At 36.4% G+C, this 57,671-nt stretch carries 61 protein-coding genes and 1 pseudogene; 41 read left to right on the plus strand and 21 right to left on the minus strand.

Features of this window, described 5'->3' with window-relative positions; all coding sequences use genetic code 11:
* Nucleotides 1-241: 241 nt before the first annotated feature.
* The 3 genes from HNR27_RS14485 (at nucleotide 242) to HNR27_RS14495 (ending at nucleotide 2,681) form a co-directional block, all read left to right on the plus strand.
* Nucleotides 242-1,015, plus strand: a complete 774-nt coding sequence (locus tag HNR27_RS14485) for a ParA family protein (RefSeq protein WP_212921684.1) — start codon at nucleotides 242-244, stop codon at nucleotides 1,013-1,015.
* Nucleotides 996-1,832, plus strand: a complete 837-nt coding sequence (locus HNR27_RS14490; RefSeq protein ID WP_429340272.1) for a ParB/RepB/Spo0J family partition protein — start codon at nucleotides 996-998, stop codon at nucleotides 1,830-1,832. Before HNR27_RS14485 ends, HNR27_RS14490 begins: the two co-directional genes overlap by 20 nt.
* 144 nt (nucleotides 1,833-1,976) lie before the next feature.
* Nucleotides 1,977-2,681, plus strand: a complete 705-nt coding sequence (locus HNR27_RS14495; protein WP_212921686.1) for a DUF554 domain-containing protein — start codon at nucleotides 1,977-1,979, stop codon at nucleotides 2,679-2,681.
* A 102-nt stretch (nucleotides 2,682-2,783) separates the two neighbouring features.
* On the opposite strand, the gene yyaC is transcribed toward HNR27_RS14495, so the two are convergent.
* Nucleotides 2,784-3,401, minus strand: a complete 618-nt coding sequence (gene yyaC / locus HNR27_RS14500) for a spore protease YyaC (protein WP_429340273.1) — start codon at nucleotides 3,399-3,401, stop codon at nucleotides 2,784-2,786.
* An 81-nt stretch (nucleotides 3,402-3,482) separates the two neighbouring features.
* Between yyaC and HNR27_RS14505 the strand changes: the two genes are divergently transcribed.
* The 8 genes from HNR27_RS14505 to HNR27_RS14540 all read left to right on the plus strand — a co-directional run bounded on the left by HNR27_RS14505 (nucleotide 3,483) and on the right by HNR27_RS14540 (nucleotide 8,968).
* Entirely contained in the window at nucleotides 3,483-4,499 is a 1,017-nt protein-coding gene (locus HNR27_RS14505; protein ID WP_429340274.1) for a YkvI family membrane protein, read from the plus strand.
* Between the two features lie 43 nt (nucleotides 4,500-4,542).
* Complete coding sequence (locus tag HNR27_RS14510) at nucleotides 4,543-4,740, plus strand: DUF951 domain-containing protein (RefSeq protein WP_212921689.1); 198 nt, start codon at nucleotides 4,543-4,545, stop codon at nucleotides 4,738-4,740.
* 210 nt (nucleotides 4,741-4,950) lie between these two features.
* Nucleotides 4,951-6,051: a redox-regulated ATPase YchF gene (ychF, locus tag HNR27_RS14515; RefSeq protein WP_212921690.1), complete on the plus strand. Its 1,101-nt coding sequence runs from the start codon at nucleotides 4,951-4,953 to the stop codon at nucleotides 6,049-6,051.
* A gap of 201 nt (nucleotides 6,052-6,252) precedes the next feature.
* Nucleotides 6,253-6,540 (plus strand): 30S ribosomal protein S6, encoded by a 288-nt coding sequence (rpsF, locus tag HNR27_RS14520; protein ID WP_212921691.1) that lies wholly within the window; start codon nucleotides 6,253-6,255, stop codon nucleotides 6,538-6,540.
* An 18-nt stretch (nucleotides 6,541-6,558) separates the two neighbouring features.
* Nucleotides 6,559-7,035, plus strand: a complete 477-nt coding sequence (gene ssb / locus HNR27_RS14525) for a single-stranded DNA-binding protein (RefSeq protein ID WP_212921692.1) — start codon at nucleotides 6,559-6,561, stop codon at nucleotides 7,033-7,035.
* A 47-nt stretch (nucleotides 7,036-7,082) separates the two neighbouring features.
* Nucleotides 7,083-7,319, plus strand: a complete 237-nt coding sequence (gene rpsR / locus HNR27_RS14530) for a 30S ribosomal protein S18 (protein WP_212921693.1) — start codon at nucleotides 7,083-7,085, stop codon at nucleotides 7,317-7,319.
* A 310-nt stretch (nucleotides 7,320-7,629) separates the two neighbouring features.
* Entirely contained in the window at nucleotides 7,630-8,001 is a 372-nt protein-coding gene (locus HNR27_RS14535; RefSeq protein ID WP_429340275.1) for a VOC family protein, read from the plus strand.
* Between the two features lie 61 nt (nucleotides 8,002-8,062).
* Nucleotides 8,063-8,968: a serine hydrolase domain-containing protein gene (locus HNR27_RS14540; RefSeq protein WP_429340276.1), complete on the plus strand. Its 906-nt coding sequence runs from the start codon at nucleotides 8,063-8,065 to the stop codon at nucleotides 8,966-8,968.
* Nucleotides 8,969-9,209: 241 nt separating this feature from the next.
* Here the strand turns inward: HNR27_RS14540 and HNR27_RS14545 are convergent, their stop codons facing one another.
* The gene (locus HNR27_RS14545) at nucleotides 9,210-9,689 is read right to left on the minus strand and encodes a hypothetical protein (protein WP_429340277.1); all 480 of its coding nucleotides are present in this window, start codon (nucleotides 9,687-9,689) and stop codon (nucleotides 9,210-9,212) included.
* Nucleotides 9,690-9,964: 275 nt separating this feature from the next.
* Between HNR27_RS14545 and HNR27_RS14550 the strand changes: the two genes are divergently transcribed.
* The 11 genes from HNR27_RS14550 (at nucleotide 9,965) to HNR27_RS14600 (ending at nucleotide 23,952) form a co-directional block, all read left to right on the plus strand.
* Nucleotides 9,965-10,909 (plus strand): YybS family protein, encoded by a 945-nt coding sequence (locus HNR27_RS14550; protein ID WP_429340278.1) that lies wholly within the window; start codon nucleotides 9,965-9,967, stop codon nucleotides 10,907-10,909.
* 78 nt (nucleotides 10,910-10,987) lie between these two features.
* Nucleotides 10,988-12,958, plus strand: a complete 1,971-nt coding sequence (locus HNR27_RS14555) for a DHH family phosphoesterase (protein WP_429340279.1) — start codon at nucleotides 10,988-10,990, stop codon at nucleotides 12,956-12,958.
* Complete coding sequence (gene rplI, locus HNR27_RS14560; protein WP_212921699.1) at nucleotides 12,955-13,401, plus strand: 50S ribosomal protein L9; 447 nt, start codon at nucleotides 12,955-12,957, stop codon at nucleotides 13,399-13,401. The genes HNR27_RS14555 and rplI overlap by 4 nt, the downstream gene beginning before the upstream one ends.
* A 33-nt stretch (nucleotides 13,402-13,434) precedes the next feature.
* A complete protein-coding gene (gene dnaB / locus HNR27_RS14565; protein WP_212921700.1) occupies nucleotides 13,435-14,805 on the plus strand; it encodes a replicative DNA helicase in 1,371 nt (456 codons plus the stop codon).
* A 317-nt stretch (nucleotides 14,806-15,122) separates the two neighbouring features.
* A complete protein-coding gene (locus HNR27_RS14570; RefSeq protein WP_429340280.1) occupies nucleotides 15,123-16,415 on the plus strand; it encodes an adenylosuccinate synthase in 1,293 nt (430 codons plus the stop codon).
* A gap of 295 nt (nucleotides 16,416-16,710) precedes the next feature.
* A complete protein-coding gene (locus tag HNR27_RS14575; protein ID WP_429340281.1) occupies nucleotides 16,711-18,195 on the plus strand; it encodes a peptidoglycan DD-metalloendopeptidase family protein in 1,485 nt (494 codons plus the stop codon).
* A gap of 190 nt (nucleotides 18,196-18,385) precedes the next feature.
* Entirely contained in the window at nucleotides 18,386-19,090 is a 705-nt protein-coding gene (gene yycF, locus HNR27_RS14580) for a response regulator YycF (protein WP_212921702.1), read from the plus strand.
* Nucleotides 19,091-19,095: 5 nt separating this feature from the next.
* A complete protein-coding gene (gene walK / locus HNR27_RS14585) occupies nucleotides 19,096-20,922 on the plus strand; it encodes a cell wall metabolism sensor histidine kinase WalK (protein ID WP_429340282.1) in 1,827 nt (608 codons plus the stop codon).
* Complete coding sequence (locus HNR27_RS14590) at nucleotides 20,919-22,238, plus strand: YycH family regulatory protein (protein WP_429340283.1); 1,320 nt, start codon at nucleotides 20,919-20,921, stop codon at nucleotides 22,236-22,238. Before walK ends, HNR27_RS14590 begins: the two co-directional genes overlap by 4 nt.
* A 2-nt stretch (nucleotides 22,239-22,240) precedes the next feature.
* Nucleotides 22,241-23,170: a two-component system regulatory protein YycI gene (locus HNR27_RS14595; RefSeq protein WP_212921705.1), complete on the plus strand. Its 930-nt coding sequence runs from the start codon at nucleotides 22,241-22,243 to the stop codon at nucleotides 23,168-23,170.
* Nucleotides 23,167-23,952, plus strand: coding sequence for an MBL fold metallo-hydrolase (locus tag HNR27_RS14600; RefSeq protein ID WP_429340284.1), 786 nt, complete (start codon nucleotides 23,167-23,169; stop codon nucleotides 23,950-23,952). The genes HNR27_RS14595 and HNR27_RS14600 overlap by 4 nt, the downstream gene beginning before the upstream one ends.
* 1,146 nt (nucleotides 23,953-25,098) lie before the next feature.
* On the opposite strand, the gene HNR27_RS14605 is transcribed toward HNR27_RS14600, so the two are convergent.
* Entirely contained in the window at nucleotides 25,099-26,004 is a 906-nt protein-coding gene (locus HNR27_RS14605; protein ID WP_429340285.1) for a nuclease-related domain-containing protein, read from the minus strand.
* A 187-nt stretch (nucleotides 26,005-26,191) separates the two neighbouring features.
* Between HNR27_RS14605 and HNR27_RS14610 the strand changes: the two genes are divergently transcribed.
* On the plus strand, nucleotides 26,192-27,391 hold the full coding sequence (locus HNR27_RS14610; RefSeq protein ID WP_429340286.1) for a S1C family serine protease: 1,200 nt from the start codon (nucleotides 26,192-26,194) through the stop codon (nucleotides 27,389-27,391).
* Between the two features lie 395 nt (nucleotides 27,392-27,786).
* Here the strand turns inward: HNR27_RS14610 and HNR27_RS14615 are convergent, their stop codons facing one another.
* Nucleotides 27,787-28,149 (minus strand): DoxX family protein, encoded by a 363-nt coding sequence (locus HNR27_RS14615; protein ID WP_429340287.1) that lies wholly within the window; start codon nucleotides 28,147-28,149, stop codon nucleotides 27,787-27,789.
* 319 nt (nucleotides 28,150-28,468) lie between these two features.
* Here HNR27_RS14615 and HNR27_RS14620 point away from each other — a divergent pair, with 319 nt between their 5' ends.
* Entirely contained in the window at nucleotides 28,469-30,184 is a 1,716-nt protein-coding gene (locus HNR27_RS14620; protein ID WP_429340288.1) for an ABC transporter ATP-binding protein, read from the plus strand.
* Between the two features lie 98 nt (nucleotides 30,185-30,282).
* On the opposite strand, the gene HNR27_RS14625 is transcribed toward HNR27_RS14620, so the two are convergent.
* The 9 genes from HNR27_RS14625 to HNR27_RS14665 all read right to left on the minus strand — a co-directional run bounded on the left by HNR27_RS14625 (nucleotide 30,283) and on the right by HNR27_RS14665 (nucleotide 35,421).
* The gene (locus tag HNR27_RS14625; RefSeq protein ID WP_429340289.1) at nucleotides 30,283-31,122 is read right to left on the minus strand and encodes an alpha/beta fold hydrolase; all 840 of its coding nucleotides are present in this window, start codon (nucleotides 31,120-31,122) and stop codon (nucleotides 30,283-30,285) included.
* Between the two features lie 9 nt (nucleotides 31,123-31,131).
* Entirely contained in the window at nucleotides 31,132-31,596 is a 465-nt protein-coding gene (locus tag HNR27_RS14630; RefSeq protein WP_429340290.1) for a DinB family protein, read from the minus strand.
* A gap of 115 nt (nucleotides 31,597-31,711) precedes the next feature.
* Nucleotides 31,712-32,701: a phosphotransferase gene (locus HNR27_RS14635; RefSeq protein WP_429340291.1), complete on the minus strand. Its 990-nt coding sequence runs from the start codon at nucleotides 32,699-32,701 to the stop codon at nucleotides 31,712-31,714.
* A 92-nt stretch (nucleotides 32,702-32,793) separates the two neighbouring features.
* Nucleotides 32,794-33,111: a GNAT family N-acetyltransferase gene (locus HNR27_RS14640; RefSeq protein WP_429340292.1), complete on the minus strand. Its 318-nt coding sequence runs from the start codon at nucleotides 33,109-33,111 to the stop codon at nucleotides 32,794-32,796.
* Nucleotides 33,112-33,158: 47 nt separating this feature from the next.
* The gene (locus tag HNR27_RS14645) at nucleotides 33,159-33,296 is read right to left on the minus strand and encodes a hypothetical protein (RefSeq protein ID WP_429340293.1); all 138 of its coding nucleotides are present in this window, start codon (nucleotides 33,294-33,296) and stop codon (nucleotides 33,159-33,161) included.
* A gap of 59 nt (nucleotides 33,297-33,355) precedes the next feature.
* Entirely contained in the window at nucleotides 33,356-33,760 is a 405-nt protein-coding gene (locus HNR27_RS14650; RefSeq protein ID WP_429340294.1) for a GNAT family N-acetyltransferase, read from the minus strand.
* Between the two features lie 110 nt (nucleotides 33,761-33,870).
* Complete coding sequence (locus HNR27_RS14655) at nucleotides 33,871-34,455, minus strand: histidine phosphatase family protein (protein WP_429340295.1); 585 nt, start codon at nucleotides 34,453-34,455, stop codon at nucleotides 33,871-33,873.
* A 28-nt stretch (nucleotides 34,456-34,483) separates the two neighbouring features.
* The gene (locus HNR27_RS14660) at nucleotides 34,484-34,867 is read right to left on the minus strand and encodes a nucleoside 2-deoxyribosyltransferase (protein WP_429340296.1); all 384 of its coding nucleotides are present in this window, start codon (nucleotides 34,865-34,867) and stop codon (nucleotides 34,484-34,486) included.
* On the minus strand, nucleotides 34,864-35,421 hold the full coding sequence (locus HNR27_RS14665; protein ID WP_429340297.1) for a GNAT family N-acetyltransferase: 558 nt from the start codon (nucleotides 35,419-35,421) through the stop codon (nucleotides 34,864-34,866). The genes HNR27_RS14660 and HNR27_RS14665 overlap by 4 nt, the downstream gene beginning before the upstream one ends.
* A 515-nt stretch (nucleotides 35,422-35,936) precedes the next feature.
* Here HNR27_RS14665 and HNR27_RS14670 point away from each other — a divergent pair.
* The 7 genes from HNR27_RS14670 (at nucleotide 35,937) to HNR27_RS14700 (ending at nucleotide 39,738) form a co-directional block, all read left to right on the plus strand.
* The gene (locus HNR27_RS14670) at nucleotides 35,937-36,314 is read left to right on the plus strand and encodes a MerR family transcriptional regulator (RefSeq protein ID WP_429340298.1); all 378 of its coding nucleotides are present in this window, start codon (nucleotides 35,937-35,939) and stop codon (nucleotides 36,312-36,314) included.
* Entirely contained in the window at nucleotides 36,301-36,591 is a 291-nt protein-coding gene (locus HNR27_RS14675; protein WP_429340299.1) for a TIGR04104 family putative zinc finger protein, read from the plus strand. The genes HNR27_RS14670 and HNR27_RS14675 overlap by 14 nt, the downstream gene beginning before the upstream one ends.
* A 28-nt stretch (nucleotides 36,592-36,619) precedes the next feature.
* Complete coding sequence (locus HNR27_RS14680; RefSeq protein ID WP_429340300.1) at nucleotides 36,620-37,336, plus strand: class I SAM-dependent methyltransferase; 717 nt, start codon at nucleotides 36,620-36,622, stop codon at nucleotides 37,334-37,336.
* Nucleotides 37,333-37,869: a GNAT family N-acetyltransferase gene (locus HNR27_RS14685; protein WP_429340301.1), complete on the plus strand. Its 537-nt coding sequence runs from the start codon at nucleotides 37,333-37,335 to the stop codon at nucleotides 37,867-37,869. Before HNR27_RS14680 ends, HNR27_RS14685 begins: the two co-directional genes overlap by 4 nt.
* Before the next feature lie 161 nt (nucleotides 37,870-38,030).
* Nucleotides 38,031-38,546: a DinB family protein gene (locus tag HNR27_RS14690; protein WP_429340302.1), complete on the plus strand. Its 516-nt coding sequence runs from the start codon at nucleotides 38,031-38,033 to the stop codon at nucleotides 38,544-38,546.
* 67 nt (nucleotides 38,547-38,613) lie between these two features.
* Entirely contained in the window at nucleotides 38,614-39,153 is a 540-nt protein-coding gene (locus HNR27_RS14695; protein ID WP_429340303.1) for a GNAT family N-acetyltransferase, read from the plus strand.
* Nucleotides 39,154-39,309: 156 nt separating this feature from the next.
* On the plus strand, nucleotides 39,310-39,738 hold the full coding sequence (locus tag HNR27_RS14700) for a hypothetical protein (RefSeq protein ID WP_429340304.1): 429 nt from the start codon (nucleotides 39,310-39,312) through the stop codon (nucleotides 39,736-39,738).
* 64 nt (nucleotides 39,739-39,802) lie between these two features.
* Here HNR27_RS14700 and HNR27_RS14705 read toward each other — a convergent pair whose 3' ends face one another.
* The 5 genes from HNR27_RS14705 to HNR27_RS14725 are packed head-to-tail and all read right to left on the minus strand — an operon-like array spanning nucleotide 39,803 to nucleotide 44,167.
* The gene (locus HNR27_RS14705; RefSeq protein ID WP_429340305.1) at nucleotides 39,803-40,738 is read right to left on the minus strand and encodes an alpha/beta hydrolase; all 936 of its coding nucleotides are present in this window, start codon (nucleotides 40,736-40,738) and stop codon (nucleotides 39,803-39,805) included.
* Nucleotides 40,739-40,779: 41 nt separating this feature from the next.
* A complete protein-coding gene (locus tag HNR27_RS14710) occupies nucleotides 40,780-41,172 on the minus strand; it encodes a bactofilin family protein (protein ID WP_212921725.1) in 393 nt (130 codons plus the stop codon).
* Between the two features lie 22 nt (nucleotides 41,173-41,194).
* Complete coding sequence (locus HNR27_RS14715) at nucleotides 41,195-42,109, minus strand: M23 family metallopeptidase (RefSeq protein WP_429340306.1); 915 nt, start codon at nucleotides 42,107-42,109, stop codon at nucleotides 41,195-41,197.
* A 31-nt stretch (nucleotides 42,110-42,140) separates the two neighbouring features.
* Nucleotides 42,141-43,379: a polysaccharide deacetylase family protein gene (locus HNR27_RS14720; protein WP_429340307.1), complete on the minus strand. Its 1,239-nt coding sequence runs from the start codon at nucleotides 43,377-43,379 to the stop codon at nucleotides 42,141-42,143.
* 41 nt (nucleotides 43,380-43,420) lie between these two features.
* The gene (locus tag HNR27_RS14725; RefSeq protein WP_429340308.1) at nucleotides 43,421-44,167 is read right to left on the minus strand and encodes a hypothetical protein; all 747 of its coding nucleotides are present in this window, start codon (nucleotides 44,165-44,167) and stop codon (nucleotides 43,421-43,423) included.
* Nucleotides 44,168-44,531: 364 nt separating this feature from the next.
* Here HNR27_RS14725 and rlmH point away from each other — a divergent pair, with 364 nt between their 5' ends.
* Complete coding sequence (rlmH, locus tag HNR27_RS14730; protein WP_429340309.1) at nucleotides 44,532-45,011, plus strand: 23S rRNA (pseudouridine(1915)-N(3))-methyltransferase RlmH; 480 nt, start codon at nucleotides 44,532-44,534, stop codon at nucleotides 45,009-45,011.
* 442 nt (nucleotides 45,012-45,453) lie between these two features.
* On the opposite strand, the gene HNR27_RS14735 is transcribed toward rlmH, so the two are convergent.
* On the minus strand, nucleotides 45,454-45,948 hold the full coding sequence (locus HNR27_RS14735) for a hypothetical protein (protein ID WP_429340310.1): 495 nt from the start codon (nucleotides 45,946-45,948) through the stop codon (nucleotides 45,454-45,456).
* Nucleotides 45,949-46,123: 175 nt separating this feature from the next.
* Between HNR27_RS14735 and HNR27_RS14740 the strand changes: the two genes are divergently transcribed.
* The 4 genes from HNR27_RS14740 (at nucleotide 46,124) to HNR27_RS14755 (ending at nucleotide 51,846) form a co-directional block, all read left to right on the plus strand.
* A complete protein-coding gene (locus HNR27_RS14740) occupies nucleotides 46,124-48,049 on the plus strand; it encodes a DNA methyltransferase (protein ID WP_429340311.1) in 1,926 nt (641 codons plus the stop codon).
* A complete protein-coding gene (locus tag HNR27_RS14745; RefSeq protein WP_429340312.1) occupies nucleotides 48,042-50,699 on the plus strand; it encodes a DEAD/DEAH box helicase family protein in 2,658 nt (885 codons plus the stop codon). Before HNR27_RS14740 ends, HNR27_RS14745 begins: the two co-directional genes overlap by 8 nt.
* Nucleotides 50,700-51,151: 452 nt before the next feature.
* The gene (locus HNR27_RS14750; protein ID WP_429340313.1) at nucleotides 51,152-51,307 is read left to right on the plus strand and encodes a hypothetical protein; all 156 of its coding nucleotides are present in this window, start codon (nucleotides 51,152-51,154) and stop codon (nucleotides 51,305-51,307) included.
* Between the two features lie 338 nt (nucleotides 51,308-51,645).
* Nucleotides 51,646-51,846: a hypothetical protein gene (locus HNR27_RS14755; RefSeq protein WP_429340314.1), complete on the plus strand. Its 201-nt coding sequence runs from the start codon at nucleotides 51,646-51,648 to the stop codon at nucleotides 51,844-51,846.
* On the opposite strand, the gene HNR27_RS14760 is transcribed toward HNR27_RS14755, so the two are convergent.
* Nucleotides 51,835-52,308, minus strand: a complete 474-nt coding sequence (locus HNR27_RS14760; protein WP_429340315.1) for a competence protein ComK — start codon at nucleotides 52,306-52,308, stop codon at nucleotides 51,835-51,837. The genes HNR27_RS14755 and HNR27_RS14760 overlap by 12 nt on opposite strands.
* A gap of 36 nt (nucleotides 52,309-52,344) precedes the next feature.
* The gene (locus HNR27_RS14765) at nucleotides 52,345-52,614 is read right to left on the minus strand and encodes a helix-turn-helix domain-containing protein (RefSeq protein ID WP_429340316.1); all 270 of its coding nucleotides are present in this window, start codon (nucleotides 52,612-52,614) and stop codon (nucleotides 52,345-52,347) included.
* A 309-nt stretch (nucleotides 52,615-52,923) separates the two neighbouring features.
* Between HNR27_RS14765 and HNR27_RS14770 the strand changes: the two genes are divergently transcribed.
* From HNR27_RS14770 to HNR27_RS14790, 5 genes and pseudogenes are all read left to right on the plus strand, one after another.
* Nucleotides 52,924-53,481: an RNA polymerase sigma factor gene (locus HNR27_RS14770; protein WP_429340317.1), complete on the plus strand. Its 558-nt coding sequence runs from the start codon at nucleotides 52,924-52,926 to the stop codon at nucleotides 53,479-53,481.
* A 47-nt stretch (nucleotides 53,482-53,528) separates the two neighbouring features.
* Nucleotides 53,529-54,116, plus strand: a complete 588-nt coding sequence (locus HNR27_RS14775; protein ID WP_429340318.1) for a hypothetical protein — start codon at nucleotides 53,529-53,531, stop codon at nucleotides 54,114-54,116.
* Complete coding sequence (locus tag HNR27_RS14780) at nucleotides 54,100-54,435, plus strand: DnaD domain protein (RefSeq protein ID WP_429340319.1); 336 nt, start codon at nucleotides 54,100-54,102, stop codon at nucleotides 54,433-54,435. The genes HNR27_RS14775 and HNR27_RS14780 overlap by 17 nt, the downstream gene beginning before the upstream one ends.
* Nucleotides 54,436-54,515: 80 nt before the next feature.
* Nucleotides 54,516-54,958 (plus strand): annotated as a pseudogene (locus tag HNR27_RS14785) (restriction endonuclease); the annotation flags it as partial.
* Nucleotides 54,959-55,320: 362 nt separating this feature from the next.
* The gene (locus HNR27_RS14790; RefSeq protein WP_429340320.1) at nucleotides 55,321-57,414 is read left to right on the plus strand and encodes an ATP-binding protein; all 2,094 of its coding nucleotides are present in this window, start codon (nucleotides 55,321-55,323) and stop codon (nucleotides 57,412-57,414) included.
* The last annotated feature ends 257 nt before the right edge of the window (nucleotides 57,415-57,671 follow it).

Consider the following 57,671-nt stretch of genomic DNA (forward strand, 5'->3'; position numbering starts at 1 on the left):
ATTGAAAACAAACCAAAAAAAATGGTTCCAAGCACCAGTTTTTAGATGATTGGAACCATTTCTATTTATTTTTGGCTAGTTATGTCCCAGCCTCATTTTGTGCTTTATGACAAGTAATTCCTAGTTTGGGATTACAAGACTATTTTTAAGGATATTTTTTTATTAAAAATATCAAATATAATAGGTTTAAATGCAAAAAAGTGATAGAATAAATAGTATATTGTTTTAGGTAGGTGAAATCATGGGGAAGATAATGTCCATTGCTAACCAAAAAGGTGGCGTGGGAAAAACAACTTCATCCGTAAACTTAAGTGCATGTCTTGCATACTTAGGAAATAAAGTATTATTAGTTGATATAGATCCACAAGGAAATGCTACTAGTGGGGTTGGAATAAATAAAGCTGACATGAATCAATGTATTTATAATGTACTAGTTGAAGATCTTCCTGCCGCGGAGGTTTGTGTTCCAACAAGTGTTGAAAATTTAGATATAATACCCGCAACGATACAGCTTGCTGGGGCAGAAATAGAATTAGTCCCAACAATTTCGAGGGAGATCCGTTTAAAAAAAGCATTGGACGAAGTCCGTGATCGGTATGATTACATCATTATTGACTGTCCGCCATCTCTAGGGTTATTAACATTAAATGCTTTAACATCTTCTGATTCCGTATTAATTCCAGTACAATGTGAATATTATGCGCTTGAAGGATTAAGCCAATTATTAAATACAATCCGTCTTGTTCAAAAACATTTGAATAGAGATTTAATGATTGAAGGAGTTTTACTGACTATGCTTGATGCTAGAACGAATCTAGGTATTCAAGTAATAGAAGAGGTTAAAAAGTACTTCCAGGACAAAGTCTATAATTCTATCATTCCAAGAAATGTTCGATTGGGAGAAGCGCCAAGTTACGGACAACCAATAATCACATATGATCCAAAATCAAAAGGTGCAGAAGTTTATCTAGAATTAGCGAAGGAAGTGATGGCTAATGGCACGAGGGTTGGGTAAAGGCTTAGATGCATTTTTTCCGGAAATAAAGGAAAAAGAGGATGATCTCGTCCAACAAATACCAATAAAGGACTGTCGCCCAAATCCATATCAACCTAGAAAGTCATTCCATATGGATGCAATAGAAGAACTAAAGGAATCTATTTTAGAATTTGGTATTATTCAACCGTTAATTGTACGGAAGAGCATTAAAGGCTATGAAATTGTTGTAGGTGAAAGACGTTTCCGAGCAGCAAAGGAAGCTGGATTAACCGAGGTGCCAGCCGTTGTAAAGGAATTGTCGGACGAAAAAATGATGGAGTTAGCATTATTGGAAAACCTTCAACGAGAGGATTTAACACCTATTGAAGAAGGTCAAGCATATGCTAACTTAATGAAAGAGCTTAATATTACGCAAGAGGAATTGTCTAGAAGGTTAGGGAAGAGTCGATCCCATATTGCTAACATGGTTAGACTTTTAGGTTTGCCGGAGCAGATTGTTACTTATATTAATAATGGTGAACTTTCGATGGGGCATGGTAGAGCACTATTAGGCTTAAAGGACAAAGAAAAAATATCTCCTCTAGTTGCAAAGATTAGACAAGAAAAGTTGAATGTAAGGCAGGTTGAGAAGCTAATTATCCAATTAAATGAAAAACCGATTAAAAAGAAGGTTAAAGCAAAGAAAGATATCTTTTTACTAGAGAGAGAATCGGTTTTACGTGATAAATTGGGAACTGCTGTTACCATTCAACGTGGAAAACGAAAAGGAAAAATTGAAATAGAGTTTTATACAGATGATGATCTGGAACGGATTATCGAAGTATTAGAAGGCTGAGAATAATTTGGTAGAAGGACTGGGAGAAGTTGGCTCTCTCCAGTCTTTTTTTATATAAACAGGAGATTCAGAATTCAAAATGTTTCACGTGAAACATTCTAGAGAAAAGTATTGTAGAGGCTAATAGATAGAGAGGGTAGGGGCATGGTTTTATTTGGTACACTAGTTAATGGGGCATTTATACTTATTGGTAGTTTATTAGGATTATTATTTACAAGAATTCCTGAGCGTTTTAAAGAAACCGTCATGCATGGCATCGCGTTAGCAATCGTGTTAATCGGGTTACAAATGGCATTCTCAACGGAAGCAATCATAGTAGTACTGCTTAGCTTGTTAACTGGAGCAATTATAGGCGAATTACTAAATATAGAAAACAAGCTAAATCAATTCGGTAACTGGATTGGTAGTAAATTTAAGACATCAACGAAAGAAAGTACTGTATCACAGGGATTTGTAACAGCTTCCTTAATATTTGTCGTTGGTGCAATGGCTATCATCGGTGCACTTGATAGTGGACTGAGAGGTGACCATGAGATACTAATTACGAAAGGAATATTAGATGGTTTCGTTGCGCTGGTGTTAACGACTACTTTAGGCGCTGGTGTAGCACTTTCGGTTGTACCAGTAGTATTATATCAAGGGACAATTGCATTACTTGCAACACAAATTGAAAACTGGATCCCTGATGTGTTTCTTAATGGGCTTATTGTAGAATTAACTGCTGTTGGAGGGCTGTTAATTGTGGCAATCGGTTTAAATATGTTAAAGGTTGTCCAAATTAGAATTGGGAATCTATTACCGTCAATTCTAACGGTAGGGTTAGTCTATTATATTTATCAGCTCTTCTAATTACATAATCAAAATATGCAACACGGTAGAAATTTGTCGAATAATGTAGCATCAAGCAAATAATAGCAATAAAAGGCGAGTAAAGCTAACACTCGCCTTTTATTATATCGGTTTTTTTCTAGTACTAGGCATAATCACAGCAGGTGTTACATAGCTAGCTGTTAATTGTTGATCTACTAAATCTAACACATCTGCAATTTTTTTTGCCATTTCTACAACAATAGAGAGTCGGGTGTTTTGTAATACAGAGTATTCCATAAAACCACTGATATTAACGACCCCAGTAATATGTATATCACCAATAGGCGGAAGCGGCTTGTTTAAAGCTGTACCAGGCTTTAAGGAGCCCTCGCAAGCGATAATTTGACCAACAGAACTAGTTTTTCCTAGACAAGCGTCTATAGCGATTATAAAAGCATTTTTATGCTGACGTTCAATAAGCTGAATATAGTCTTTCAGATTGGTTGCATGAACTGGGTCTTGTAATGTGCCATAAACGGTCATATGACGTAGCCTTTTTTCCATTAAATAAGTCCCGGTAAGTGGCCCCAATGCATCTCCGGTTGATCGGTCTGTCCCTACACAAACAATGATATATTCTTTTGGAATTCTTGGTAACCATGAAACAATACTGTCACTCATGGTATCACATAGATTTGGGTCAGTATGTGCAATACGAATTGCTTCATTTTTCATCGTCAACCGACTCTTTAGATTCATAGGTTCTCCTCCACTAACATATTGATATAAGTATACGGAGAAAAAGCTCTTTTTATACATGCATAAAATGGGGGAGACGAAATGTGGAGATCGGGGTTCAGATGGATGTTTCTCATCATCGGGACAACCATAGGTGCAGGGTATGCATCAGGTCGGGAATTGTGGGAGTTTTTTGGTCATGGAAGTGGACTAGCTATAGTATTATTCGTTGTATTTTTTTCGTTTTCTTGCTTGGTAATCATGTCCATTAGCTATCGAAAAAAATCAACCGAATACCGACCTGTACTAAAAGAAATTGTTGGGGAAAAGCTATCACCTATTTATGACTTTATGATTTTTTTATACTTATTTACGACAACCGTAGTCATGCTATCTGGTAGTGGTGCTACAGGACAGGCATTTAATATTTCCTACTGGTGGGGAGTAGGATTTATTGTTATCATGCTAGTCTTACTATTTTTGAGGGATATTGGCGGATTATTGTCTATTAATCAGTTGATATTACCTGTTTTAATTATAGGAATGCTATATGTATTATTGAGGTTTACGGTAGATCATCATCTCAACTTATTTTCACATTGGCGGGAACAGCATAATTGGCCTGCAGCTTTTCCGTTTACCGCATTAAATATATTGCCAATGATTGCGGTTCTTGGGGCAGTGGGAAATAAAATGTCTTCAAAAAAGGAAATTTGGATAGCTAGTCTTGGAAGTGGACTGATTTTAGGTGTTCTAACTTTTATTTATAATAATAGCTTAATTCAAATTGCCGAGGAGATTTTCCTATATGAAATTCCTTTATTTGCGATATTAAGTAATTACCCATTTTACATGGTATTGTTTATGACGATTCTCTTATGGTTTGCAATTTTCACGACTGCTGCATCGGGAATTATGGGGCTAACAACAAGATTGGAGAGCTACTTCAGCGTTCCTTTTTGGTTGCTTGTTCTCATTATTTTAGCTACAATGATACCATTAACAACAGTAGGGTTCTCAACCCTAATCGGTGTGCTTTATCCGCTATATGGATTACTTAATTTATATGTTTTAACACGTTTATTGTTATTCCCCCTATGGAATAAAAGAGAAAAATAATATAATTTTCTAATATTATAATGAACAATAAGGAGAACTCTAAATGGTGGAAAAAGAATTTGAATTAAATGATATTGTTCAAATGAAAAAACCCCATCCTTGTGGGGAAAATAAGTGGAAGATTATCCGTATGGGTATGGATGTACGGATAAAATGTATGGGCTGTGACCATAGTGTCATGATTCCTCGAAAAGAATTTAGTAAAAAGCTAAAAAAAGTACTAGAAAAGGCCTCAAATTAATACATTAGTATGGACGATATTGCTAAAAAATGGTAATATTAGTCATAGATAGATAGAGAAATATAAAAATGATAGGGTAAGAACGCAAAAATAGGCTCCAAATCTGGGGCCTGTTTTTGTGTTTTGCTTGCTTGTCTTTTCGTTGGTCAAAATCTATAATTGAACTATCGAGCGTATTAAGATGAATGGAATCCTTAAGGAGTGGAAAGTATGGCTTTAACAGCAGGAATCGTCGGACTTCCAAATGTAGGTAAATCAACATTATTTAATGCAATAACACAAGCTGGGGCTGAGGCTGCAAACTATCCTTTTGCAACGATTGATCCCAATGTAGGCATGGTGGAAGTACCAGATGAACGTTTAAATAAATTAACAGAGCTAGTAAAACCGAAAAAGACAGTGCCAACAACCTTTGAATTTACGGATATAGCAGGTATTGTTAAGGGAGCTAGTAAGGGGGAAGGATTAGGAAACCAATTCTTATCCCATATTCGTCAAGTAGACGCAATTTGTCAGGTAGTCCGCTGTTTTGTTGATGAAAACATTACACATGTTGCTGGACGTGTTGACCCAATTGATGATATTGAAATAATAAATTTGGAATTAATTCTAGCAGACTTAGAATCCGTAAACAAACGCCATCAGCGTGTTGAAAAATTAGCGAGACAAAAGGATAAAGATGCTGTTGTAGAATTTGAGGTATTAGCGAAATTAAAAGCAGGCTTAGAGGAAGAAAAACCAGTTCGTGCAATTGAATTTACGGATGAGCAGCAGAAGATTGTGAAAGGATTACATTTATTAACCAGTAAGCCAATGCTATATGTAGCGAATGTTGGTGAGGATGAGGTGAGTGATCCAGATAACAATCCAAATGTTCAAAAGGTAAAGGAATTCGCTGCCAATGAGGGTGCAGAAGTAATTGTAATCTGTGCGAAGATTGAAGAGGAAATTTCTGAGTTAGACCAAGAAGAAAAAGAAATGTTTTTAGAGGAACTGGGAATTGCCGAATCTGGACTGGATAAGTTAATCAAAGCCTCTTATAGCCTTTTAGGACTTGCAACTTATTTTACAGCTGGAGAACAAGAGGTACGTGCGTGGACGTTCCGTAAAGGAATTAAAGCACCACAAGCAGCAGGTATTATTCATAGTGATTTTGAACGAGGATTTATTCGTGCAGAAACAGTATCCTATGATGACTTAATGGAAGCAGGCTCCATGGTGCATGCTCGTGAAAAAGGGAAGGTACGTTTAGAAGGAAAAGAATATATCGTTCAGGATGGAGATATTATTCATTTCCGCTTTAATGTGTAAAAACCGCTAACAACAACTCCAATTTTTAAATAAAGCGTAATGGTAACGTAAAAGGATCTCTCGAAGACTTGTTATTTAAAGCAAACTTTGTTATAATACACTATTGTGAGTAATAATTTAATTTAATTTAATTACTCCTTGCTCTTATTGCGATGTATTTCTAAAGATAAGGGCCGCTAAGACCAAAAGGAGGTGTAACGGATGAGAAAATATGAAATCATGTATATCATCCGCCCAGACATGGAGGAAGACGCACAAAAGGCAGTAATTGAGCGTTTCAACGGTATCTTAACTGATAACGGGGCGGAGATTGAAAAAGTTGATGAAAAAGGTAAAAAACGCCTTGCATATGAAATCAATGACTATCGTGATGGATACTATGTTGTGATTAACTTCTCTGGCGATGAAAAAGCAGTTAATGAATTTGATCGTTTAGCTAAGTTCTCTGAAGACATTATTCGTCACATTGCAGTTCGAGAAGATGAATAATAATAAGGAGTGGTTCTGATGTTAAATCGTGTCGTACTTGTCGGCAGGTTAACGAAGGATCCTGATTTACGTTATACGCCAAATGGAGTTGCAGTAGCCAATTTTACAGTTGCAGTCAATCGCCCGTTTTCGAACCAACAAGGAAATCGGGAAGCTGACTTTATTAACTGTGTGATTTGGAGAAGACCTGCAGAAAACCTTGCCAATTTCATGAAAAAAGGCGGTTTGATAGGTGTCGATGGACGCATTCAAACACGTTCCTATGAAGGCCAGGATGGAAAAATGGTTTATATAACTGAGGTTGTTGCAGACAGTGTACAATTCTTAGAGTCTAAAGGATCATCACAAGGACGTTCCGGACAAGACGCATATTCACCAGGATTCCAGCAAAATCAGAACCAAAATCCAAATCATAATCAAAATCAATTTGATGATGATCCATTCAAGGATAATGGGGAACCAATTGATATTTCTGATGATGATTTACCATTTTAAATGAAATGACCTGAAATATATTAATAATCTATCAGGGAGGGATAACAATGGCAGCAGCTCGTCGTGGACGCGGTGGAAAACGCCGTAAAGTGTGTTATTTTACAGCGAACGGAATTACACATATTGACTACAAAGACGTTGAGCTTCTAAAGCGTTTCATTTCTGAACGTGGAAAAATTCTTCCTCGTCGTGTAACTGGAACTTCTGCGAAATATCAACGTAAGCTTACAATCGCAATTAAACGTGCTCGTCAAATGGCATTATTGCCATACGTTGCAGAATAAGAATAAGAAAAAAGGCATTGCATGGATATATCCTTGCAGTGCCTTTTTTTTGTTTGAAATTATTTAGTATGACAATAGCCTTAATATATGAGTGTAATTCCGTGTAAATTACCATTCATTTTGCCACTATCAGCTATTAATTAGGAACTAGCTCTGTCATTTTTGTTTTCATATATGATAAAATACGTATAACATTTTGAATATTATGTGCTATAACTAAAAAAGCAGGTCAATTTAATAATCGGAAGGAAGAAAGGTATATAGAAAGGAAACTATTCGATATACCAGGTAAAAAAGAAGGAGCGGAGCGATGAGTAAATCATTTATTGAACAAGTACATTATATTAGAATTCCCGTTAAGGATTTAGAGCTGTCTGCACACTGGTATAGAGATGTATTAGGGCTCCAGTTATTAAACATTACTGAGGAACTTGCAATATTAAAAGTAAATGAAGGACCTTTCTTACTTATCTTAATTCCTACCGAAGATGAAACATTTGTCCATTTTACAATTAATAATGAACAAGAATTTAGTATTGGCTTTACCAGTCCAGAATTATCTAAGTTTCATCAGCACTTAATGGCTAATCAAGTTAAGGTCGAGAATATACAAGAAGATAATGGTCATGCCTTTTTCCACTTTTATGACCCAAATGGTAATAAACTTCAAGTACACTGGTAAGCTCACTTGAAACGAAGGGTGCTAGGGTAATATTAGATAGTATAGGGGGATTTTTAGGCGAGTGAATTTACTAACCGAATTTGAAAATAAACTAAAAAGAGACAAAGTTGATAGTGCCCTTGTCCAGCTAAATAACAATGTGATAGTTGAATATTATCGAAATAAAAAAATGAAGGAAAAGCAACATAAAATATATTCTGTCACCAAAAGCATTTTATCCGTACTAATCGGGATAACCATAAAAAAAGGGTATATCGAACATATTAACACACCGATAAGTACGTACTTTCCAGAAATTAATAATGATACAGAGAAACAGAAAATCACAATCAAACACCTACTGACAATGACATCAGGCTTACACTTTCCAGGAAATAATGGGATGATACCTAGTAAAAATTGGGTTAATTTTGTACTTAATCAGGACATGGAGAATCCCCCTGGAACGGATATGAGCTATAGCTGTGGTTCTTCCCAGTTATTAAGTGCAATCATCCAAAAGACTACTGGGTTAAATACAGAAGTCTTCGCTAGGAAACATTTATTTACACCTCTTGGGATAACAGATTATAAGTGGAACCATGATGCACAAGGTATAGCGATTGGTGGATTTGGATTAACAATGAAAACAAGTGATATGTTAAAAATTGGTACGCTATATGCAAATAAAGGAAAATGGAAATCCAAACAAATTGTACCGTTTCATTGGATTGAAGAATCTACAACCCCCAAAGTCAAAAGTAATGATACTTTTTCATATGCATATCATTGGTGGAATTTAACATCCGACAATGAAATAGGTAGGATTTATTTTGCGTATGGACTTGAAGGACAATATATTATTGTCGTACCCGATTATCAATTAGTAACGGTTTTCACAAGTAGCATGAAAGAGGATGAACTTAGCCCTTTAAATTATTTCAAGGACTATCTACTTCCTTATGTAATTAATTCGAATAACCTTTAGATAAGTATCGTTATGTTCAATCAGTCATTTGTATGTTTCTTAACATTGTTACCAATAATTTCATAGAGTTCTGAACCTAATTCGTGAAGCACTAACATTGTGAGGCAATTGTTTGGAAAAATGGGTGCTTTAGTAATACAAGGAGAATAGAGAACATCATCTCATCTTTATTATATGTAGCTTAGTAATAGAAAAAGAGGTTATCAATTAAGATAGCCTCTATTTTGTAATCTGAATGAAGTTATTTTCTTTTTGGATATACAGCGATAATTTTAAACTGCAAAAGTACCGTATAGAATACAGAAATTAATAGGTATTTATCTGATATAGGATAAATAAGGTCAATGATTGTATAAAGAATAAATGGGATTGTTGTTGTGTACGCAACCATTTTCCACATAAGCTGTAATTTTAGTTTCCGATGCATTAGTTTTGCAACCCATGTAAACATATATGCTATAGCAGTAATTAGCAAGAAGACCATAATGGTTAAGATTAAATAATAAAACATAAAAAAATAGATTAACTGAAATACAATGTTCATATTCGCGCCTAATCCAGTAGTTTCTGTTAGTTGATCAACTAATGAAGGAATAGAAACGATAAACAATAGAATAAACATATAAAATACAGTAATATCCATCGCAATACGATTTAATTGAAATACCGCTTGCTTCTTAGGAAGCTGTATACTAAATAGAAATGTTTTCCAAAAAACCATTTTTTTCAATCCTTTAATTATTTCTTCCTTTATATTATAATGTAGATTACCATATAAAGCTTAAACAAAGTCTCTGACAATCTATCTTCCATTTTCACTTCTTTCACTAAAATGCTCCTCATCGATATATCAATCTGACAACCAACCATATTCATTCTAACTATCAAATAACAATTAAATCATGTTATCATATAAAAATAAGGTTTTTTAGCAAATTGGTATCTTACTGTTATTCAAGGATACCTCTAGCTATAATTTGATGAGGTGCATAGGTTATGAATAATTCAAAGCAACTAATAGATGGAGCACTATTTATCGCAATTTATATGGTCTTGGTCTTCATATCGCTGTTTGTCCCGTTTATCTCTATGATAACGATATTGCTAGTAGCAGTTCCATTTATTATTTATAGTGCAAGATATGGTCTACGGCCATCGCTAATTATGCTTATAGGAGCATCCCTATTAACGATGCTATTTGCTACATTTGTAGCATTGCCACTCCCGATTATAGCAGGGCTTGGTGGTATTATGATAGGTTTAGCAATAAAACAGGAAGCATCACCATATGAGACATGGGCAAGAGGAACAATTGGATTTGTTGCGGGAATCTTATTTGCTTTTGTATTTAGTTTAATGGTGCTTCATATAAATGTGATAGAAGAATTTAATCAGCAAATGGATGAAATCATGGCATTGTCCAAGAACATACTAACGGAAATAGGTATGGGGAAAGAAGTCGATCAACAGTTTAATTTATTGGAACAACAATTAGCGGTATATAAACAGTTGGTACCCTTTGGAGTAGTTGCAGTTTCCATCTTGCTGGCATTAGTAAATCAATGGGTAAGCTATAAATTTTTAAACCGTCAGGAGAATAAGCATTTACGTTTTCCTAAGTTCCGAAATTTGCGCTTTTCGACTTCGATTATTTGGATATATCTATTAGCAGTGGTCGTATCTGTATTTCAAAAGGATCCTAATGGAACCGTGTTTATTGCAGCGCAAAATATTATCATGCTTGTAGGGTTATTTTTGATCATACAAGGATTTTCCTTTATTTTCTTTTATGCACATCAAAAAAATCTATCCAAGGCAATACCAGTAATTGCTATCGTCGTAACTGTTCTTTTTGCACCAATTCTAATTACATTCATTCGATTGTTAGGTATAATTGATATTGGGTTTGGACTACGAGATAGAATGGTAAAGCGCCACTAATTATAAAGTGAGGCTACGCTAGGATGCACTATTAAGAGCCTTATATGATAGTGCCTGAGCATTAGGAGCTGAAAATTAATGACGGATTTAAATAGACCAAGGTTAAGTAAACACTTATGGCTAATGTATGCTATATCAATTGTTTTGCTTGGCTTTATTTGGTATTTTGAATGGATTCTAGGAATAGTGATGACTGTTCTCTTAGTTTTATCCTTCTACTATACCATCCGTATTGAAAAGAAATTAACAGATGAAACAGAGAGATACATTTCAACCTTATCCTATCGTGTCAAGAAGGTAGGAGAAGAAGCGCTTCTGGAAATGCCAATTGGCATTATTTTGTATAATGATGATTTTATAGTAGAGTGGTCAAATCATTACATGAATCAATTTGCCGAAGAGGAAACGATTGTTGGGGAGTCCTTAAATGTCATTTCCGAAGAGCTAATTCCAATGATTAAGGAAAATAATGAGGAGTTTCGTATTGAAATTGATGATTATGCATTCCAGACAATTATTCGTAAAGAGGAACGATTAATTTATCTCTTCGACCGGACCGAGCAAGCAGAATTAGAGACACTCTACACGAATGAACAAACGGTTTTATCGATTATTTTCTTGGATAACTATGATGAAATCACACAGAACATGGATGATACCATTAAAAGCCAATTGAATTCAGAGGTTACTTCATTTTTGAATCATTGGGCACATGATAATGGCTTATATTTGAAGCGAACCTCTCAGGATCGCTTTTTGGCAGTTGGTACAAGAGAGATATTAAATAAATTGGAGCGGACAAAATTTAATATATTGGATGAAATGCATGAACTAAATTCGGAGCTTGATATCCCAATAACACTAAGTATTGGCGTAGGCGTTGGCAATGCAGGTCTTCCGGAGCTAGGTGAGCTAGCACAATCAAGCTTGGATCTTGCCCTAGGCCGGGGTGGAGATCAAGTAGCAATTAAGGATGATTCAGGGAAAGTGCGTTTCTATGGTGGAAAAACCAATCCAATGGAAAAACGTACACGTGTAAGAGCTAGGGTTATCTCACATGCGTTACGTGATCTAGTGAAGGCAAGTGACCGCGTAATTATTATGGGACACCAAGCCCCAGATATGGATTCTATCGGTTCTGCTATTGGTATTTTAAATATTGCTCAAACCAATGGCGTGGATGGATACATCGTTTTTGACCCGGATGATATTAGTATTGGTGTTAAACGATTGGTAGAGGCAATTAAGGTTGATTCAGATCTTTGGCAGCATTTTATTGATCCTGATAATGCTGAAGATCTGATAACTAGCCGTAGTTTAATTGTTGTGGTTGATACACATAAGCCTTCCATGGTTGTTAGTAAGCGATTGTTAGGAAAAACGGATTATCGTGTTGTCATTGACCATCATAGAAGGGCCGAGGAGTTTATTGAAAACCCAACCCTTGTATACATGGAGCCTTATGCATCCTCAACCTCTGAATTAGTTACGGAGTTATTAGAATATCAGCCTAAGGGTAAGAAGCTAAAAATGCTAGAAGCAACTGCCTTACTAGCGGGAATTACAGTGGATACGAAAAGCTTCACATTAAGAACGGGCTCGAGAACCTTCGATGCTGCCTCATACTTACGTGCAAAAGGTGCTGATACCGTATTAGTACAGCAATTCTTGAAGGAAGATTTAAACTTATATATTAAACGAAGCAAAATGATAGAACGTTGCCAAATTTACCGAAATTCCATTGCTATTACCAAGGCAGATCCTGGTGATGTCTGTAGTCCAGTACTTATCGCACAAACAGCAGATACCCTACTAACAATGACAGGAATCTCTGCCTCATTTGTTATCGCGGAGCGAAGTGATGGTAAAATCGGTATTAGTGCTAGATCTCTAGGAGAAATAAATGTACAAATCATTATGGAAAAAATGAATGGCGGTGGTCATTTAACCAATGCTGCAACACAAATTGAGGACACCTCCATTGATGATGTAGAATTATTATTAAAAGAAATACTGGACGAATATTATGAGGGGAGAGAAGCAGAATGAGAGTAATTTTCTTACAAGATGTTAAAGGAAAAGGGAAAAAAGGTGAAGTAAAAAATGTTTCAGATGGCTATGCTAGAAACTATTTATTGAAGAATAAATTAGCTGAAGAGGCTACTGCTGGAAATATGAAAGCATTAGAAGCACAGCAACGTAAAAATAAACAACTTGAAGAACAAGAAAAAGAAGAAGCAGTACAGCTGAAGAATAGATTAGAGAAACTAGAGGTTACATTAAAAGCAAAATCTGGTGATGGTGGCAGACTATTTGGGTCTATTACTAGTAAGCAAATTGCAGATGCCCTAAATAAAGAACATGGTATTAAAATTGATAAACGTAAGATTGAGCTAACACAGCCAATACGTTCATTAGGCTACACCAATGTACCGGTTAAATTGCATTTAGAAGTTACAGGGACAATAAAAGTACATGTTGTTGAACAATAATCCGATACTTCGGGTTATAGGAGGAAACAGATCATGAGTGAATGGAATGACAGAACTCCGCCACATAATATAGAAGCTGAACAGGCTGTAATAGGAGCTATTTTTCTTGAGCCAGAAGCATTTTCAACAGCTTCTGAGCTACTGGAGCCAGGTGACTTTTACCGTGCTAGCCATCAACGTATATTTGAAACGATGTTAAGGCTTGCTGATCGTGGGGAGCCAATCGATTTAGTAACGGTAACTACAGCCTTATCCGATAGTAAGCATCTAGAGGAAGCTGGTGGAGTATCCTATTTAACACAGCTTGCAGAAAGTGTTCCGACCGCAGCAAATATCGACTACTATAGTAAGATTGTTGAAGAAAAGGCAATTCTTCGTCGCCTGATTCGGACAGCAACGGATATTGTCACGAACACATTTGCCCGTGAGGACGAAGTGGAAGATGTACTCAATGATGCTGAGAAGAGCATACTAGATGTTTCCGGACGAAAGAACACTGGTAGCTTTAAGGCAATTAAAGATGTATTGATTGATGTCTATGACAAAATTGAAATGCTTCATCGAAGTAGTGGGGATGTAACGGGTGTTCCGACTGGCTACCGTGACTTAGATAAGATTACATCTGGTTTTCAGCCGAATGATTTAATTATAATAGCTGCCAGGCCTTCTGTTGGTAAGACTGCATTTGCTTTAAATATTGCACAAAATGTTGCCGTTAATACGAGTGAGAATGTAGCAATATTTAGTCTGGAGATGGGTGCAGACCAGCTTGTACAACGTATTCTCTGTGCAGAAGGAAACATCGATGCACAGCGTCTTCGAAGTGGTAAGCTTGAACCAGATGATTGGAGTAAGCTTACCATGGCAATGGGAAGCCTGTCTAATGCAGGAATATATATCGACGATACTCCTGGAATTCGCGTTAGTGAAATCCGCTCTAAATGTCGTAGATTAAAGCAAGAGCATGGTTTAGGAATGATACTTATTGATTATCTACAATTAATACAAGGTAGCGGTAAACCAGGCGAGAATCGTCAACAAGAGGTTTCAGAGATTTCAAGGTCATTAAAAGGACTAGCACGTGAATTAAATGTACCACTTATTGCATTATCACAGCTTTCCCGTGGTGTAGAGCAACGCCAGGATAAACGTCCGATGATGTCTGACCTTCGTGAATCAGGAAGTATTGAGCAGGATGCGGATATTGTTGGCTTCCTGTATCGCGATGATTACTATGATAAAGAATCAGAGAAACAAAATATAATTGAAATTATCATCTCAAAACAACGTAACGGCCCTGTTGGAACCGTTGAGCTAGCGTTTGTTAAAGAATATAATAAATTCGTGGATCTGGACCATCGTTATCAAGCAAGCGATATCCCACCAGAACCAATTCACGCATAAAATAGCCGTTCTTGGAGTAACTGCACCTCCAATTGTTAGAAACAAACTAACAATTGGAGGTGCTTTTATTATGGCAAAGTTTTTAGTTGAAAGAAATAAAAGCTGTAGCGTGCTATTTTCCGAAGAATCACGGATGTAAATAATCGCATGAAATAACAAGTATAGGAAATAACTAAATAAGAAATTCACATCTAAAAATTAATAAAGAAATTTTTCAATAATGGCTGGCGTTTTTTTAGATTCAAAAGGGTTATATACGAATGACGTGAAATAAATGAAACAAAAATACAAAGGAAACAGAACGTGGGAGGTGCACAATGTCCTCAGTAGTAGTTGTTGGAACCCAATGGGGTGATGAAGGAAAGGGAAAGATAACAGACTTCCTTTCACAAAAAGCAGAAGTAGTTGCTCGTTATCAAGGTGGAAATAATGCAGGACACACGATTAAATTCGATGGTGTTACGTACAAGCTTCATTTAATTCCTTCGGGGATATTTTATAAGGAGAAGATTTGTGTATTAGGAAATGGAATGGTAATCGATCCAAAAGCCTTTGTGGAAGAGCTAGCTTATTTACATGAGCACAATATCTCCACAGATAATTTACGAATTAGTAACCGGGCACATGTAATATTACCCTACCATTTAAAATTAGATATGCTTCAAGAGGAAGAAAAGGGTGACGATAAAATCGGCACGACGAAAAAAGGGATTGGCCCCGCATATATGGACAAGGCAGCCAGAATTGGGATCCGCGTGGCAGATCTTCTAGAAAAAGAAGTCTTTCGTGCTAAATTAGAACAAAATCTCAAGGAAAAAAATCGTTTGTTTGAAAAGCTATATGAGGTAGAACCATTATCTGTAGAAGAGATTGTAGAAGAATATTACCAATATGGGCAAGCGATGGTGCAATATGTCTGTGATACATCCGTTGTATTAAATGACGCACTAGACGAGGGAAGGCGGGTGCTATTTGAGGGTGCCCAAGGTGTGATGTTGGATATTGACCAAGGTACATACCCATTTGTAACCTCATCAAATCCAACTGCTGGCGGTGTAACGATTGGTAGTGGAGTTGGACCTACGAAAATAAAGCATGTCGTAGGCGTATCGAAAGCATATACAACCCGGGTAGGTGATGGGCCGTTTCCAACCGAGCTCGAAAATGAGATTGGCAATCAAATACGAGAGGTCGGTCGTGAATACGGTACAACGACAGGAAGACCTCGTCGGGTTGGTTGGTTTGATAGTGTTGTTGTACGGCATGCTAGAAGGGTTAGCGGAATAACAGATTTATCCTTGAATTCTTTAGACGTCCTGACTGGAATCGAAACAGTAAAGATTTGTGTTGCCTATAAGTATAAAGGAGAAATAATAAATGAATACCCAGCAAGTCTTCAAATTCTAGAAGCGTGCGAACCAGTCTATGAGGAAATGCCTGGTTGGACAGAAGATATCACCAATGTAAAAAACCTAGATGAACTACCTGCTAATGCCAGGCATTATGTCAATAGGGTTTCACAGCTGACACACATCCCATTAACCACATTTTCAGTTGGACCGGATCGAGCACAGACAAATATTATTCGAGATGTTTACGAGAATGTTTAATTTGTGAGGATTGGAGCAGCATTTGCTGCTCTTTTATTGTTACAAAAATGTAAAATATATGTATATTTTTGGTAAAAACCACGCTCAAACTACAATTTTTATAGAAATTAGTATGAAAATCGTCATTATTGCAAAAAAAATGTTACATTTTATACATTTTGTTTACAAAACCACGTATTGTGTTCCTACCCTATCAAAATTATGGTAGATTAATAGAGGACTTAAATAGGTCTTTTAAACTAAATAAAATGTACTTTCACATAAATTATTATTCTAAGTTTTAGGGGGGAAATGCGTGTCTTTTGGTAAGAATAAGCAGTACAATCCTGAACCGAAGAAGAAACCATTATTGAAGAAAGCGCTAATAAGTACAGGGCTTGTAACCATTCTTGCTACTGGGATTGTATTCGCAGAGGAATCTAGCAATGTAAGAACAGTTCAGCATGTGTATGTTAATGGTGAGCATATCGGACTAGTAAGTGATGCTAGTGTTGTTGAAGAAGTTATTCAATCGAAATTAGCTAAAGCTGATAAGTCATACGAAGATGCTGATCTAGCAATTGCAGAAAATGTAAAATTAGTTCCTGAGCTAGTCTTTAATCCTACATACAACAATACGACAATAAGTAATTACTTAGAGAGTAATCTAACAGTTAAAGCGAAAGCGGTAGAATTAAAGATTGGTAATGACGTAGTAGGATATTTTGATAGTAAAGAAGCAGCCGAAAAAGTAATCGAAGACTACAAGCTTAAATATGTTGATACAGAAACATTAGCAAAGGTAGAAGCTGCAAAGTCTACGAATAAGGAATCAGACGTTCCCCAAAACGCTGAAGCTCCAAGTAAATCCGCAGACCTTGCAGTAGGAGAATCTACTATATTAGACGTTACATTATCGAAGGATGTTTCATTTTCTGATAAAAAAGTAGACCCAAATACTATTTTAACGGTTGCGGATGGTTTGAAGCTGTTAGAGAAGGGGACATTAAAGGAAGAGAAGCATACGGTTAAAGAAGGAGAAGTACTGGGATCTATTGCTTCCAAGTACAACCTGTCTCTAGCATCCCTATTAAAGTTAAATCCTTCTATTAAAGAGGATACGCTAATTCAAATTGGCCAAGAACTAAATGTGACCGAGTTAAAGCCATTTGTTGATGTTATTGTTAAAAAAGAAGAGAAGAAGGAAGAAACAATTGCCTTCGAAACAGAGATTAAAGAATCAAAGGAATTACTAAAAGGTGACGAAAAGGTAACACAAGAGGGCTCAGATGGTGAAAAGGTCGTACACTATACGGTGGAAATCCGAAATGGTAAGGTTAGTGACCGCAAAGTATTAGACGAGAAAACCACCAAGGAACCAGTTAATAAGGTTGTAGTAAAAGGTACAAAGGTGATTCCTTCTAGAGGGACTGGGACCTTCAAGTGGCCAACCTCTGGTGGCTATATTTCTAGTCATGTTGGTTATCGGTGGGGAGCATATCATAAGGGACTTGATATCGCTGGCCCAAGCAATCGAACAATAACCGCAGCTGATAATGGCACTGTTGTTTTTGCTGGTTATCAAGGAAGCTATGGAAATAAAATTGAAATAAACCATAATAATGGAATGAAAACTGTCTATGCCCATCTTGCATCCATTAATGTAAGTGTTGGCCAGACTGTTCAGCAGGGTCAACAAATAGGAATTATGGGTTCGACAGGTAATTCTACAGGTATTCACTTACATTTTGAAGTGTATAAGAATGGTGCATTACAAAACCCACTAAGCTATTTAAAATAAATAGTATAGCAGGAAAAGAGCTGGTCCACAGAATACATGATGGACTAGCTCTTTTCATACTATTTAAAGAGGGATATAGCACAGCGACAAGACATTTAGGTAAAAGTACGATAAAATAAAGGTCATATACGACTTAGTTGAAAACAATGTGAAATGATATATATAAAATCTTGAATAAGGAAGTGTTAGGATGGCACAGAAAATTTTAGTTGTTGATGATGAACAGCCAATTGCAGATATTTTAAAATTCAACTTAGAGAAAGAAGGCTATGAGGTTGTTTGTGCATATGACGGAGATGAAGCAATTAAACTAGCTGAGGCAGAAAAGCCTGATTTAATTTTACTTGATATTATGCTACCGAATAAGGATGGGAATGAGGTTTGCCGAGAAATTCGCAAAACACAAACCATGCCAATTATTATGTTAACAGCCAAGGACTCGGAAATTGATAAGGTATTAGGACTTGAGCTTGGGGCAGATGACTATGTGACAAAGCCATTTAGCAATCGTGAGCTAATTGCACGGGTAAAGGCAAACCTAAGAAGACAGCAACAGATGCCAGAGGATTCGGTTAAGGAAAACAAGGATATTACGATTGGATCATTGGTTATTCATCCGGATGCTTATACCGTTTCACGCGATGGGAAGGAAATTGAATTAACCCATCGTGAATTTGAATTATTACATTATTTAGCTCGCCACATTGGTCAGGTAATGACAAGAGAGCATTTATTAGAGACGGTGTGGGGCTATGATTATTTTGGTGATGTACGAACTGTAGATGTTACCGTAAGACGACTACGTGAAAAAATAGAGGAGAACCCAAGTAACCCAGCCTGGATTGTAACACGCCGTGGTGTTGGTTATTATTTACGTAATCCTGATCAGGAGTAGGTTATATGCATAAGGTTGGTTTTTTTCGTTCGATACAATTAAAGTTAATTATTATTTATATTTTACTATTGCTAGTCGCTATTCAGGTCATTGGTTCATATTTTTCATCCTCTTTGGAAAGAGAATTAACAACGAGCTTTAAAAGCTCGATTAATGACAATATTAATGTGCTTGGCCACTATTTGGAGGGCGCTTTTACGAAGGAACGAACGGATGATGATGAAACCACACTAGGGGAAGACCTACAAGGAATCATTCGGGATATTGATACCAATAGTAATTGGAAGCTATTTGTGGTCGATAATCAAAGTCGCATTCAAGCAACCAATAACAATAGTGAGAAGTCGAAGGTCGGAAAAAAGATGACCTTCGAAATTGTACAAAAGGCACTATTATTTGGAAATGAGCAGACTGCGGATAAGAAGGATAATAATAATAATCGTGTTTATCTAGTTGCAAAGCCATTATTTGATGACGAAGGTAGTGTAGCTGGGGTTATTTACGTAGAAGCTCCATTTGAAGATATTTATAATCAGTTGGAAGAAATCAATCAAATTTTCTTAAATGGTTCTTTTTGGGCAATTTTGATTACAGCTATTTTAGGGGTTTTAGTAGCAAGGGCTATTACAAAGCCAATTATGGAGATGCGTAGACAGGCGCAAATCATGGGTAAGGGTGACTTTACCCAGAAAGTAAATGTCTATGGTACAGATGAAATCGGTCAGTTAGCAATTGCTTTTAATGATTTAAATGCTCAGCTTAAGCACTCCTATGCGAAAACAGAAGAAGAAACAAGAAAGCTTAACTCCGTTCTAGAAAATATGTCTGATGGTGTTATTGCGACTGATGAGACAGGTGCCGTTACGTTGATGAATGAGGCTGCTGGGTTCCTACTTAGTGTCAATCCAGAGGAAAGCTACGGAGAGTTTATCATTGATGTGCTAAAGCTTGATGAAAAAAATGTGGATCTTAGCGAATTACCGGATAGTGGATCAATGATTATTGATTTTAGTGATGATCAAGAAATATTCCTAATTCGTGCAAACTTCTCAACAGTGACAGATGATAATGACGAGATAACGGGTTTTATCACAGTCATTAGTGATGTAACAGAACAAGAAAATCTGGAACGAGAGCGTAGAGAATTTGTTTCGAATGTATCCCATGAATTACGAACACCATTAACGACGATGAAAAGCTATCTAGAAGCGTTAATTGATGGCGAATGGCAAAACGAAGAAATTGCACCGAAGTTTCTAGAGGTTACCCAAAATGAAACAGATCGTATGATTCGTATGGTTAACGATCTTCTTCAATTATCAAAGATTGATAATAAGGAGCATCAACTGCAAATGGAAAAAGCGGACTTTGTTAGCTTGTTCCATCATATTATTGATCGATTTGAAATGAATATGCCTGAGCATATAGAATTTGTACGAGAGCTTCCTAATGAAAGGCTTTATGTTTGGATGGATAAGGATAAGCTAATCCAAGTTATGGATAATATCATCACAAACGCGATTAAGTACTCGCCTGAAGGTGGAACGATTACCTTTAAGTTGTTGAAGCAGCGACATCAAATCATCGTCTCTATTGCTGACCAAGGTATGGGAATTGCCTATGACAAGCTAGAAAAGATATTTGAGCGTTTCTATCGTGTTGATAAAGCTCGGACTAGAAAGCTTGGTGGAACCGGTCTAGGCCTTGCAATTTCTAAGGAATTAGTGGAAGCACACCATGGTAGAATTTGGGCTAAAAGTAAAGAAGGAAAAGGAACAACGATACTATTTACACTACCGCTAATGGGTAAGAAGCGGAGGGGTAGCAAATGAAATTAGAAGTAATTAAATCCTATACGCTAGCAATATTAGTCGGTATAAGTTTTCTATTGACGTTTAGCCTTTGGAGCTATCAATCAAATAGCCCATATTTAGAAGAGGAAGGATTAGTAAATGAGGAGGAAATTGACTTAGGGGGTACCACGGTAACGAAGAAGTCAATTGTTCAGCCAACATCCATTATTTTTAATAAATATGATAACTATTTTGGCTTCAGTGATCCCGGTGAACGTGAGGATCTCTACCATGATATACAAACCTGGGTCCTTTATAATTTTCGAGTGACAGATGCAAATGGTGCACCCAATGAAGGTCCGCAGGTGGAGTTGACATTTCCTGATGCGCTACCAATGGAAATAATTCCATCTATTTTTACAGTAAACAATACTGCTGAAATTGATATGCCTGAGAATATGTTCTTTCAACGAATGTTTATCTCGTTAAAATCGAACAACAATACATTAACCTTTATTTTTCTCTCCACAGATGGAAAAACACAGGTTAAAGCCGATGTTAATAACACACAAAAGCGTGAATTACTAAATGATTATATGGTTAAATTAACGGGGCTAGAAGAATATACCATGATTGACGATCCAGGCTACCCGATTTATATCCCAATGAATCCAGTGGATATTACTAAATATTATTTGGACTCAGCAATAATTGCTCCAGATGTTATGAAAAATATCCTATTCTTAGATCCAGCTGAGGTCGTAGAGAATGTTTCCGATGATAATGAAATCTGGTATCAGGATGGACAACGATCGATGCGAGTTTTTAAAAATAAGCTAAGCATGGAATATATTAACTCACAAGAAACGGTGTATAACCCGATGTCGGTTACCGATTTATTAGATAAAAGCATTAATAGAATAAATAGCTATAAAGGCTGGACAGATGACTTCCGTCTAGAAAGTGTTAGTACAGCACAAAACAATATACGTTTTCAAATGTATTATGATGGCTATCCAGTTTTCAACCCTGACAATTTAACGATTATCGAACAGCGTTGGATCAATGATGAAGTCACGGAACAACGACGCCCATTATACCAAATCACGGATCCATATCCAGAAAGCTTTAAATTAGAATCAGGAAACGAGTTAATAAAATATTTAAAGAGTCATCAAACGTATAATTTAACCAAGATAGAAGATATTCAGGTTGGGTATCGCTTATATAGTATGGAAAGTTTAGGAAATTCAAGAACGCTTACCTTAATGCCTTCGTGGTATGTTAAGATGGACGGTGAATGGCTTCAGGTAACAATAGACAGTGAGAATGTAAATAGAAAGGGAGTGAGCTGAGGATGCAGTGGGGACAAATTAAAACATTATTTATCCTCTGCTTCTTCCTTCTCGATATTTATTTATTATTTCTAGTTATTCAGAAGCAGAGTAATGAGGATCTTCCTTTAAAGGAGACAGAAGAGCTACGGGAACAGGAACAAGAACTGGAATTAGAAAATATTAAATATCCAGATAATCTACCGGATTCTATTCCAGACGAAGCATATGTCTCGCTTAAACAAAAAACGTTCGATGAGTCTGAAGTAAAGCAAATTGAGTCCCAAGAAAACCAGGAAATACGAATTGTAAACAACAGTTTTATCCTAGGAAAATTTAAAAAGACAATTGCAATTCCAGAAAATGCTACAGACGAAGATATAGAAAGACTGATATCCAGTACGGTATACTTAGGCAATGAGTATAAATTTGAGTATTGGGATGAAGAAAGTAATGTGCTCGTCTTTTTCCAGGTGATAAAAGATGATCGGCCGGTATATTACAATCAAAATGGCATGATCATGATTTATTTAAACGATAAAAATGAAATGATTGCCTATACCCAATCATTACTTGGGGAGCCTTCACCTATTAATGATGAAAAAACATTAATAACCCCGTTAAAAGCAATTTACACACTGTATGAAAATAGATTGCTACTATCCTATGATGAGGCAACAGAGGTTGAAATGGGCTATCATTCGATGTTACCACTGGAAAGCGGGACACAGGTATTAGTTCCAACATGGAAAATTACGATTAATGATACGAAGGAACGTTTCGTCAATGCTGCACAGCGCTATGTAATCAAGGTTAATGATGACTTTGTGAACAGTGTTTTGCATATGAGTATTGATAATCTTATTGCCATCAAAGGACAGGATGAATTTAAAGAGAGCATGCTAGAAATATTACAAAGCAGGCTAGGAGATAATCGGAGTGAATCAGAATGACATTACGTTTTAGTGTTCTAGCATCGGGGAGTACGGGAAATGCTTTTTACATCGAATCTGATAAAGAGAAGCTCTTAGTCGATGCAGGACTTAGTGGGAAACAAATGGACAAGCTTTTCAGTGAGGTACAGCTATCTCCAAAAGACTTATCAGGGATTCTAGTTACACACGAGCATAGTGATCATATTAAAGGTCTCGGTATTCTTGCACGAAAATATGATTTACCAATCTATGCAAATGAAAAAACCTGGAAAGCGATGGATGGCATGATTGGCAAGCTATCCATTGACCAGAAATTCACATTTAATATGGAAGAGGTAAAAACGTTTGGCGACATCGATGTGGAATCCTTCGGTGTATCCCACGATGCAGCTGAGCCAATGTTTTACGTCTTCCGAAGCGGTGGAAAGAAAGTCGCACTTGTTACGGACTTAGGCTATGTATCCGAGCGAATCAAGAAAACAGTTGAAGGCGCAGATGCCTATATATTCGAAGCAAACCACGATGTCGGCATGCTCCGAATGGGACGCTACCCTTGGAGTGTAAAACGCCGTATACTCGGTGATTCTGGTCACGTATCCAACGAAGACTGTGGCTTAGCCCTAACAGATATCGTTGACAATAATACAAAGCGAATCTACTTAGCACACCTAAGTAAAGATAACAACATGAAAGACCTTGCACGCATGTCCGTCGGAAATATTTTAACAGAACGCGGCATTAGTATAGAACTACATGATACAGACCCAGCAGTACCAACAGCATTGTATGAGGTTATATAGCATAGGATGTAGGCGAGTCTAAAATGAAGAGCGCTAATAGACTGAGTTGGTGGAAATCGTGGTTTACAGTCTAATAGGAGCGTTCTAAAAGACTGAGTTGGTGGAAATCGTGGTTTAAAGTCTAATAGAAGTATTCTAAAAGACTGAGTTAATGAAAAACGTGGTTTAAAGTCTAATAGAAGTGCTCTAATAGACTAAGTTAGTGGAAAATGCGGTTTTATAGTCTAATAGAATTGTTCTAATAGACTAAGTTAGTGGAAACCGTGGTTTACAGTCTAATAGGAGCGTTCTAATAGACAGAGTTAATGAAAATCATGGTTTACAGTCTAATAGAAATGTTCTAATAGACTAAGTTAGTGGAAATCGTGGTTTACAGTCTAATAGGAGCGTTCTAAAAGACTGAGTTGGTGGAAATCGTGGTCTAAAGTCTAATAGAATTGTTCTAAAAGACTGAGTTAGTGGAAAATGCGGTTTTATAGTCTAATAGGAGCGTTCTAATAGACTGAGTTAATGAAAATCATGGTTTACAGTCTAATAGAAATGTTCTAATAGACTAAGTTAGTGGAAATCGTGGTTTACAGTCTAATAGGAGCGTTCTAAAAGACTGAGTTGGTGGAAATCGTGGTCTAAAGTCTAATAGAATTGTTCTAAAAGACTGAGTTAGTGGAAAATGCGGTTTTATAGTCTAATAGGAGCGTTCTAATAGACTGAGTTAATGAAAATCATGGTTTACAGTCTAATAGAAGTGCTCCAATAGACTGATTTAGTGAAAATCGTGGTTTACAGTCTAATAGAAGCGTTCGAAAAGACTAAGTTGGTGGAAACGTGGTTTACAGTCTAATAGGAGCGTTCTAAAAGCCTGAGTTGGTGGAAATCGTGGTTTACAGTCTAATAGGAGCGTTCTAAAAGCCTGAGTTGGTGGAAAACGCGGTTTAAAGTCTAATAGAATTGTTCTAAAAGACTGAGTTAGTGGAAATCGTGGTTTACAGTCTAATAGGAGCGTTCTAAAAGCCTGAGTTAGTGAAAATCTTGGAGTTTAGTCTAATAGAAAAAATCGAATAGCCTAATTTCATCAGTACTCCCATAAAACGCCCCTTTTAAAAGCTAAAAACTCCTCCTTAAAAATAAAGGGGGAGTTTTTTTACTCTATTCAAAGTAGGTCCATCGTTTAACACCTGTCGCTTTATAATTTTTCTCCAGAATCCTAGAGATTGTCTTTTTTGAAACAAGGCCACACCACTCATAAATTCCACTAGTTGTAATTTTCTCTTCAGGAAACAATATTTTATACTCCTGTACACTCCGCAATACCGCATGTTCTAAGAACTCTGTATAACCGCAATTAGAACAAATACAGTTTTTCCTTCTTCCCTCGATATCGAGGCTAATGGAATAGCAATGCTGACAGCATATTCCCTTCTGCAACTGTTCATATTTATATTGTGGTAATCGGGTATAAGGCGATTCCTTCTGATGAAGTGAGATTAGCTTATTAGCGAGGGCTTTGTGTCGATTTGTGATTCGACTGGGATTGGTATTTAGTCGTTTTATTAATCGATTTAATTGGCTTGGAAAAATAAAAGGTTTGTTTGCTGGTGCTTGATAAAGCATGAATTCGGGGTTGATGAAAATAACAGAAGCATGAATGGGGAGATTGATTCCTTGGTTTTGCAGTAGCTGCCTTAATAATGACTCAGTACGTTCAAGCTGTATCAGGGGATTATTAATTTCAAAATTATCCTTTGTATAAAATCGGTTGGAATCATAGTAGAAGTCCCCTTCGTAATTCTTAACCTCAAACATATAAATCGCATCCGTAATTAATAGGGAATCAATCTGAAATGTAGTGTTATTCACTTGAAGCATTAAATCATTTACTAAAAGGTGGTCAATTTCGAGGTTTTGTAGGAGGGTATCTAATAATACTTCTCCCTCATAGCCTTTCGCCAGATTATAAAGATCTTGCTTGTTCTCATCATCTAAAACCATACGATTGTTTAAAATCTCTAGTAATTCTAGTTTGGCGGGTTTTATTCTTTCCTTAAGAATCATTGTTCACAACCTTTCTATTATCTCTTTAAAGGCTATTATATAAAAGGATCCGCACAATAGCTACCAAAATTAATAAAATTCTAACAACAATGCAAATAATCAAGTGATAGATGTTTATTCCTGTTAGAAAAGCTCATAATATAAATATGATTTGGCCACTAAAGGCATTGCAAAGGAGTTTATATGTATGGGCTATTATAATCAACATTATCCCCCAGACCCGAATAGAAAAAGAGGGAACCGCTGGGTACTCCCACTTATCATTGGCATTATTGCGGGTGCGTTGTTTGTTTCTTTTATCATCCCAGGAATAGTGGATAAGGAAGACAGAACAGTAGATAATGGGGAATTACGAAATAATGCTAATTCTGCTGATATTGGTACCAAACAGGTTGTTTCACTAGATGTCTCAACCCGGATTACCGAGATAGTGGGAAATGTTTCGCCTACCGTTGTAGGGGTTTCCAATATCCAGAATCAGACAAACTATTGGGCGCAGCAGGAAGCAGCTGAGGCGGGTACTGGTTCAGGGGTGATTTACAAGAAGGATAATCAATATGCCTATATCGTTACCAATCACCATGTAATTGAGGGCGCTGATGAAATTGAAGTACAGCTGAGTGATGACTCTGTACTCAAAGCAAGGCTACTAGGAACGGATTTATTTTCTGATTTAGCAGTTTTACGTGTAGATGGAAGCAAAATTAAGAGCACCATTGATATGGGAAGCTCTGATGCACTTAAGGTTGGGGAACCAGTCATTGCCATTGGTAATCCACTAGGACTAATGTTTGCAGGATCCGTTACGCAGGGAATTGTAAGTGGAAAACAACGTACAATACCACAGGATTTTAATATGGATGGACGTCCGGACTGGCAGGCAGAGGTTATTCAGACAGACGCTGCGATAAATCCTGGGAATAGTGGTGGTGCTCTCATCAATATGGATGGGCAGCTTGTTGGGATAAATTCCATGAAAATTAATCAGGAAGCGGTAGAAGGGATTGGATTTTCTATACCCATTAATACAGCGAGACCGGTAATTGATGAGTTAGAAAAGACAGGCCAGGTGAAACGACCGTATTTAGGTGTCGAGATCTATTCATTGGACGAGGTACCTCGTTCAGAATGGGCAGAAACATTAAATTTACCAGATAATATTGAAGGTGGGGTTTACGTCTGGAGTGTAGAACCACTATCGCCAGCGGCTAAAGCTGGTATGGAGCGGTTGGATGTCATTACTGCATTAGATGGGAAGCCAATAGGTAATGTTATCGAGCTGCGAAAGGTTTTATATCAAGAAAAAGAAGTAGGAGATCAAATAAAAGTCACCTATTATCGAAATGGTAAAAAGCTACATTCTACCATGACATTACGTGCACAATGATGACGATTGTTTAGAAATAGAATAAATTCTTTTATGAAAATCTGTGCCAGGAGTCGAGATATACGTATGTATTCGCAAAAAATCTGAGGGAGCGATATACATACAGATACCGACTGACCTGGCAATTTTTATTTGCAATAAAGAGCTTTATGAATCGCAATTAACTACAAATTTTCCCCAATGAGACAAAAGAATGAGAGTATAATGTCCCACAAGTTATCCCCATTTTTAAAAAGTTATTCACATTATGTGTATAAAAATAACCGTATATCTATATTTTGTGGTCGAAAAAGGATGAAAACACAAAATACCTACGAACATTTGTGCATATGTGGATAACTTTGTGTATAACCCAATAGAATACAGTTGATAATCTGTTTATAACTGAATTTTTCCTAAATATGCTTTCCCCGAGGCTGTAAACATAATAGAAGTAAAAGAATCATAGCAACAACATCCAGTCTAGCCTGGAAGGCAAATACGAGAAGACCTTGCTCAAATAGGATTGGGAGTTTCGTTAAATAAATGGCACCTGCCATAATTATGATTAATGGAATCGCAGCTTTCTTTACATATAACCGTGCAATGATAAGCGAACCACATCCAATTTCTGTGAGGGCAACAAGAAATGCCATTGTACGAGGATATGGGATTTCTAAATTTAAAAAATTAACCATATCCGGTGCAAGTAGTTTCATCATACCTGAGGTAATAAAAACAAATCCAACTGCATAACAAATCCAATTATCGATTCTCATTTGCCATCTAATAGAAGTCTCCCCCCATACGATAGTGTGTCATCCATACAATATATGCAATAAGTAGGACAAACTTTCCTATTTTAATTTGTACCAATTTAATCTTCTTCCTCCTGATTTTGCACAGAAAAGAGAGCTTCGGATAAAGCCGATATGTATAAAGAAATCGTCCAATCACATGACATCAAGAAATATTCATGAAAAATGCTTGCGACAATAGTTAAATAAACTTATAATTTTCTTTATAATTTGTAAAGATGTATAGTAGATAGGAATGACCAGTCCTAGAATCGATTTGATACATAAAGGAAGTGCTTGCATGTTAAAACGTTTTTTCTCGTATTACAAGCCACATAAGCGGCTTTTTATTATTGATTTTACCTGTGCGGTATTTGTAGCTATACTGGAGCTTGCTTTTCCTGTAGCAGTACAGGAATTCATTGATAGGCTTCTACCAACGGAAAATTGGAATTTAATTGTGCTAGTAAGTATTTCCCTATTAGCGGTTTATTTATTAAGTACATTTATGCAATATATTGTCACCTACTGGGGACATAAACTAGGGGTAAATATTGAAACGGACATGCGCCAGGATTTGTTCCAGCATGTACAAAGACAGTCCTTTCGATTTTTCGATAATACGAAAACAGGACATATTATGAGCCGAATTACAAATGATCTATTTGATATTGGGGAATTTGCCCATCACGGACCGGAAGACTTTTTCATTGCGATAATGACATTTATCGGTGCGTTTACATTAATGTTCAATATAAACTTCCACTTGTCACTAATCATTCTAGTTATTGTACCAATTCTCATTTGGTTAATTACGTACAGTAATATTAAAATGAATCAGGCATGGAAATCGATGTATGAAGAGATTGCAGAAGTAAATGGTCGTGTTGAGGATGCCGTATCAGGTGTCCGTGTCGTACAATCCTTTACAAATGAAGACTTTGAAACAAAGCGCTTCACAAAGGACAATTATAACTTTAGAAAGGCAAAGGTCGCTGCTTATAAAGTGATGGCTTTCGTTCATTCTAATATTTACATGATGATGCGCCTGATCGTACTTGTAGTGCTTGTCGTTGGTGCATGGCTGACCTTCAATAAGCATATGTCGTACGGGGAACTTGTTAGCTTTATTCTTTTCACGAACGTCTTATTCAATCCGATCAATAAAATAAGTGCATTACTAGAATTGTATCCAAAAGGAATGGCAGGGTTTAAACGGTTCACTGAAATACTTGATACAGAACCAGATGTCCAAGATCGCAAAGGTGCGAAAGATGTGAAGGACCTGCAAGGCTTTATCTCCTTCCACAAGGTAACCTTTGGTTATGAGAAAACACAAGGGCCAGTAATTAAGGCAATGAGCTTCAATATTAATGCAGGTGAAACGGTAGCCTTCGTTGGGCCATCAGGTGCTGGAAAAACGACCATCTCATCCTTAATACCGCGCTTCTATGATGTTGATAGTGGTCAAGTTACCATTGACGGAATGGATATTCGTGATATGACAAAGCGGTCACTTAGAGAGCATATCGGAATCGTACAACAGGATGTATTCTTGTTTACGGGAACGCTTCGTGAAAATATAGCTTACGGAAAGCTAGATGCGACAGAAGAGGAAATTCAGGAAGCAGCAAGAAGGGCCCATTTGGAGGAATTTATTAAAGAATTACCAGATGGCTATGAGACACAGGTTGGAGAACGGGGTCTGAAGCTTTCTGGCGGTCAAAAGCAACGGATTGCAATCGCGAGAATGTTCCTGAAAAATCCACCAATCTTAATTTTAGATGAAGCAACCTCGGCACTAGATACGGAAACAGAAATGATTATCCAGCAAGCACTAAATGAGCTTGCACAAAACAGAACGACATTAATCATTGCACACCGACTAGCAACGATTCGCAATGCAGACCGAATCATGGTTATTACGAAAAAAGGAATCGAAGAAGAAGGTAGTCATGAAGAGCTAATCAGAAGAAATGGTGTATTTGCTAACCTGCATAAGGTTCAAATGCACTAAAAGATTTACTATTTTAGATAGGTAGTAAATTACAATAACAAGGACTTCTAGCCGCAACGTATACCACCCGTGAGAACGGGTGGTATTTGTTTTATAGGTTAATTATTATCAAGAATAAATTCTAGTATGGCACGCGAGAACTCTGCTGGACTTTCCACATATGGATGATGACCGCTTTCCAGTTGTTTGTAAATCCCATTAGGAAATTGGAAGCTCTCCTGATGTCTGGGCCCAACAGCATGATCAAATAACCCCGACAGAACGAAAGTAGGGACTATTACTTTTTCTGTTAGACATGTGAAGTCTTGGAAATATTCTTCATTGGAAAATATGTACTGCTGAAAGTCTGGCTGTGGTGAGAGAGCTTCATCGATTACCCTAAGTCTTTGCTCATCCTCAGGTGTATTAAACTGTAATTTATAGAATAAATTCTCTTCTATCAGCTGATGTGCAGTTGCGTAAAATGTATTTACAAGATCAGCGGTATCATTTATTGGATTTTGTTTTTCTGTTATCCCCAACCATTCTCGCCCCTTCAAGATCTGGTGTGTGAATGAGTCTGCCATATTTAATGTAGAATTTGTCAGGATGAGTCCTTTCGTATGTTCTGGAAAAAGGTGTGCGTAATTTACCGCAAGTAACCCTCCAAAGGAATGCCCCATTACATACCATTCTTCTATCTTTAAATGACTACGCACTGCTTCTATATCCCGAATCAACCGCTCGAGGGAGTAATCACCGTTTTCAGCTAAACGAGAACGACCACATCCCCTTTGATCTAAATAGATCATTTCCAGTTGCCCATGAAGGAACTCACTAGTAAAATGCTGAAAGGATTTACTCCAATAGCCCGGGCCACCATGCAAATAAATGCACGGAACTCCTGCCCCTTCCTTTTCTATGTATAACGTAACTCCATCACAAGTTTTTATATGCATCGTAGCCTCCTAAAACAATCCCCTAAAAATCACATTGGCCGAAACTGGCTTCCGTCCCATTTCTCTCGCCCAAACTGATAGTTGACCAATATGATGAATCTCATGAGCGATAATGTGGTGAAGAATCTCTTCTTTCGTAAATTCTCCCTCCATCCATGGAGCAGTCACGATAGCATTCTTATTTCCAATACCATCATTCGTAAGAAATACCTCGATTTCATTTCGATATGTTTCGGATAGAGACTGAACCTCTGCTATTGTTGAAAAGGTACTAAAATCGATGGCAATATCTTCTTTTCCCTGTATGGCACGAATCCAGCTATATTCTACATCGATAATATGTAAAAAGGTATTTAGTATATTACCTACGCCGCCGATACGCTCTTTAATCAGTTCTTCCTCTGAGAGCTGCTTACACCATTCTAACCACTCATCCCGAACCTGCCAATTATATTGAAAAAACGTATAAAACATATCCACCCCTCCTAACCAAAATAAGTTCGACAGGCGTCTCCACCATTTGTCGATATTTCCCGGGAAATGCTGAAAAACATATTTTTAAAAACTTTTAGATCCTGTCTCGTAGCTGCTATTGATTATTTAACATATCCTCTAGTTCCAGTAGATGCTCCGACAGCCAAAGCATCTCATGAACAAACCGCTTTGGTGGTCCTTTTCTAGTATCTAGCTCTGTATCCAGCCACCATTGACTTTCCATATACCATAATAGTTTCAACGATTTTGTTAAAAGACCAGTTTCACGGGGATGAAAATAGCGATACCCCTCTAAAAATGCCAGTGCATGGTGAACCTTCAATTGCTCGCCATCTAGTGCGCCAGAAATAACTGCCCTTCCAATATCTAAGGTGAGAAAGTCATATTTCATTCTATCGAAATCAAGAATAGCAGCTAGCTCATCAGGCTGGAATAAGATATTATCTACCCACAAATCACGATGAGATAGTCCAGTACGATGGGTAATAAATGCTTCTGGGTTAACTATTTCTAGTAGCTTCAGCTGTTGTTCAATAATGGGTTCTAAATGAGGTTTATTCTGTGCGAGTACATTATTACGCATGGTAGCCCAGTACGAGTATCTATCTTCTCTCAATGGTGGTTGAAATGCCGTGGTGTGATGTACAGAGGAAAAATTGTTATTTAAGATGTAGTGTAGCTTACCAGTATAATACCCTAAGTCAAACATCTGGCTATCTGTTAGCTTTCCAGCGTTAACAGTATTCCCCGAACAATAATCCAGTACGATAAAATACTCCCCGCCACTAGATTGCAAGAATAAATCAGTGCCATGAGTATGGATTTTAGGAGTAGGAAACGAATGCCGATGCAAATAATTTTGGATTTGATAGACATGCTTTAATTCTGCAATGGAATATTTCTTCAAGCGTTCCTTATGATATTGCTTCAATAAAAAGGTACCATCATTCGTCTCAACCTTCCATTTTAGGTTCAGCCAACCTTTCCGAATCGGATCAACTGCTTCTATTCTCAGTCCGAATAGTCTTTGGAAATGATGTAGAATGTCCTCTTGAATATCCTGATCGGTTAACAGCTTCCCCATAAAATCACCACCCTTTCTCCCTATTATGTAACTATAGCTGATTATCTACCCAATAACAAGAACATATGTTTGCGAAGACCTAATGAGTGGACCTAATAATCCAATTCGTATTGAATAAGCCGAGCTTCTATCCCTTTATACCATTCACTACCATTTCTACTAATCTCTTTAAAGCCAAGCTTTTCAAGCATTCTTCTTGATCGATGATTAGTTTCATGGGTCTCTGCATGAAACACATGAATCCCCAGCTTTTTGTTAGCATAGTCCATCATTTTCTTAGAAGCTATGAAACCAATACCCTTCCCCCATAAACTACTCTCTCCGATAGCAATTCCTAATTCTGCAGTATCTCCTACAATACAAGCTAAATCTGCATACCCAATTAATCGCTGATCTAGTTCAATTCCCATGCGAATGAAGTCGTTCGCCTGATTATGAACACATTGCTGCCACCAACTTATAATTCATCGGGCTCTCTATTTAAATCCCAGTCGTTAGTCAAACAAAATGCCTCATCCTTACTCCAAGCCAAGACAGAAGAGTAATCTTCTAGCTTAATGGGTCTAATTTTTATCGGAAAAAATGTCCCTTCCATCAATCATCACCCCTTCGATATAACAAAGCTGCACCTCAACCTGAGATGCAGCTCTCTACTTATTCGCCAGACTGTCTATCGTAATTTCTCTTTAGCATGCCAGTCCCCTTCATCATGCCAAGCTTCTCATAATATGGTACCAGATCATCATCACAGCATAGGTCAATCATATACAAATGCTCGAGCTGCTTTAGCATTCTAGAAACTAATTCATTACCAATACCCTTATTCTGATAAGCAGGTAAGACCTCCAGTAAAGGAATATAGGCAGAAAGGACACCGTCACTAATGGCAGTAATAAAGCCAACGACCTTGTTCTTACCCTCATCAATGGCTAATACCACATGGCTACTGCCTGCCAATAATTTTAAATGTGTCCTTGCGCTAGGTGGATTTGGCCAGTCCACAAAAAAGCCATCTACCATCGCAGACGAAATGCCATCCATTGAATTCACATACATCATATCTATCAACTCCCTACATAATATGAAAAACAAGATAGGAAAATTGATAGAATCAATTATATAGCAACAAAATCAAAACCCCCTAAACGCTATAGAACAAAGTACATTCACTACGCCTTTTTAACCTGCTTCAGATGCTCCACTCGATTCCAGTCCTTCAGCACCCAATCGCCATTTTCCCAAGCGATAGTTGAGATACTAGTATTTTCTATTTTTTGTTTACCTAAATCAATCTGGTCGCGAGAAATTATCTTTAGTATTCGATAGATTACTTGTCCGTGTGCAACTAACAAGACCCTTTTTCCAGCATGCTTTTCCTGTACCTTCTCAAGTCCGGTCATAATCCGCTTAGCAAATACGTCAAGCTCCTCCTGATTAGGGTAATTAAAATCAGGGTATAGCTTAGACCGTTCCTCCATCGTTAATCCTTCACCATCACCAAAGAAACGCTCCGCAAAGTCATCCATCACTTCAAATGGAAGCTGTAAATAGCTATTGATGATCTCCGCGGTTTTCCTAGCTCGCTGTAATCCACTTGAAATAACCACATCATAATCACTTGCTAAAAGCGAAGCGCCACAAGCCTCCGCTTGTCCAATTCCTTTGCTATTTAAAGGGATATCTGTCTGTCCCTGCATTCTTTTTTCCGCATTCCAGTCTGTCTCTCCATGTCTCACTAAATACACTGTAGTCATATGTGCCACTCCTGTCTAATCTATTTATCTATGCATATAAATCTATTATATATGTAATGAAGCTTTCTAGCTCACCATAATAATAGTCGATTTGGTCTAGATAGTAAAAAGTGGTAGCCGTGTTTACAGCTATTTCCTTGTCAGAATACAAATGGATCTTCTTTTGTAAGCCGATGCCAATTCCTAGCTCAATATGTGTACCCTTACCACCTGGCAAAAGCACCAAAATAACATCGCTAGCCTTAACCGCATCTCGTTCTGCTATTCCAATCGCACGTAAATCAGCTACAGACATTGCTCGACTATTTTTCGTCCAGTCATACGTATGAACGTGACCAGCAGCTATCAACCGATCACGTACTCTCCGTACAATTTCTTTATTATCTAACCCTGAAGCAATGTAAAAATTCATCGATTACCCCTCACCATTTCCCACTCATTGGCTAGCAGTCCATAAACCACAAGATCAACAAAGTGGTCATATAACCATTCGCCCTGTCGAATTTGTCCTTCTATTGTAAATCCAAGGCGTTCTGGAATTTTACGGCTTTTGATATTTTCAATCGCTGCCCGAATCTCTATACGATGTAATCCTAAATTCTGGAAGCCATAATCAATCAATGCACTAGTTGCCCTTGTTATAATTCCTAATCCTTGAAAATCCTTTCCTTGCCAGTAGCCAATTACACCGGCTCGATTGGCCCAATCAAACTGGTTATATCCCATCATGCCACAGAGTTTACCCTGATAGTACACACCTAGAATTAATCCAAGTCGCTCTTCATACGATTGCCAAGCATAGCGAATAAAATCCTCAGAATCGAGTACCGTTCTTGTTTCGTCTACCCATGGGAGCCATTCCCGTAAGTACTCCCGAGAGCGATCAGTAAGGCGAAACAGTTCATGAGCATCCTTGACATCCAATAATCTCAACGTGATTTCTTCATCAACCGCATAAACAAACAAAGAATCGCCTCCCGATTTCTATCATCAATCATAACACAGTACGATTAGATTTAAGAAAATAATCTTTTTGCTTTCCTTAATTTTGTTATAATTATGATAAATTATTAAATATGAAGCGTTTTTAGTACTAAAATTAGGAGAAAAAAACCTCCAAAGACAATATAGTGCTGCCAATGATTTTTGTTATAAATGATTCTCCCATTGATATATCGGGAAATGAAAACCAAAACAATAATAAAGAGATAAAAAATCATGGATATTGCAACACCAACTATCTCTAGCAATGCAGAACAAAGAAACAATGCGTGTACTGCAATGTAGAAATATAACACCCTTTTTTGACTGGAAGAAAGAGCTTCGTAGTTTTTAAGAAGCATTATACTAGCTCCAAAAAGCATCATGAAGCAGTATAAGATGATAAGAATGATAGAAATCATATAAATTACCCCCTATCTATTTTTTCCACTATACAATGTGGGGTTAACCCCATGTAAACAACAAAACTAGGTGATGACATGAAAATTGGACAATTTATAAAGGAAGTTGAAACAACAAAGGATACCGTACGTCATTATGAAGCATTACATCTACTTCAGCCCGCATGGGAAAATACACATCGTATTTATGGGCAAAAAGAGGTGGAGGACTTTTTGGTAATAAAAGAAATGCAGTCATTTGGTTTATCCTTAACCGACATTCAATCCTTGTTTCAATTAAAAAGGCAAAATGGTTGTGGAAATCCCACCCTTATCGAGGGTGTCATGACAAAGCTTGAGGAAATGAGAGAGAAACTAGAAGAAGAAGAGAAACGGATACAGCGGAAAAAGCATCAATTAACGGAGACGATGCAAGCAATACATTTATTAGCGGGTGATAAAAATGCCAACTTGTAAAAGCTGTGGAACGGAATGGACATGGAGACAAACAGTAAAGAAAACATTCTCCAACATGAAGTGTCCACATTGTGGGGAGAAGCAATATTTAACAGCTAGGTCTAGAAAGAAAAGCAGTGTTGTCGCCTTTTTAGCTCCTTTAACGCTTCTGTTTTCTTTCATAGTTAATTTTTCATCGATTGTCACTATTATCCTGTTAATCGGATTATCTATCGTATGGTTTGGTTTATCTCCATTTATCGTTGAATTATCCAATGAGGAGGAGCCACTTTGGTAGCAAAATAGGGACTTCAGGAGGGAACAAAATGAAGGATCAAATCAAACAAACCTTTAACCAACTAGCCGAAGTTTACGAAAAATCGATTGATACAAAGAGTTTGTACAATAGCGAGTATGAAAGACCAGCAATGATGAGCCAGCTACCGGATAGCCTTCATCATAAAAATGTTCTTGATGCGGGATGTGCAGCGGGTTGGTATACCGAGCAATTGCTTGGACGGGGAGCAAATGTTGTCGCCATGGATATTAGTCCAGAAATGGTACGGGCAACAAAAAGAAGAGTTGGTGAAAAGGCAAAGGTAATCTGTCAGGACTTAGAAACGAAGCTACCATTCGCAGATAATTCCTTTGACTATATTATTTCCTCCTTAACCCTGCATTACATGGAGAATTGGGATTATCCATTTCGTGAATTTGAACGGATATTAAAGCCAAATGGAATTCTGCTTTTCTCTGTTCATCATATATTCACCGATTTGAAGCTGCGCCAGGACTATCATTATTTTTCTACTGAACAGCTAACAGATGAGTGGAATAAAGAAGGAAAAACATATACTGTTCCATTCTACCGGAGACCTTTACAAGCTATCATCAATAAAACAATACAATATTTTTCTCTTCAAGAGATTATCGAACCCCAGCCTACCATGAACATGAAGGATCAGGCACCAAGGGTATATGAAAATCTCATGAAAAGTCCACAGTTTTTAATCATTAAATCAAGGAAAGTAGTGAGAAAATGAGTAAGTTACATATTCGAAAACTAGATAATGAATTAGCGGAACTAATTTCCTTTATGACCAATAATACATGGGATTATCATACCGATCCTAAACCAAGGAAAGAGCAAATTGAAAAAGCCTTTCGAAACGGATGGTACCAGGAAGACAGGGAAGCTTTCTGGGTTGAGCACGATAAGGACAAGATCGGATTAATCATTATTCATGATATAAGTGACACCATTACTCTATTTGATATTCGTTTCGCAAATCATGCTAGAGGAAAGGGTTATGGGAAAATTGCAGTCAGCTGGATTGTAGACTATCTATTTAATTTACCAGATAAGAAGATTAGGATTGAGGCCTATACGAGAAGTGATAATCTAGCAATGAGAAAAACCCTATCTAACTGTGGGTTTGTAAAAGAAGGCTATTTAAGACAGGCTTGGGAAAATAATGATGGCAGTGTTTCAGACTCTGTTCTTTACGGAATGATACGTCATGACTGGGAAAACAAGGTTCAGACACAGATAGAAATAGATAAGTTGCCTTTTTAAGTGGTTCCAACTAACAGTAAATTTTCCGAAATAGCCTCAAACCTACAAAGATAGAAGGGACAATTGAAAATCATCATCAGACATTACTTTTAACCAAGAATAGGAAATTTAATAATTTGTATTGAGAAATAAGAGTTCAAATACAATTGGGGGTTTTAGTGATGTTGAAACTATTTCAATACAACTGGCAGGTTCGAGATGATTGGTTTGCATGGTGTGAAGAGATATCAGAGGAAGAGCTCTTAAAGGAACGAGTCGGAGGGTTCGGTAGTATCCTACATACCCTGTTTCACATAGTCGATGTGGAATATATGTGGATCGTAGGCTTGCGAGGTGAACCAGTACCAGAGGCGCCTGCATTTGAGGATTATGCCACCTTACAAAAGGTGAAAAACCTTTCAAGTCAATACCATGAAAAGGTGGAGCAGTTTATGACAGCTTGGACGAATGAAATGGATGCTCGCAGATTTTCTGAAAATGACTTTACGATTGAACCGATTAGCTCTAGAGATGCAGCGATTAGGCGACGAGTCATTAAATGTCCCCACGGAGAGCTCATCCGTCATACCGTAGTCCATGAAATCCACCATATTGGACAGCTATCGATATGGGCCCGTGAAATAGGAAAAGAGCCTGTTTCCGCAAACCTTAGAGGACGAGGTCTCTATAATAATTGAAGAGAACATTCGTATTTTCAGTTTAAGATGAAAAACAAAATAGTAAATTACGAACTGGGAGGACCCTATGAATATTAGAAAAGCAATAATATCGGATGCTAACGGAATTGCAAAGGTTCATGTGGATAGCTGGAGGTCCACCTATAAAAATATTATTTCGGATTCATTTCTAAATAGTTTATCGTATGAAAGGCGAACCGAATTATGGGAACGAAATACTACCAGAGAAGGAAATTATGTTTTTGTTGCTGAAAATGAGAGTGGCGAAATCGTTGGATTCGCAGATTGTGGTAAAAGAGAAAATAATCATATCGAAAACGCAGGTGACCTAACCTCCATATACCTTTTGGAAGAATACCAAGGGCAAGGGATTGGTAGGTTGTTGTTGAAAGAACTTTTCCTAAAGTTCAAGGAGCTTGGATATAATAAAGTATTTGTTGAAGTATTAGAAGATAATAAAACACGGTACTTCTATGAATATTATGGAGCAGCCCTTGTTAGGACAGAACAAATAACGATAGGAGATGCTGAATTAAATCTACTCATCTATGAATGGGACAATCCTAATAAGGTATTGGAAAGACTACTAGGTGAAGCAAATGATTAAAGAAATTATCCATAACTGGAAAAATTACTGTACAGAAGCCAATTTCATTGGAATAGGTTCTACTAGAAAGGCATATCGGGTTGCGGATTAGGTTGTAAAAGTGCATTTACATCCAATTGGCTATAAGCAGTCCAAAGCAGAGCTATTTATAATCAAATGGAGGAAAAAGGGTTAAGCTTTCTTTTTGCAAAGACGTTCTATGTTGATAATCATATATCCATTCAACAATACTTTCAGCCATTAGAGCTACTTGATGGTCAATCATTTGAGATCGACCCGAAAGCAGACACATCCCTTATTCCAAATATGTATGAGGAGACATTAAGCCTATTAGATACCGAGTTTGATAGCTTTGACTTAAAGGATAGCAGTAATTATGGCTTGAATAATGCGAACCAGCTTGTTTTTATTGATTATGGTATGAGTAAGCAATTATATGAAACAGAGTGGGTACCGTTAGCAGAAGTGGGAGTACTTCCGCAAATTGACTTTGCCACCTGCCGTGTCTGTGGATTGGAAAAAGAACTACGGATGTATGGAGATAATGATGATGATAAACGTTGTTATGCATGTGGGAAGGAATAGCATGAGTGGGATGAAAGTAAATAAAATAGAGCAGCTTTAAAGCTGCTCCCTGCATAAACGTATCTCAATTATTCATCATAATAAAATCCACTGCTTCCTGAAGCAGTTCCGCTAAATTATTCGGAATGAAGTGCCCCATTCCTTCTACCACTATTAACTTACATTTTATTTGATATGACTCAAGAATAGGAACTAGTTCCACTGTTTTTTCATAAAAAAAGTCCTTGTCCCCTGTGATAATACAGCCTCTTATGGAGGTGTCCCGTATATTTTTTAATTGCTGTTCAATGTCAGCAGTATCTCTAATTGCGGGGATCACACTAATAAAGCCTTTTCCATTGAATGGATTACCCGGCAGACATAATTCTAACGCTAGTTTACCACCTTGGGATGCCCCTGCTAAAATAACCTTCTTCGCACTCCCTAATGCATGATACTCGCTGAAAGTCTCACGTAATTCCCTCTCAGTAATGTCTGGATTATCCCAACAAAAAGACTGGTAACCAAAAGTTTGCGAAGATTGAGGGAATCCAAAGAAATAATCTTCCTTAGTGTTTCCGTTTATCCAATGTGGCGCAAAATCCTGTACATTAGTACCGCGCATATGTAACGAAAAAATACCAATATCCGCCTCGGTATTACCAAAAGTAAAAAGCTGTGGCTTGGCATCTTTTTTACGACTCTCAAAAATATGTTCACATTCTTTTAGAATGGTTTGGAATTCTGATAGACCTTGTAAAGGCTCTAAATCCGGGTCCCCAGTTAATATAATGGGGTTCCACCAAAACCCTTGATCTAAACCAGCTTGAAGTGCTTGAACAGCACTGTCTAGCCTTTCTTGTTTGCTAAATGCACAGGCCCGCCAAAATATAGTTTTATCCAATCGATTCGGGAATTCATTTTGCACATGGTCAATAAGTGAATGTACTTCATCCAATCTACCTTCGCCAAAAAGACGGAATACTTCTTTTTGCAGTGAAACAAATTTATCTCCGGTCATCCAGGTACACCCCTAACGGATTACATTTACAACTTAGCCTGCTAATTCGCAACCTTCTCCTCGTGCTTATTCCGCTTTTTCCCTTTTTCTTCTCCATCAACAATAACGCTATTTCCGTTAAAAATACCGCCATCCTCAATGATAATGCCACGAGAGGTTGCACTTCCAGTTAGCTTGCCCTTTGCTTCAATTTGGACCTTTTCTGTCGTTTCCACATCGCCACGAACTTCTCCAGCAATGACGATATTTTTAGCCTTAATGCTTGGCTCAACATAGGCATCTTTACCAATGTAGACATCCCCATTAGAAACAATTTCGCCCATTACCTTACCATCTACTCGTAGGCTAGTTGCCAAGGTGATTTTTCCTTCGATAACTGTATCTGAACCGATAATGGTTTCAATCACTTTTTCATCCTTTTTCTTGCTAATCATTTGTCGCTTCCTTTCTACTCCGCTATTCGATATCGAATTCCCCATATATGTTGAAATAGGCCTTCGGATCAACTGGTTTCCCGTTGATGATCACTTCATAATGAAGGTGTGGGCCAGTACTCCTTCCAGTGCTGCCAACAGAACCAATGATATCGCCCTTTTTCACCTTGTCTCCAACCTCTACGTCAATTTCCATCAAATGGCCATATAACGTCTGATATGTTCCAGAGTGTTTGATTTGGATAGCATTACCGTAACTACCGTAATACTTAGCCAAGGTCACGACCCCATCTGCGGTGGCATAGACTGGTGTCCCGTAATACCCGCGAATATCGACACCAGTATGGAAGGAGGCAGATTGCTGTAATGGATCATTCCGACCACCAAAATCAGAGGTAATCACATTCGGATTGGTTGGCCAAGCCGTTGGGGTTGTCGCCAATTCTCCACTAACCTCATCCATTGTGGCAAGTGTATCCTTATAACGCTCGAGTAGTTCAGTCGATGGCAGGAAGGTAAGCCCATCCGTCGATTCGGAAAGGCTTGTCTCATCTGCCAATACAAGTAACCCACCACTTGGATCAACCATATTTGGTAATTCGTCCATATAAGAACGCATTTGTTTCTCAAGCTCTGTTAATTCCTCTAGTCGTTCTTTCGTTTGACCAGTTTCCTTCTCTAAAGTGCTAACCGTTTTCTCCAGATTCTCACTCTTAGACATCTCCACACGTAAATGATCGGACAGCTTGTCTATTTCTGCCTTTTGCTCTAGATTTACACTGACAAAATAAATTAGTGCCATCACTGGCACGATTGGAAGTGCAAATAGCGTATACATCAAGCCGCGGCGAATCCGGAACCTTGTCACCACTTCCCTTGCATCATTGGAAAGAATAGTGAAGGTTAGCATACGTTTTCGCTTACTTTTTCCTTTCAAAACGGAACTCCTTTCTGAAACCACTTACCGATTAACGCAATGTGACAATCTGTAAGTCTTGCTCCAGTAAATAAGTAATGATTGCTGGTAGTGCATCTACTGTTGCTTTTGTTTCATGAAGAAGAATAATGGAACCAGTAACATCAGTAGTCTTAATATGCTGGATAATTTTCCCGGCATTCCGAGATTCCCAGTCTCTCGTATCATTGTTCCATAAAACGGTTTTCTTACCGTGATTCATGACAATACGTGTCGTCGTGTCATTCATTGCCCCGAACGGTGGTCGAAATAACGTAACCGGATCACCAGTGATCGCTTCAATAGCCTTCGATGATTGAACTAATTCCTTTTCTTGCTTAGACTTGGAGCTTGCTGCTAAATTAGCGTGTGTCATCGAATGGGTACCAATGGAAAAACCATTTTCAGCGATATACTTCACCTGTTCAGGATACTGATTAACATTCGTGCCAATGGTAAAAAAGGTTCCGCCTACTCCAAACTCCTTTAAAATATCAACAATTTCACCCGTAAACTGTGAAGGGCCATCATCAAAGGTTAAAGCAACCATCCCTTTTGGTAGTTTACTAGAAATGTCTTCAATTAGTTCAACGTATGGAGTCTTATGATTCTCTTCTATCGTGATGTTTTCTTTTAATAACATCGTTTCCGGCTTTTCTTTCACTTGCTCCTCTTCCAGCGATAATGCTTTGTTCGTAGAAGGACGATCTACCCGTAACGCCTCACCATTTGAAAGCGTGCTAGCACTTATCAGTATAGAATGTCCTGTATATGCCGTGAAAATGGCAAGAACTGTGATAAGGAGAGGTGTGATTAGCCAAGAAAGCTTTCGCTTCGTCTTCGGTACACTACCATCTTTTACCTCTGATTCTAGCATTTGGCTAGACTCTTGGCTAGTATTCTTCGCTAATTTACGAGAAATAAAAGGAAGTTTGTCTATTTCTGTTATCGCTTCCAATTGTTTTAATGCTGTTAAAGCCTCTATGTATTGGTCTGAACAGGTAAACTCGATACGTGTACTCTGGTCCAGATAGTGTTTGGTAATACTACTTTTATTGTTATTTGTATGAAAGGAAAGTCGATATAAATGTTCATTGGAAAAATCACTTACACGCTTCAGACTTAATGCTGTCTCGGAGTCGACCTCCCAGAAAACGTGAGCTTCCTCATCCAACTGTAGGTTGATCTCTAAATAAAAGCTATTCTCGTATTCATGAATGCCAAGCAACTGAAGTAGCTTTAATTGATACATCGCTAATTTCCCCCTTCTATACTGAAGGTATTCCTTATCTCTTACGCTTGCTCCGATGAACTCGTCGTAGTTTTCGGTGCAAAGCTAATAGACATCCGCTGGGTGAAGTCATTAATGGTTTGCATTAATTCATTCTTTTCATCTACGATTTGCTGGTACTGGGAAGCATACTTTTTATTCTCGATTTCGATACTACGAATCTTTTCTTCTAGTTCATTAATCTTCAGCATGCTTTCATATTGGCTTTTCGTAGATTCTTCTTTTAGCTTTTCATATTTGTCCTGTGAGGTTTCTAGCTGATTCACAATCTGTTCATACTCCGTATTGGAATTTTGCTGGTATTCTTTATAATCCTCTAACAATTGGTCATAGGACATCTGCTTGTTCGTTAAGCTGTTTTCTAGACCTTGAATCTCCCTATTCTTTTCATTTAGGAGCTGATCACGCTTCTCCAAATCCTGCTTATAGCGGGTAATCATCTCATTCGCTTCCTGTAGGCGCTTCTCTACTGTGCTGTGTTTTATCTTCACTAATTGACGGTCTTTTAATAGGTTCTCTACAGCAACTATTACGTCCAGTGATACCTTGTCCTGATTTTCCTTGGAAAAAATAGATTTACTTGCAGTTTCTAGTTGATCTGCAACCTCTGGGGTAAGGGGTATCTCTTCTACGGGTGCTTGAGTGGTTTCCTTGTCTGTTATAATATTTTCCCAGGTTTCATTGGAATCTGAAGTGCGATTTCCCTTGAACCAGCCAAGCCCTTTCTTTTCCATAGTTTCCTTTGACATGTAATCTTCCTCTCCATGGTTCTAGCAATATATTTTTGTATATCAATGGCATTCGTGCCAAAATATAGAATACTCTTATGTTTATTGTAAATCCTTGTCGAGGAATGTCAACAAAGAATAGTAGTTTTGTAGGGTTTTGCGTTATTTTGAAGCGGGATTTTTAGGACTAATGAATCGGAAAATCTGAACTTTATAATATATATTCATCTTGAGAGATTAATAGAATAGAAATTATTAGGCGTTTCGTCCTGAATGCGAGGACGATAAGTGTGGGTTGTTATAGGAATAAAGTCTTGTGTGGAGTGGTAAAAATCTATAGGTTTGGTACACTATTGGTAGACAATCCTTGAGAGGACGGAATGAAATGAAGATTACAATAGTTTCAGTGGGAAAATTGAAAGAGAAGTATTTAAAACAAGGAATCGATGAGTATATGAAGCGGCTCTCTGCTTATGCCAAGGTAGAGATTGTAGAGGTAGCGGATGAGAAGGCACCGGAGAATATGAGTGAAGCAGAAACGATAGCGATAAAGCGAAAGGAAGGCGAACGAATTCTATCGCATATTGGGCAGGATACCTATGTCATTACATTAGAAATAGGTGGAAAAATGCTTACCTCGGAACAGCTTGCGGATAAGATGGATGAGCTTGCGACGTATGGGAAGAGTAAGCTGGCATTTGTGATTGGTGGATCACTTGGGATTAGTGAAGCGGTGCAGAAGCGGAGTGACTTTGCCCTGTCGTTTTCTAAGATGACGTTTCCTCATCAGTTGATGCGGTTGATTCTTCTTGAACAGATTTATCGGGGGTTTCGGATTGTTAGGGGGGAGCCTTATCATAAGTAGAGGGTAGAATATTGCATAAAAGCTGGCATTTTGTCATTCGATTCGTTATTTTTGATGATGTTTTTCTAAAGTCTATTTGTTCCAAGAGAAACCGTGTGAAATGTAAGAATAACGGAAATCTTTTCTTCAGATAAATAATATTCGATTCTATCTACAATTCGAGTGTAAGCGTTTTTTATATTCATTTATTCTGTTAATGTCAAAAACAAGTTTAATTCTTTTAACAAAAATAATCCCTCTTAAACGAACCTACAAGATTATTACATAATTTAACTGGAATTTGAATATTGCTTATTTACTTTATTAGCGTTATAAGGGTAAATGCATTTAACTTTCTAGAAAATTTCCGAGGCAGATACTAATACATATTAATTTTCTTTGAGTTATTATTTTTACTAGTAGTGTCTATTCCAAAATAAAAACATTTAAGAGGGAAAGGCATCTAATAAAAGATATGTCCTAGTATTTTTAAGGTTCTCTTAAATACGGTATCTCCACCACCACCTGTTTTTAAATTTCCTGAATATTTCTCAGAAAGGTAATTTAGAATATCATTAACAGTTTTTGGATCACCGTTACTATTTTTTGTGATTATGTCAGTCCCATATATTGCCTTGAAGTCGGCCATAGCATCTTTAATAGGTGACCATATTTCTGAATTCCTGGCTTCTTGGTAACCAAGTCCAGAAGTCTCACCCATACCATTTCTTAGGCTAGTTCTGTTTTTGATATTTGCAAGGTATGATGGGTATTTATGAGAGAAAAAAACTGCCAGAGGTACAATACTTGCATAGTGACCAGAAAGCTGATGTACTCCAGCTTCTCGATCAACTAATGCAATTGCATCGCTAATGTGATAATCTGCTAGCCCTTTAATTGTTGCTCTTGTACCTATAATTTTTGATTGTAGTACATAATCATTTGTGTAATCCGCCATCCTCTTCATCCCCCTTTAGAGCAAATCATGGAAATATTTCCATTATATTATATATTTAAGCTTCTATTTCCACAAGTGATTTCGGATAATACCAACTAGAATATGTAAAATTGAGATTTTATCACAACATCATCTATAATAGGAGATAGATTTTTATCATGAGGGAGGAATTTTGATGGGGATTGAAACAACACTTGTAACTAGAGTTAAAGATATCTTAAAGACTTTTGATGAATATTGGAATGATGGTGTTTTAAATAAACAGAAAGTTATTGATGCAATTAAAAATTATGACCACAATTTATTAAAGGCATTACTTTCTGATGAAATTATTAAAAAGACTTATTCTATCAATGTCGAAGGTGTAACTGTTTTTAAACAAGAGGAATTTATTGATTTCTTTAGGTATAAAGACTATTGGAATGACAGTTTTACTCGATACAGTAATGAAATAGGATTAGCTAATGAGGGGAGATACTTAAGATATAACACAGATGTTGTTTTAAATTTTCCATATAAAGATACGGTATTAGAAGGAGGAATGACAAAAGACGATAGAAAGAGGAGTGAAATTTATTATCATAATATATTAGCAAAAGAAGAAATAGACATACTATTTGAACCAAAAGTGTTGGCAAATGTTAAAAGATATAGTTTCAATAATATTGAAAAAGCAACTGAGTTTAATGATAGTGATAATCTAATAATTAAAGGCAATAATTTGTTAGCTATTCATAGTTTGAAAAATAGGTTTGCTGGAAAAGTTGACTTGATCTATATCGATCCACCATACAATGTAAAAAGTTCAAATAATACATTTCTATATAACAATAAATACAATAGGTCTACCTGGTTAGTTTTTATGCAAAATAGATTAAAAGCAGCTAAAGAATTATTAACTTCAGACGGTGCAATGATTGTTGCAATTGATGAAAATGAACAAGCATATCTAGGAGTATTGATAGATGAAATATTTCCTAATTATGAAAAGCATTTAATAACTATAGTTCATAATCCAAGGGGTATTCAGGGGACTAACTTCTCATATACAAATGAGTTTGCATACTTTATTATTCCTCAAGGTAAAAAGACAATAATTGATAGGAAGCTTTCAGAGGATGAAATCTCTTGGTCACCACTTCGAAATTGGGGCGGTGAATCTCGAAGAGAGGATGCCAAGAATTGTTTTTACCCAATTATTGTAAAAAATAATGAAATTGTTGGTTTTGGTGATGTTACAGCTGATAATGTTCATCCAGAAAAGAACGAGAATATAGGTGGTTATACTTACGTCTATCCAATTGATTCTAGTGGAGTTGAAAGAAAATGGAGATATGCACGTCAAACTGTAGAACAAATAAAACATATGTTAACATGTGTCGAAGGTAAAGATGGAATTCTTGACATACAAATTGGGAAAGACTTTGGTCAATATAAAACTGTGTGGCAGGATCCAAGATATGATTCCAATATTTATGGAAAGCAATTATTAGGTAAACTAGTACCTGATAATCCATTTACTTTTCCAAAATCGGTGTATGCAGTTTATGATTGTTTGTATGCAGTAGTTGGAAATAAAAAAGATGCATTAATTCTAGACTTCTTTGCTGGAAGTGGAACAACAGGGCATGCCACAATGTTATTAAACAAAAACGATGGAGGAAATCGTAAGTATATTTTAGTTGAGCAAATGGAATATGTAGAGAGTGTTATTGTAGAAAGAATGAAGAGCTTAATACATGACGAAGATTTTAAAGAACAGAATTCTAGTTTTGTATTTGCTGAATTAATGGAACAAAATCAGAAATTTATTCGTCTGATAGAAGAAACAAAAGAAGAAAATAAGCTGGACGATATAATAGATGATATTAAAGAAAATGCATTCTTAAACTTTAAAGTGGAAATGGAAAGGGTTACCAATGATGATGAAGATTTTAAGCCCTTGTCTATTGAGGAAAAGAAAAAAGTATTAATCGGGATCCTTGATCAAAACCAGTACTATGTACCTTATTCTGAGATAGATGATTCTTCTTATGGTTTAGGTGAAGTAGAGAAATCTTTCAACCATTCGTTCTACGAAAGGGGAGTGGAAAATGAATAAGGACATTTTGCATAAAAGGATAGAATGTGCGTTAAAAGAAATATGGAATACTCCCGATCCTATCCCTCTCTATATAACTAAAAATTTAAACCATGATTTGCGTCCTTATCAAGAAAGAGCCCTTGAACATTTTATATATATACAAAAGAGGGCAGGTACAAATACTTTAGTGAACCATCTTTTGTTCCATATGGCAACAGGTTCTGGTAAAACAACAGTTCTAGCATCAACAATCTTATATTTATTCAAAGAGCAAAATTACAAAAATTTTTTATTTTTTGTAAATAGTGATGCGATTATAAGAAAGACTAGGGATAATCTAACAAACCCTATTTCTCCAAAGTATCTATTTGATACTGACGGCATTGAAATTGACGGTAAAAAAATAAATATTCAAATTGTTGATGTCTTTCCAGTATTACCTGAAGACAATACAATTTATTTAAAACTTACAACTATACAGAAGTTACATCGAGAGTTAGAAGAACCCAGAGAAAATGGGCTGACATATGTATCACTTGCAGATCAACCGATTGTTCTTCTAAGTGATGAAGCACATCACATAAACGTAGAAACAAAAAGGAAAAAGAGTCCCGATAAGAAAATGATAGAAGAAAGAAACTGGGAAAAAACTGTAAACAAAATAATGAATAGTAATCCTGGAAATAAAATGTTTGAATTCACTGCTACTCTTGATTTAACAAAGGAATCATTATTTGAAAAATATAAGGATAAAATTGTCTTTCAGTATGATCTAAGAAAGTTTATGGATCATGGTTATTCGAAAAATGTGCTTCTAGCTAGGGCAAATGAAGATGATGAATCCAAAATGATAAATGCAATTTTACTTAGTCAGTATAGAAAGTATATTGCTAGTGAAATCGATGTTGAGTTGAAACCAGTGATTATGTTTAAATCTCAAAAAATAGCATTATCAAAGGCTGCAAGAGATGCATTCTTTAGTATCCTCGACAATATTACAATAGAAATGTTGACAAAAAGGATAGAAAGGGGATTAAACATAAATAAGGGTGAAAGAAACGTTTGGGAAGATATGTTCACGTATTATAGTGAAGCGGATCTTACTAAAGTCATACGTGATTTGCGAAATGATTTTACCAATGATACGGTTTTAACAGTTGACACGCAGGAGATTTTTTCTGAGAGAGACGCTTTATTACTTAATACATTAGAGGATATTAATAATCCAATTCGTGCTATTTTTGCAGTTGCAAAACTTAATGAAGGTTGGGATGTCTTAAACCTTTATGATATTGTCCGTTTAAGTGAAAGTGCAAGTAACACTAAAAATGCTACTGATTCAGAAGCCCAATTAATTGGAAGAGGTGCTCGTTACTTTCCATTCAAAATTAAAGGACAAAAATCTTTTGTTAGGAGATTTGACTATAGTAATCGTCGGTTATCTATATTAGAAAGCTTGCATTATCATACAATTAATGACAGTGCGTATATAAAAAATCTTGAGAAGTCATTAGATGCTGCCGGAATTGTAACAAGAGAGGATAAAATTCAAAGATACGAGGCAAAAGTTAAAAATAAGTTTCGGCAACATCGCTTGTTTAGAGAAGGTAAGATATATATTAATCGAGTAGTTGAAACAACAGCAGATGACTATAAATCTCTTTTAGATTACGAGATAGATCCTAATTATAATAAAGAATTTGAACGTGCACTAGAAACGCAATATGGTAAGAAGAATTTTTCATCGGCATCAATTGGATTAGGAGATTTCCATGATGAGCAGATGAAAATTGATGAAAGATTATGGTGGAAAGCAATTCAAAGAAATAAATTCTACCGCTTTAGTAACTTGAAGAATTATATGCCAGCCATTAAAAGTATAAAAGAGTTTATTGAAAAACCAGAATTCCTTGGAGGAGTTACAATTACTCTTAGGTTACCAACTAACATTTCAATCAATGATTTACTTCCATCTGAAAAGCTTTCTTTTGTTGAATCGTTTTTAAAAGATTCTGAGGAAAAGCTTGTTGCAAATTATTCTAGGGAAAGAGGTACTCCAGAGTTTGAAGGGGTTGCGTTTTCTAGCTTAATTAATGATTACGTAATAGAAACAAATGTAGTTAAAACAAACTTAAGCAATTCAAAAGAGAGTATACAATCATATCCAATGAGAGGGAATGACTGGTACATTTATGATCAAGCTCTTGTTAATGGTCTTGAATATGATTTTATTAAGGATATTAATGCATTAATAGATGAGTTAGAAACCAAGTATGATGAAGTATTTCTTATTCGAAATGAAAGAAAGGTTAAAATTAAAGAAATTAATGGTGTAAGGGGTTTTATGCCTGACTTCCTACTATTTTTAAAAGAAGAGGATGTAACATATCAAGTATTTATAGAACCAAAGGGTGAGCATATAAAGAAACAAGATAAATGGAAAGAAGACTTTCTGTTATCTCTTAATACCAGAAAGGACATAGTTATACTCCATGAATCAAATTCAGTAAAAATTATTGGATTAAAGTTTTATACTGAAGATAAAGAAGAGAAGAAAATGTTCATGAAAGATTTTAGAAACAAATTACTTCCTGGTACAAGACAAATCGATGATGGTATTGATCGAGAAGGATTGTTTGATCAAACCTATATTGACGAATTTGAATAATGTAAGTAGAAATTAAGTTTTAGTTTTTTTATTTTTTTACATAACTCTTTCCAATTCTAAAACTTTAGTTTTGGACAGCTTTCGTCAACAGTAATAGTCTTTAGACTGGCTCTGAACAAGGTTTATGGATGTTTTGGAATAATGACGCTTTTAATTGATGATCCTGTGCAAACAATGGATGAAATGAACATGGCATCATTTGTTGAACTGCTTAGCACTGATTTAAAAGATAGGTGATTAATTGTTTCCACCTACGATAATAATATTTCGCTTTATCTGCGATATAAGTTTCTTAAGTATGGATTAATGTTGGGAATATTAATGTAAAACAAGTTTTATACTTAAGGTAAAAATGGAATCTACCAATAATTTTAGTAGATTCCATTTTTTAAAGCATTTTCCATGTGTTAGTAAATAGACTAGAATTAAATCCTAATTCAGGACGTATGTCTATGATTACAGAACAAGTTTTTGTAGAATGGCTGATGGGTGCAATTAATACATGCATTCAAAAGATTAATGAATCCGACAAATGGGATAATGTGGGGAGGGGTATTATTGAAACGAATGGCAGTTCTATATCATTGAAGAAGACAATATCTTTGTAGAAATCCTAACTATATTAAATAAAAAACATGTCATTAAATTTGAACAACCTGAGTGGTTAGGAGTTGTAGTAAATATTCATGCTAATGTTAAATTAAATACTCTATTGAATGGTTATACTTAATAAGACCAGGGGAATACTACTCTAATGTAAAGTGATTATGAAAGCAGATTGAAACTTAACTTCCATCAATATAAATTGCATCGTGATTTGAAACAAATCCTATACTCCCATCTAGCCATGAATTGTAAATACTTTATATATTCCATCTTTGAGAAGGAAATTCTAAACTTTTATAGAATTACTACTAATAATAAATAAGAGATAAGGGGGAAATAAATGAACCATGATTTCGACCGACTACGCTGCCCTAATTGTAAAAAACTATACAAAATGAAAGATCAAGTTTTCTTGGATGAATTAAATACTGTTACTCATCAAAAGTGTTACCACCCTAATACTATTTACTCTGTAAAAGATAAAGGTACTTATAAAGAAATTATAGAACGGTATCCTTTCTTTATCGAATTAACTCCTTAGAACTCTACTTGACAACGATTTGATTAAACTTGACCTTTCCAATTGCTTAAATAATTCCAATTTAGGTACATCCATCTTGAACTGATTTCCATTTTTGAATATTACCAGAGTTTCACGGTACCCTGAGACATCCTCGACTATACTCTCTACATGATTGAAAAATAACCAACCACACTTCCAATCCTTCAAAGCATGTGTTGGGAAGGCAAAGATATTTCGATAAATACTTATTGGGATAGGAACCTGTCGGCTGAACCCAGTAAGATGCTTAATCGCCTCCCTTCTCCCTTCAAATGAGCAAAAGTTATCCAAACAACCCCTTTTGATAATCTCAAAAGGGGTTTTCTCTATAAACAATGTTTGATCTGTTTCCATTGCAATTGTATGGTAGCAAAAATTGTTACTAGGCAACAGCGCCATTGTTCGTTCGTTTATTTCATAATGAGGGTAAATCTTACTCATTATATCTATCTTCCTTTATTAGTTGAAATTCTCTTTCTATTCTTTCCTAATATCCAATCCTCTGGAATCCAATTCCTCAATAATATGATCAAAAATACGATTGATATCTACTCCTGCATTACGCAATCTTAACAGCGTTTCAATACGAGGCAATTTGACTCCTCTTTCGATTTCACCAATATGTTCAGGGCCAATGCCAGTATCTTGTGCAAATCTTTCCTGAGTGATATCCCTATCAACCATTCTATGTTTTCTTAGTTCATTACCGAAAAGATTGGATATTAGCTTAAGCTGCTCTTTTTCCACCTAGGCACATCCCTTTTTGTACCTAATTTTCATAGGAGTATCGGGAATGCTCCACAAACGAACGTATTGATTTTTACAAAATATGTAAACTAAATATTTTTTATTTAAATGATTGAAAAAACTACCTAACTTGTAGTTTCTAACCAAAAATCGAATGATGAACGATTTTTATATAACAAAATTTACTCTTCATAATAGAAACTGCAATTTTCCCGCCACATTTCTAAAAGTTAAGCAATGTGACAACTTCTAGCCGACAAACTATCCTTATCGTGCCGGCACATATAAAACCGTGAAGGAGAGTATTGGATGGATAAGGATTTCACCTTCGAAGAAATAGTTAAGCAGAATGAAAAGCGAATTTATTATCATATACACAAGCTGCAAATTAGAGATCCACATAATGAGTTCTATGTAGAGGGGCTCTATGCAATGTGGCTAGCCTATAAAAACTATCAACCTGATAAAGGGCCACTAGCGACTTACTTTAATTTTATAATTCGGAATCGCTTAATTGATTTGATTCGCAGTAAGACGCGAGAACAGAAAATTAATGAGGCTTATGTACAGAAGGAAACAATAGAACAACTGGATGGAAATCGTCTAACAATTAGTGGAATGCCACTACGCTCATCTGAGGGTATTGAGGTTGCTGATACGGAAATATGGGTCGAGTTAAAGGAATTTCTAAGTACAAACCAGTGGAAATGGGTGAACTATTTTATTATTCAAGGTCTGTCCCAGAAGGAAATTGCGGAAAAAGAGGGAGTTAGTGTGGATGCAGTAAAGAGCTGGTCACGGGAAGCCAAGAAGAAATTACGAGCTTCCGATTTGCTTACTAGTTCCAAAGACTTTTCAACTAAATAGATCGGGTGAGGTATCCTCACCCCATTAATAGAAAGGGAGATATATAGGTGAATTATATTAAAGAGATTAATGCCTTTTATGACTTGATGGAGAGAGAACCATTGTCTGCATCAGCGGTAAATCTATGGCATACGCTAATGCACATTAACAATAAGGCTGCATGGATAGAGGAATTCACGGTGTCTGCTACCGTATTGAAGTTAAAGGGTGGGCTAACAGATAGTTCATTTAAAAGAGCGAGAAAGGAATTGGAAGAGCGTGGATTAGTAAAGTGTCGTTCAAATGGGCGTAATTCGGCACCATCTTATAAAATGAAACGATTGTATAAGATGAATTGCGCTGCCTTTGAAGAAAAGACAGCAGTTGAAGAAATAGATGGAAAGCAGGAGGCAGATCACACCATGAACCAGCAAACGGGCTTCCACCTGAACCGGTTGACGAACGATCAGCCGAACCTACAGGGGAATCCACAAATAGACCGCCAAACGAACCTATTAAATAAACAAAAAGAAATAAAACAAAATAAAGAAAACGAAATGAAAAGGAAGAGTTGTCTGATGCGATTGTATTTTATAAAGAGAACTTTGGAGTGGTCAGTCCATTATAGCGGAGGAACTATTGTCATGGATTTATGAATTTGGTGATGACTTTGTCATGGAGGCGATGAAGCGAGCGCTAGAACGTGGGAAGTTTACATTTGGTTATGTGAAGGGGATATTGAACGCTTGGGTAAAACAGGGCATTCAATCGGTGGAAACCTTGAAAGCTAAGGAAATAGCAATGAATAATGCGCGTAGAAGCAATAGTAATTCGCAGTATCGCAATGCACGAAACCAAGAGGTTGTACCAGATTGGTTTTTAGAGAGAAAGCGTAAGAAAAGGATACATAAGCAAAATGTAAGTGAAGAAGACATAGTAAAGATGGAGGAAATATTAAAGAAATATAAAAATTAGAGGGAGGGGATTTAATGGCGAAATGGTGGATGGTTAGGGCTGGGGATTATAATGAGTTGATATTATTGTGGCTGAAAGAAGGTATAGTGCTTAGGATCATCAAAGAGAAGGTTGATAATCTCAATCCATGGCAAATGCAACAATTAATTGCTGGTTTACTATCTGCAATGGGATATTTTATAGAGGAGAGTACTAGGGGACCTGATGGTGGGGTCGATGTATTAGCTTACAAGGAGCCTTGGGACTGCAAAAGCCTATAATAAAGGCACAAGTAAAGCACCGAAAAAGCAAGGCAACCTCTACAGAAATCCAACAATTATTAGGTGCCCATCCAATGGATGCAAGTAGCCTTTTTATCTCTACTGGGGGATTCACGTCTAATGCTTTAGATATTGCCAATCAATATTCTGTTCGGGTAATCGAACTTGATGAATTAGTAAACCTGGTTATGGATTGGTATGAAGAGATGCCGCCTGATGTAAAGGGTTTAATTCCGTTGAGGAGGATTTATGTGCCGGAGTGAGTTCTGCTGGTAAAGAATGTACTCTAGTGATATCCAGCCCCCTACTTTTTAGTTCTCCGATCACCAAATTGGATACACCTCCCTTTAAAACGCCTAGAATATTCACTTTATTTCGACAATAGATTACAAAAACCAATGTTATATGATAAAATGGAATTGAAATACATTTTGAGACTCTAAATGGGTGTATTTTCAATTCCATAAAATGAAATACCTACTATATTACGTGGTATATGATTCATAAAGAGTTGATAATGAAACATATAGATTTAAGGAATTGTGTTAAGAAATACGCAGCAGAACTAAAAAATGAAAATAGAGATAATTTCGGAAAATAAGTAGGTAGTTAAATGGGGGATTAAATGAATAAATATTATCGCCTAACATTAAGTGTACTTTCTATTATAGTCCTATTAATATTGGGGATATATATAGAAGGTGGAATAAATAATTTATTAATTCAGTTTTGGTTTAGTTCTGGGATGCTATTAATAGTTTTATTATCATTAGTTGACCAGCCTTTCTTTTCTAAGGATTCAAATGTATTTGTTAATTCAATTACGGCTTTACTCCCACTACTTTTATTAACTTCTGAAGTGAAAGAAGGACTATTTTATATAATACTAAATTTAGTATTATATTTAGCTATGAGTAGCTTTATCTTGATGTTTATAAGGAAGAATAAATTTGTAAGTCAAAATAAATATGTATTATTTTTTTCGAATTTAAACCAACTTATAGGTAAGCCTTTAACATTATTTTCCGTATTATTCCTATGGGGTTTATCTATAAAATATGCATTTAATACGAAAGAATTTAATTTCTTATTAACTTTTTGGGTTATGTTTTTGATTCTTAATAATAATGGAATCTATCAAGGTTTATCAAATATTTTTAATAAGGGTTTTAAGAGCAACTTTACCAGTTTAGGTAATATTTTTGCAGTAATAGCTCAGAATACATTTATGGTTAAATTAAATAATAATAACTTTGTAGATAAATTTGATTTAGTAAAGGTAAGATTTTCAGGAGATAATAAAATACATACAGGATTTATATTTGAAAAAATATTACTAGATAATGAGCAATGGCTAAAAGTTATTACTTATGGAGAGCTAGAATCTCAGTTAAATAACAAATTGATAGTTGATGAAGTATATCCTGTTTCTAAAGAAGACGATTTAACAATAGATATTTCAAGCTTAGTAGGTATAATTTCAGAAGGGTCTTCTATAGAGAAAATAAAATTTCATTATAGTTCAAATCAGGAAATATCTGCTGGAACAGTATTAGAAGTTAGTTGTAACGGAGAGACAGTACTCTATCAAATAGTTGATGCAAAAACAGAATTAATAAATTTATCTATGATGAATCAATCTGGATATATTCAAGGTGAAGCAGTCCAGTTAGGAACTTGGAATATTAAACAAGGCAAATTTACCAAATATGGATGGGTGCCAGAGATTAATACTCCAGTTTTTTTAGCCCGAAATATTAAAGAAAGTGAATTGCTTGAAGGTGAAATTAATCTTGGTAATCTGCCTAATACTAATTATCCCATAATCTTGAATAAGGAATTAGCTGTAACCCATCATATGGCAGTTGTTGGAGTTACTGGAACAGGAAAATCAGTTTTCTCAAGAAATCTTATTAAAGAATTTTTAGGTGACGGGACAAAAGTTATTTGTATAGATTTGACTGGTGAATATAAAGAAAAGTTTTTAGACGAAAAGCCGACAGAAATAATTAAGCCCGATATTGCTGAAGAATTATTCAAAACGATAGGGAATATAGAAAAGATAATGGATAAAAATTTTAACAAAGATAATGATGAGTCAAGAGGGCTAAAGTTAAATGTATTTAGAACTATGGTACATCAAATAAATTCCTTTTTGGATGGACAACACAATTTAGCTCTATTGGAATTACCGGAAATTGATAATTCCTCGTCAATAATTAAATATACTCAAACATTTTTTAAAGCATTATTTAAAATCGCCAAGGAAAGAAAAGATCCAAATAACAAAATATGTTTAGTATTGGAAGAGGCACATACTATTATTCCTGAATGGAACTTTTCGGGGGTTAATGATAAATCCTCACAACCTTTAATAAACTCAATCGCACAAATAGCACTTCAGGGTAGAAAATATAATATAGGACTTCTAGTAATTGCCCAAAGAACTGCAAATGTATCGAAAACAATTTTAACTCAATGTAATTCCATTGTTGCATTTCAGCAGTATGATAAAACTAGTATAGATTTTCTTTCAAATTATTTTGGTACCGAGATATCAGCAATGTTGCCACAACTAAAGTTTAGACAAGCGGTTGTTGCAGGAAAAGCATTCCGTTCAAATTCCCCAATGCTCCTTGATGTGCCGGAGATTATAGAATATACATTAGAAGAGTTGGAAGAGGGTGAACAAAGAGAAAATCTAGTTGAAGTTAATTAACAACTGGATTAAAAAATACCCATGTTTATTGCTTGGAATAGTTAACGAGTATTAGAGTTAAATAAACATCTAATACGCGTTTTTTTGCCTCTTAAATTACCACGGTGAGCCTTATCATAAATAGATTACAAAACCTTGTCACAGGTGGGTTACTTCTTTTTGTTTAGAATGGCGAAAATGAATCAGAGTGTCAGATCCTGCTCTTCAAAATTTAGTTGGATGAAGCAAGATAGAACGGTCCCCCATGCTCCATTTAA

Source organism: Ornithinibacillus bavariensis (genome assembly GCF_050433565.1).
GTDB lineage: Bacteria > Bacillota > Bacilli > Bacillales > Amphibacillaceae > Ornithinibacillus > Ornithinibacillus bavariensis.

Coding starts and splice junctions, on each gene's coding strand:
- HNR27_RS14485 (WP_212921684.1), top strand. CDS start 242: ATGGGGAAGATAATGTCCATTGCTAACCAAAAAGGTGGCGTGGGAAAA.
- HNR27_RS14490 (WP_429340272.1), top strand. CDS start 996: ATGGCACGAGGGTTGGGTAAAGGCTTAGATGCATTTTTTCCGGAAATA.
- HNR27_RS14495 (WP_212921686.1), top strand. CDS start 1,977: ATGGTTTTATTTGGTACACTAGTTAATGGGGCATTTATACTTATTGGT.
- yyaC (WP_429340273.1), bottom strand. CDS start 3,401: ATGAATCTAAAGAGTCGGTTGACGATGAAAAATGAAGCAATTCGTATT.
- HNR27_RS14505 (WP_429340274.1), top strand. CDS start 3,483: ATGTGGAGATCGGGGTTCAGATGGATGTTTCTCATCATCGGGACAACC.
- HNR27_RS14510 (WP_212921689.1), top strand. CDS start 4,543: ATGGTGGAAAAAGAATTTGAATTAAATGATATTGTTCAAATGAAAAAA.
- ychF (WP_212921690.1), top strand. CDS start 4,951: ATGGCTTTAACAGCAGGAATCGTCGGACTTCCAAATGTAGGTAAATCA.
- rpsF (WP_212921691.1), top strand. CDS start 6,253: ATGAGAAAATATGAAATCATGTATATCATCCGCCCAGACATGGAGGAA.
- ssb (WP_212921692.1), top strand. CDS start 6,559: ATGTTAAATCGTGTCGTACTTGTCGGCAGGTTAACGAAGGATCCTGAT.
- rpsR (WP_212921693.1), top strand. CDS start 7,083: ATGGCAGCAGCTCGTCGTGGACGCGGTGGAAAACGCCGTAAAGTGTGT.
- HNR27_RS14535 (WP_429340275.1), top strand. CDS start 7,630: ATGAGTAAATCATTTATTGAACAAGTACATTATATTAGAATTCCCGTT.
- HNR27_RS14545 (WP_429340277.1), bottom strand. CDS start 9,689: ATGGTTTTTTGGAAAACATTTCTATTTAGTATACAGCTTCCTAAGAAG.
- HNR27_RS14550 (WP_429340278.1), top strand. CDS start 9,965: ATGAATAATTCAAAGCAACTAATAGATGGAGCACTATTTATCGCAATT.
- HNR27_RS14555 (WP_429340279.1), top strand. CDS start 10,988: ATGACGGATTTAAATAGACCAAGGTTAAGTAAACACTTATGGCTAATG.
- rplI (WP_212921699.1), top strand. CDS start 12,955: ATGAGAGTAATTTTCTTACAAGATGTTAAAGGAAAAGGGAAAAAAGGT.
- dnaB (WP_212921700.1), top strand. CDS start 13,435: ATGAGTGAATGGAATGACAGAACTCCGCCACATAATATAGAAGCTGAA.
- HNR27_RS14570 (WP_429340280.1), top strand. CDS start 15,123: ATGTCCTCAGTAGTAGTTGTTGGAACCCAATGGGGTGATGAAGGAAAG.
- yycF (WP_212921702.1), top strand. CDS start 18,386: ATGGCACAGAAAATTTTAGTTGTTGATGATGAACAGCCAATTGCAGAT.
- walK (WP_429340282.1), top strand. CDS start 19,096: ATGCATAAGGTTGGTTTTTTTCGTTCGATACAATTAAAGTTAATTATT.
- HNR27_RS14590 (WP_429340283.1), top strand. CDS start 20,919: ATGAAATTAGAAGTAATTAAATCCTATACGCTAGCAATATTAGTCGGT.
- HNR27_RS14595 (WP_212921705.1), top strand. CDS start 22,241: ATGCAGTGGGGACAAATTAAAACATTATTTATCCTCTGCTTCTTCCTT.
- HNR27_RS14600 (WP_429340284.1), top strand. CDS start 23,167: ATGACATTACGTTTTAGTGTTCTAGCATCGGGGAGTACGGGAAATGCT.
- HNR27_RS14605 (WP_429340285.1), bottom strand. CDS start 26,004: ATGATTCTTAAGGAAAGAATAAAACCCGCCAAACTAGAATTACTAGAG.
- HNR27_RS14610 (WP_429340286.1), top strand. CDS start 26,192: ATGGGCTATTATAATCAACATTATCCCCCAGACCCGAATAGAAAAAGA.
- HNR27_RS14615 (WP_429340287.1), bottom strand. CDS start 28,149: ATGAGAATCGATAATTGGATTTGTTATGCAGTTGGATTTGTTTTTATT.
- HNR27_RS14620 (WP_429340288.1), top strand. CDS start 28,469: ATGTTAAAACGTTTTTTCTCGTATTACAAGCCACATAAGCGGCTTTTT.
- HNR27_RS14625 (WP_429340289.1), bottom strand. CDS start 31,122: ATGCATATAAAAACTTGTGATGGAGTTACGTTATACATAGAAAAGGAA.
- HNR27_RS14630 (WP_429340290.1), bottom strand. CDS start 31,596: ATGTTTTATACGTTTTTTCAATATAATTGGCAGGTTCGGGATGAGTGG.
- HNR27_RS14635 (WP_429340291.1), bottom strand. CDS start 32,701: ATGGGGAAGCTGTTAACCGATCAGGATATTCAAGAGGACATTCTACAT.
- HNR27_RS14640 (WP_429340292.1), bottom strand. CDS start 33,111: ATGGGAATTGAACTAGATCAGCGATTAATTGGGTATGCAGATTTAGCT.
- HNR27_RS14645 (WP_429340293.1), bottom strand. CDS start 33,296: ATGGAAGGGACATTTTTTCCGATAAAAATTAGACCCATTAAGCTAGAA.
- HNR27_RS14650 (WP_429340294.1), bottom strand. CDS start 33,760: ATGATGTATGTGAATTCAATGGATGGCATTTCGTCTGCGATGGTAGAT.
- HNR27_RS14655 (WP_429340295.1), bottom strand. CDS start 34,455: ATGACTACAGTGTATTTAGTGAGACATGGAGAGACAGACTGGAATGCG.
- HNR27_RS14660 (WP_429340296.1), bottom strand. CDS start 34,867: ATGAATTTTTACATTGCTTCAGGGTTAGATAATAAAGAAATTGTACGG.
- HNR27_RS14670 (WP_429340298.1), top strand. CDS start 35,937: ATGAAAATTGGACAATTTATAAAGGAAGTTGAAACAACAAAGGATACC.
- HNR27_RS14675 (WP_429340299.1), top strand. CDS start 36,301: ATGCCAACTTGTAAAAGCTGTGGAACGGAATGGACATGGAGACAAACA.
- HNR27_RS14680 (WP_429340300.1), top strand. CDS start 36,620: ATGAAGGATCAAATCAAACAAACCTTTAACCAACTAGCCGAAGTTTAC.
- HNR27_RS14685 (WP_429340301.1), top strand. CDS start 37,333: ATGAGTAAGTTACATATTCGAAAACTAGATAATGAATTAGCGGAACTA.
- HNR27_RS14690 (WP_429340302.1), top strand. CDS start 38,031: ATGTTGAAACTATTTCAATACAACTGGCAGGTTCGAGATGATTGGTTT.
- HNR27_RS14695 (WP_429340303.1), top strand. CDS start 38,614: ATGAATATTAGAAAAGCAATAATATCGGATGCTAACGGAATTGCAAAG.
- HNR27_RS14700 (WP_429340304.1), top strand. CDS start 39,310: ATGGAGGAAAAAGGGTTAAGCTTTCTTTTTGCAAAGACGTTCTATGTT.
- HNR27_RS14705 (WP_429340305.1), bottom strand. CDS start 40,738: ATGACCGGAGATAAATTTGTTTCACTGCAAAAAGAAGTATTCCGTCTT.
- HNR27_RS14710 (WP_212921725.1), bottom strand. CDS start 41,172: ATGATTAGCAAGAAAAAGGATGAAAAAGTGATTGAAACCATTATCGGT.
- HNR27_RS14720 (WP_429340307.1), bottom strand. CDS start 43,379: ATGTATCAATTAAAGCTACTTCAGTTGCTTGGCATTCATGAATACGAG.
- HNR27_RS14725 (WP_429340308.1), bottom strand. CDS start 44,167: ATGTCAAAGGAAACTATGGAAAAGAAAGGGCTTGGCTGGTTCAAGGGA.
- rlmH (WP_429340309.1), top strand. CDS start 44,532: ATGAAGATTACAATAGTTTCAGTGGGAAAATTGAAAGAGAAGTATTTA.
- HNR27_RS14735 (WP_429340310.1), bottom strand. CDS start 45,948: ATGGCGGATTACACAAATGATTATGTACTACAATCAAAAATTATAGGT.
- HNR27_RS14740 (WP_429340311.1), top strand. CDS start 46,124: ATGGGGATTGAAACAACACTTGTAACTAGAGTTAAAGATATCTTAAAG.
- HNR27_RS14745 (WP_429340312.1), top strand. CDS start 48,042: ATGAATAAGGACATTTTGCATAAAAGGATAGAATGTGCGTTAAAAGAA.
- HNR27_RS14750 (WP_429340313.1), top strand. CDS start 51,152: ATGATTACAGAACAAGTTTTTGTAGAATGGCTGATGGGTGCAATTAAT.
- HNR27_RS14755 (WP_429340314.1), top strand. CDS start 51,646: ATGAACCATGATTTCGACCGACTACGCTGCCCTAATTGTAAAAAACTA.
- HNR27_RS14760 (WP_429340315.1), bottom strand. CDS start 52,308: ATGAGTAAGATTTACCCTCATTATGAAATAAACGAACGAACAATGGCG.
- HNR27_RS14770 (WP_429340317.1), top strand. CDS start 52,924: ATGGATAAGGATTTCACCTTCGAAGAAATAGTTAAGCAGAATGAAAAG.
- HNR27_RS14790 (WP_429340320.1), top strand. CDS start 55,321: ATGAATAAATATTATCGCCTAACATTAAGTGTACTTTCTATTATAGTC.